Origin of the sequence: Chlorobaculum sp. MV4-Y, assembly GCF_025244685.1 — a bacterium.
In the GTDB taxonomy this organism is placed as follows: Bacteria; Bacteroidota; Chlorobiia; order Chlorobiales; family Chlorobiaceae; genus Chlorobaculum.
Map to the genome: position 1 here is coordinate 873211 of NZ_CP104202.1, position 56953 is coordinate 930163.

Here is a 56953-nt window from a genome sequence, read left to right on the forward strand (position 1 = left end):
TATGTTTTATATCTATGGCACAGCAATCATCTCCATGCCTCCCCCAGCATCTCGGCTTGTGCAAGGACAAGCTGGATTGCTTCCTCCTGCTTTGTTGGCGGGTATTTGTATTTGCGGCGAATGCGTTTAACGAGAAGGCGCAGGCGGGCCCGGACGCTTTCGCGTTTTGACCAGTCCACCGTGAGGCTTTTTCACAGGTTTTCGGCGAGTTCGTGGGCGATGGTTTTTAGGAGCTTGTCGCCCATCTGGAGAACGGCCTTTTCGTTGTTGGCAAGCGCGTCGTAGAAGGCGAGTTCGTCGGGGTTGAGGCCGAGGTTTTCGCCTTGCTTGACGGCTTCCTGGAATTTCTTTGCCATAGCCACCAGCTCTTCGATGACCTGCGCGGTTTCGATGGCGCGGTTCTGGTAGCGTTTGACGACGCCATCGAGCAGGTCGGAGAATTTCTTCTGCTGAACGATGTTGGAGGAGAACCGGGAGCGCACTTCACCGTCAAGCAGGCGCTGGAGCAGTTCAACGGCAAGGTTGCGTTCGGGTAGGCTGCGCACCTCTTCGAGGAACGAGTCGTCGAGAATGCCAATGTTCGGTTTGTTCAGCCCGACCGATTCGAAAATATCTACCACATCTTCGGAGACGAGCGCGGAGCCGATAATCTGGCGGATGGCCAGCTCTTTCTCTTTTGCCGTTCGCCTCTTTTCGGTTGCTTCCCGCTTGGTAAGGATCACCTTTACCGCCTGAAAGAAGGCAACCGCTTCCCGGACGGCTTTGGCTTCGTCAAGCGTGCAAGAGAGGCTGAAGGCTCTCGACATGGCGAGCGCCGTGTCGCTGAACCGTTTCTTGCCGTCGTCGAGCCCGAGGATGTGGTTCGCCGCCTGGGCCACGAGGCGGTGTTCGCCGGTGAGAAAGCCGCTGTAATCGAAGCCGTGCATCATGCCGCGCAGGATGTCGAGCTGTTCGAGCATGAGCGCGAGCGCTTCCCGCGAATCGATGGTCGGTTTTCCTTTGCCCTTGCTCGATGTATAATTCCTGATCGCTTTTTTCAGATCGTTGGCGATGCCGATGTAATCGACCACAAGGCCACCCTGTTTGTCCCGAAAGACGCGGTTGACGCGGGCGATGGCCTGCATGAGGTTGTGGCCCTTCATCGGCTTGTCAACATGCATGGTGTGCACGCTGGGCGCGTCGAAGCCGGTGAGCCACATGTCGCGGACAATGACGAGCCGGAGCGGGTCTTCAGGGCCTTTAAAGCGCTTTTCGAGGCGCTTTTTGGTTTGGGCGGAGTAGAGGTGCGGGTGAAGCAGCGGCTTGTCGCTGGAGTTCGAGACCTTTCAGCCGCGCGCGGTTTTCGAGGGGGATCGCGTCGTTGACCTCACGCAGCAGGAGCAGAACCGGGCGCGGCAGCTTATCGAGGAGTTCATGATTGCCACCAACACCTGCACCGCGGATTTTCTGGCTGAAAAGGGCGTAGCCTCGATTCGCCGTGTCGTCAAGTCGCCCGAACGGTGGCGGCGCATTGTCAATGTGGCGAGCGAATACGGTTACGATTTGCCCGGCGAGCCTGACGGAAAGGCGCTTGAAAGCTTCCCTGCATTGAGGCACAAGGAAGACCCGCTCCATTTTCCCGATCTCTCGCTGACCATCATCAAGCTCATGGGGGCAGGGGAGTACGTCGTGGAGTTCCCGGGGCAGGAGCCGATTGGCCATTTCGGCCTCGCTGAGTGCGACTATACCCACTCGACGGCCCCGAACCGGTGCTATCCCGACCTGATCACCCTGCGAATGAGCAAGGCATTTCTGACGAACAGCCCGCCGCCCTACGGGGCATCGACGGGCTGAAATACCTCGCCGTGCACTGCACGCGCCAGGAGGATGCAGACCGCAAGGTGGAGCGGCGTGTACGCAAATCCGAAGCCGCGTTACTGATGCAAACGATGATCGGTCGCCATTTTGACGCCATCGTTTCTGGCCATTCGGAAAAGGGTTCGTGAGTGCGGATATTCACGCCGCCGGCCGAGGGAAGGCTGGTCAGAAAAGCCGGGAAAATCAAAGTCGGCCAGAAGATCAAGGTCAAGCTCGTGCTGTCGGATGTCGATCGCGGCTACATCGATTTCGAAAGGGTGTGAAATCCTGTGCGTGTTGCTTCTGATAGCGAGCCTATCTCTTGTCTGTGCTGGTTGTGCGCAAAGAACTTTACAAAGTAGAGTATTCGCTTAATTGTTAAAAGGGCATGAATCAGCATGCTGCTGCGGGTCTATGCTGAAGCCATTCCGGGGAAAAAGGGTGCATTGAGGTCAGGGGAGCGCAACCGTGTCAGATCAGAGGCGGTTTGCCGGCAAACCGGCTGTTCTTGCGGAGGTAAAAAGCTTCAAAAACAAAGCGTTACGGAAAGACAGAGGATCATCGGCATTGCACCGCTGAATGCGCCATGATTCTATCCTTCAAGTCTTCCTGAAGATTGGATCGAAGAAAATGCGGTCAGTGTCAGGTAGTTGCGTTGTCGGTTCCGGCAAAGGGTTTTGCCGGACGTTCGTATTTGAAGATGCAGACCGGCCCGCCGAGTGCCTGGCGGCAGAGGATTTCGCCCTTCATTTCAGGGAAGGCAAGGCGGGTGGCTGCCATATCCAGTTCGCAGATCACATGGCAGGGAATGTCGTAGCCGTACTCCTTGCACACCTCCAGCCACGGGCAGATGCGCTGGACTTCCAGCACGGCGTCGATGCCTTTGTTGGAAATGTCCACCACATCCATCTCCATGCCGATTGCGTTAAACTGGGGGATGGCCTGGCGGAACGCTTCGGCAAGGGTGGGCAGCGCCAGCAGTGGGCCCATGCGCTGCTTCTGGATCTCCGGGAACCCTTCGAGCATGATTTCCCAAGCCTTCGCCTCGCCGTGTTGTTCGCTGAGCTCTCTGAATCGCGAGAATTTCTTTCGCGCTGATTCGATCAGTTCCGTGTGTGCGTTCTGCATGGTGTCGTCTCCCGATGAAGTGTTATCGGCATTTTTCAGGAAGGAAATCCATTACAAAAAGATACGCGTCGATCTCCGGATGTTCAAAGAGTCCATGCGCTGCCGTTGTGTGTTGAGAATAGAGGGAAGCTGCCGGGAAATCGTTATACTGTCGCTACAATTTTTTTTGCCTGAATTTTAGAACGAGTACCCACATGAGCGATCTGCCGAACTGCCCGAAATGCAATTCCGAATACACCTATGAAAACGGGACGCTTTTCGTGTGCCCCGAGTGCGCCCACGAATGGAGCCGCTCCGAAGCAGCCGAAGCCGAAACGGCGCGCGTCTGGAAAGATGCGAACGGCAATATTCTGCAGGATGGCGACACCGTGACGGTGATCAAGGATCTCAAGGTTCGCGGCGCTTCGTCGGTGCTCAAGGGGGGAACGAAGGTGAAGAATATCCGTCTCGTCGAGGGCGATCACGACATCGACTGCAAGATCGATGGCTTCGGCGCAATGCAACTCAAATCGGAATTTGTCCGGAAGGGGTGAACCATGCAGACAGTTGATTCAAAAGAGCTGCTCCGCGAGCTGTTCGAGGAGTACACGGAGTGGTATTTCAGCGTCGCCGAAGAGGACGGGGTGTTGCCGCGCTCGATTTCGGGGATTTCTGCCGATGGCAAACAGTTCATCTACCTCATCGACGGATTGACGCTGCCGCCGCTGGTGCGCAACAAATATCTGCGCTTCATTCTCGACGATAACCACTCGGTAGTCTATGCCTACGGCGGACTGGCGCTGCGGGGCGACAGTGATCTGGGTGAAATCGAAGAGGTTCTCGATGTGGTGGCCGCCGATGTGGAGTATTACATCATGGGGCACTGGAAAGTGATTCGCGGTGAGAACGGAAAGGTGAGCGGCCTGAAGGCGATGGGCATCAGCGAGGGCAACGACCTGGAGAAACACTCATCTACATGGTTTCTTGCCGGAGCCATCCGCTTTACCGACACCGAAAAGCTCAAATACGGCGGTATCTGGGAGGAGGCCAAAGCCGAAGTGCTTTTCCACGACCGGAACAGCGCAGGCTGAAACGTCCTGTCGCGTCGCTGACCGTTTACGCCGGGCGGCTCAATGCCCGTCCGCAGATTTTGCAGAACGGGCGTCGGCGTCGTGCTCGATGCTCTGGCAGCACGAGCCGGATGGCTTGCGCTCTGACTCTATCTTTTCGCGCATGGGGCGGCCATTTCAGCGCTGACGATGCCCGTCGGTACGGCGATGATGCTGACCGTGACGAGCACAAAGAACAGGAAGGAGACGATCTTGCGGCCCGAAGCGATGATCGACGCGTTGACGAATTCGGCCTCCTTAACGAACTTGACCAGTTTCAGAAGCCGGAATATCCGCAACACCCGGAAAAAGCGGATGACCAGCAGGTATTGGGTTCCCGGAACAAAGATGCTGAAACAGGTTGGCAGAATGGCCAGGAGATCGATAACTTCGTAAAAGCTGACCGCGTAACGCCCCCGCGATTCCGTTGCGTAGAGCCTGATGAAGTTTTCTATGGTAAAGAGGATGGCGAAGAACCATTCAAGTCCGTAGAGCAGCAAGTCTCAGGCGTCGTGAATCGACCTGACCGTGTCGAGCATCACCACGGTGACGCTCATGATAATCGCTGCGATTAGCACGAGGTCGAAGGCTTTGGCCGGGGTTTCGTGTTTCGGAAAAAACGGGTTGTTTCCGGAAGGCCGAAGTGGTGGTCAGTGAAAAAATATACGACTACCTTTTCCGGATATGAAACAGGAGTTTTGATGCGGTGAAAAGAGGCAAACGGGAGGACGTGTTTGTATGGCGGCCGGTTACCCGGTCGTCAATTCACCAATAGCCATTGCTGTGGCAGGAGATGAATGGCACGGAAGTGTTATTTTTGTTGTATATTAAGCCCGTTAATTACCCCAATCATAAAAACGGGAGACCCCTTTATGTCACTGTTCAGAAAATCTTTCACCATTCTCGCATTTGCGCTGACAGCTATCTTTTCGTTTGGCGCTACCCTCAACCCGCTCTCTGCTGAATCGCAGCCTTCGGCAGTGCAGCCCGCCAGCAAAGGCTTGTTCGTGGTTGTCACCTCCGATGACCCCATGACCCAGATGATGGCCATGGTGCTTTCGGCTCAGACCCTCAATCAGGGACGTTCCGTCCGTGTGCTGATCTGCGGAAAGGCTGGCGAGCTTGTACTGAAAGGCAGCAAGGAAAAGCTCTTCAAACCGGTCAACAAGTCGCCACAGATGATGCTCAAGGAGCTGATGGCAAAAGGCGTCAAGGTCGAGGTTTGTCCGCTTTACCTGCCGAATACCGGCAAGCAGCCATCTGCTCTCATTGACGGGGTTACGGTTGCCCAGCCGCCAGCCGTTGCCGCTGCAATGGCTGAAGATGGCATCAAGCTGTTTACGTTCTGACAGTTACAGCCATCCCCGTCTTTCAGGGCGCCGCCGTCGCTTACCGGAATGCCGGATCGATGGCAGTGCTTTATCGTTTTTGGTAAGTCGCCCGGTTGGAGCTGTGCAGGGGCGGCAGGCTTGCTGCTTGCAGATATTTGTGGCCCGGAATGCTGCAAAGATGCGCCCAGGTAATTATATTGGCTTAATACTTATATAAAAGATTCTGTTACTGAACCAACGGAGTTGCCATGTTGAAAGAAGCTGCTGCTGTTACGGGAGGTGCGCTCCTTCTGCCTCCACTGGGCGTATCGATGGTTGCCTGCGGCGTACCGGGTCTTCTGATCGCGGGTGCCGGTTTCTTTGTTTTTGACGCCATGATGAAAGAAAAACGGGCATCGGCGCCGCAGCCCTCTTCTGATCCTGCAAATGAGGGTGAGGAGAACTGGCAAACTATTCTGCCTGAGGATCAGGAGCGTTACCGGTAAAAATATCAAGTTATTGCCGAGCTGCCTTTGATAGCGGCGGTTTTGGCGTGTGTCGGCCTTTCCGGATGGTGACGGTAAGGTTGCGATTGATCTCTTCTGATGTTCCTGACGCCGGGTGACGCGAACTGAAATCGCGATGGCCCCTCACCGGCAAGGAACTTCCTTAATCCTCGATTAAGGTATTTTCATTTTTGAAATTGATACAATTCCGCTGGCTTCCTCTCAAAAAGCTTTTGGGATTTCTGGTGACGGTCGGCTTCATCGCCCCCCGCAATTAGGCGACCAATATCGAAGGGGACGCGCGGATCGCGACGTCGTTACGCTCCTCGCGATAACCAATGTCTGCATGGGATGGCTGGCAAAGTGTTCAGGCAAGGGCATGAAATCCTGTGCCTCGTTACAGCACAAGGTGGTGCTGTTTCTGGAAGAGGAGTTGTTTTGTCAGGTAGAAGTGGTCGTACATGAACGAGACGATCTTCTCTTTCTGAGGCTTGGTGTCACATCGTGGACGCCGGGATAGAGCAGGATCATCCAGACCACCTTCATCAGCTTTTCGAAGTCGTCAACCAAAAAGCGAATCTTGCTGCTTTTCAGGATAACCTGCCTCTTCCAGAATTCGGGATCGTGTTCGATCTGGCGTTTCAGTGCGGGCAGGTTTTGGTCGTTGGTGATGCCAAAATATCCGCCGGCGAAGTGGTTGTAGAGCTATGAGGTGTTCAGCGGTTCGCTGCTCGACCCGATGGAGAGTGCCCGAAGCTTCCGGTTGAGCAGCAGGGCCGCCGACAGCGTCCGAATGACTCCCGCGAGATGCTCCTCGATGTCGGTTTTGTCGTTGTTGTACCGACTCCAGATATCGTCTTCATCCATCATCAGCGAATGGGCGCTTCTTATTCCCGCTTCGATCATGGATACTCTGGAGGTGAGCTGGTTCTGCTGAGAGGAGGGTACGGATGGCAATGGAATGACTCCCGTGGCTTGATTGGCGGAGGCAGAATTTCTGATCACGATTGACGCTGGGCTCTGGTGGTTCCGCAGAGCGTCAACCATAATTATTTGTTAAATATAGCGAATGATCCGGTATCTCTTGATGAAAGGGCTTTCATCAGTATTACGTCAAAGCTTTTTTACCTTGAATGAATTCCTTTTGATTGCCCCCTTCCTTATTCAGCATTGCGGCAGCCGCTTATTTTTGCCCTGATTTTTTGTCTTTGATGCATTTATGTGAGTGTAAAAAAAAGCGGTCTCGTCTTGCATAAGTACTCGGCTTTTCTTATATAACCACATAATCATATAACGCTTCTTGCTTTTTAATGCTTTGTCATTCATCTGCTAAATAGTTTTCGATTCGTTCTGGCGGGTAATGCTTTTTCTCGATTTCTGCATTCAACGGTAAATATTTATTCGAACTTATGGGAAATACGATTTCTCGCCGGAGTTTCAGCAAGTTGCTGCTTTCCGGACTTGCCGGTTCCTCTGTGTTCCTCTCTGCGGGACCGCTCATGGCCTCCACATCGAAGGCCCGGGTCATCGTTATCGGCGGTGGATTTGGCGGCGCGACGGTCGCTCGTTATCTGAAGAAACTCGATCCGGCGATTTCGGTGACGCTTGTCGAGCCAAAGACGGTATTTCATACCTGTCCGATGAGCAACGCGGTTATCGGCGGGATTCGGAAGATGCCGGATATTGCTCATAATTATAATGCGTTACGGAATCGTTTCGGCGTCGAGGTGATTCACGATACGGCTACGCTCATCGATCCGGTGAAGAAAACCGTGAAGCTCAAAGGCGGGCGGTCGCTGCAATACGATCGTCTCGTGGTGTCACCCGGCGTCGATTTCATCTGGGACGCCATCGAGGGCTACAGCCAGAAGGCCGCCGAATCAGTCATGCCCCATGCCTATGAGGCCGGTTCCCAGACGCTGCTGTTGCGCAGGCAGTTGCTTGCCATGAAAGATGGCGAAAACGTCATCATCTGCGCTCCGAAAAATCCTTTCCGCTGTCCCGCAGCGCCATACGAACGGGCAAGCCTGATCGCCTGGTATCTGAAAAAGAACAAGCCGAAGTCGAAGGTGATCATTCTCGATGGCAAGGATGTCTTTACCAAGCAGGATCTGTTCATGCTTGGCTGGGATCGCCTCTATCCCGGCAAGGTCGAGTGGCGCTCTTCCTCTGTCGGTGGAAATGTCGAGCGGCTCGATCCGGCGACGATGACCGTTTCGACCGAATTCGGCGACGAGAAGGGCGGGGTGATCAACGTCATTCCGCCGCAGAGAGCCGGTCGCATCGCCATCGATGCCGGGCTTGCCGACGCTTCCGGCTGGTGCCCGGTCAATCCCGCCAACTTTGAATCGCTTCTGCATCCCGGCATTCACGTCATTGGTGACTCGGCTCTGGTTGGAACCATGCCCAAATCGGGGACGGCGGCAAATACCCAGGCCAAGGCGCTGGCCGCGTCGCTGGTCGCTTCCTTTGGCGGCGTTGCTGCCGGTTCGCACGACCTGGCCAGTCTTTGCTACAGCATGATCGCTCCCGGTTATGCGATCTCGGTGGCCGGGGCCTATGTTCAAAGCCCCGAAGGGATCAAGGACAATCCCGAGGCTATCCATCTCACCTCGATGGAGGCGACCACCGATCAACTTGCTGGCGAGGCCGTGCAGGCAGATAACTGGTATCGCAACATTTCACAGGATACCTGGGACTGAGCATGGCTGCTTGCCGGTATTCGCGGATTTTCGTTCAGGACAGAAGTTTTCAATTCACTAAACAAGAAAGGCATATGAAGTCTTCAGGCATTATCGCGGCAGCGGCGATCCTCGTGCTGCCGTCATTGGGTGTTGCAGCCGATCAGCCTGCGCAGTCTACTGTCGAGAGGGGTAAAGCACTTGCACTGGATTCGAACAAGGGCAATTGTATCGCCTGCCACATGATGGGGGGCGATGGGGAGTTTCCGGGCAATTTTGGCCCGCCGCTCAGCCAGATGAAAGAGCGTTATCCCGATAGGGCTGTTCTGCGCAAGCAGGTCTGGGATGCGTCGGCCGTCAACCCGAAGAGCATCATGCCTCCCTTCGGCAAAAACGGTATCCTGAACGATTCCGAAATCGACGGCATTGTCGATTATCTCTACACGCTCTGAGAGCAACTTTTTTCAATCAATGCCCCGTGCTCGGGGTCAAACCACTAACACTCTTTTATAGAGGAGGCTCATATGGGTATTTCCCGCAGAGATTTTTGCAGAACGATAGCCGGGTCGGCAGCATCTGTTGCCGTTCTCGCCGTCATGCCGGGCAGGCTTCTGGCCAGCTGGAGCGAGAAGGCGTTTTCCGCCAACAAGCTCGATGACGCCATCGCGGCCAAGTTCGGCTCGCTGCCGATCCAGGATTCGACGGCAATCCAGATCAAAGCTCCCGAGATCGCCGAGAATGGCGCGTTCGTGCCGGTTTCCGTATCGACAACCATTCCGGGCGTCACCAACATCAGCATTTTGACTCCGGCCAACTTCAGCCCGATGATCGCTTCGTTCGATGTGCTGCCGCGCATGATTCCCGATGTTTCGCTTCGCATGAGAATGGCTAAAACTTCCAATCTGGTTGTGATCGTCCAGGCTGGCGGCAAGCTCTACCGCGCGACCCGCGAGGTCAAGGTGACCATCGGCGGCTGTGGCGGATAATCGATAACCATTCAAAACCATTTCAGGAGTGAAACCATGAAAATCAAAGCAGTAGCTCAGAATAACGTCGTCGCGGTCAAGATGCTCATGCCGCATCCCATGGAGACCGGTCGCCGTAAAGATCAGAACGGCGTTCTCGTGCCGGAACACTACATCACCGAGGTGACGGCCACCTGCGGCGCGGACACCGTTTTCCATGCTGAACTCGGTCCTGGAGTCTCGAAAGATCCCTATCTGTCATTCCAGTTTACCGGGGCAAAGGTTGGCGAGAAGCTCAAAGTCTCCTGGGTTGACAACAAAGGCGGCACCGAAACGGCAGAGGAAGCCATTACGGCGATGTAATTCCCAACCACAGGAGAAAATCCATGAAAAAAACATTGCAGAAGCGGCTTTTCACTGGAGCCCTTGTTCTGATGACGGCCGTGATGGGCGGCCAGCCTGCCCATGCCGCCGTCAATAAATACCAGGCGATGGTCAACGCGGATGTGAAAAAATTCCAGGCCTATTTCCACAAAGAGTTTCCTGACGTGAAGCTGGATGATTTCGCCAATGGCGTCTATGCGCTCGATGAGGATGCCCGCAAGCAGTGGAAGGAGATGGAGGAGTTTCCGCCGTACGAACTCGATGTCGAGGCGGGCAAGGCGATCTTCAACCAGCCTTTCGCCAATGGCAAGTCGCTGGCGAGCTGCTTTCCGAACGGGGGAGCCGTGCGTGGCAAATATCCCTACTTTGACGAGAAGCGCAAGCAGGTGGTGACGCTCGAAATGGCGATCAACGATTGCCGCGTCGCTAACGGCGAGAAGCCGTATCCCGGCTTCAAGGGCGATCTGGCGAAGGTTTCCGCCTACATGGCCTACATTAGCAGGGGCCAGAAGATCGACGTGAAGGTAAATAGCGCCGCCGCCTACAATGCGTACCTGAAGGGCAAGGCGTTTTTTTACGGCAAGCGTGGCCAGCTCAACATGTCCTGCTCAGGTTGTCACATGGAGTACGCCGGACGTCATCTGAGAGCTGAAATCACCAGCCCGGCGCTCGGCCACACCACGCACTTTCCGGTGTTCCGCTCGAAATGGGGCGAGATCGGCACGCTGCACAAACGCTATGCAGGGTGCAACGAAAACATCGGCGCCAAACCATTCGCGGAGCAGAGCGAAGAGTATCGCAATCTGGAGTTCTTCCAGACGATCATGTCGAATGGTCTGAAGTTCAACGGTCCGGCATCAAGAAAATAAGAAGGAGAACCAATGAAAAAAGTGTTATTGCTCTTGAGCATGGCGGTCTCGATGCCTTCAGCCGCGCTTTTGGCCGAACCGGCGGCAGCGTCGCCGAGCCTCCTCGAACAGGCCGAGGCGGCAAGGAAAGAGGCTGACGCGCTTGGATTCGAGTGGCGCGATACGGCCAAGCTGATCAAGCAGGCCAAAGAGGCGCTCGACAAAGGCCAGAAGGAGGAGTCCGACAAGCTCGCTTCGTTGGCGCTTCTCCAGGGCAAAGCTGCCGTCGCACAGGCCAAATCCTCGGAGAAGAACTGGAAGATGATGATTCCGAAATGATTCCCCGCCCGTGGTGGCGCGGCCCTCTCGGCTCGCGCCACCACCCTTTCCACCACAGTGATTTTTTACGGCAACACAAACTGTTCCTGATCTATGAATCTATCCCGTCGCGAGTTTCTCCGTATTCTCGGCTTCGCCAGCGCCGCAGGGCTGTTGCCAGGCATGGCTTCGGCGACTACCGGCTCACCGGATATATATAATATTGACCACTCTGGTGACATCCGCCTGATGCACATCACCGACACGCACGCCCAGCTCATGCCGATCTACTACCGCGAGCCGAGCATGAACCTCGGCCTCGGCCAGGCGTTCGGACGGCCGCCGCATCTGGTGACGGAGTCGCTGCTGAAGTATTATGATATTGCCCCCGGCACGCCGCTCGCTCACGCCTACACCGCGATCAACTACGCCGAGTCGGCGCAGCGTTTCGGAAAGGTCGGTGGTTTCGCGCATCTGAAGACGCTCGTGGACAGGATGCGTTCGGAGTTCGGCGCATCGAAAACGCTTCTGCTCGACGGCGGCGACACCTGGCAGGGTTCGGGTACGGCTTTCTGGAATCGTGGCATGGACATGGTCGAGGCGTGCAACCTGCTTGGCGTGGACGTCATGACCGGCCACTGGGAGTTCACCTACCTCGAAGAGGAGGTGCTCAAGAATCTCGCGGCCTTCAAGGGCGATTTCGTGGCGCAGAACATCAAGGTCAAGGAGGAGGCTTTGTTCAGCGGAGCGAAGGCGTTCGACGAGAATAGCGGCCACGCCTTCCGTCCTTACGTCGTCAAGACCCTGGGAAATCACCGCGTCGCCATCATCGGCCAGGCGTTCCCTTACACCCCGATCGCCAATCCGGCGCGATTCATTCCGAATTGGACCTTCGGCATCAACGCCGCCGACATGCAGCAGCTTGTCGATTCCGTTCGTGCCAAAGAGAAGCCCGATGCGGTCGTGCTGATTTCGCACAACGGCATGGATGTCGATATCAAGATGGGGCAGGTGGTGAGCGGCATCGACGTAATTTTCGGCGGCCATACTCATGACGGTGTGCCGCAGCCTTTCGTCGTCAAGAACGCCAAGGGGCGCACGCTCGTGACCAACGCCGGATCGAACGGCAAGTTCCTCGGCGTGATCGACCTCAAGCTTGGCAACGGCGGCGTCAAAGGGTACAGCTACAAGCTGCTTCCGGTCTTCTCGAACGAACTCTCGGCTCACAAGGAGATGCAGGCGTTCATCGACAAAACGCGCGCGCCTTATCTCCAGAAGCTTCAGGAGCCTCTTGCCACCGCCGGAACGCTGCTCTATCGCCGTGGCAACTTCGACGGCCCATTCGACCAGCTCATCTGCGACGCGCTCCGCAAGCGTAACGACGCGCAGATTTCGCTTTCGCCCGGCTTCCGCTGGGGCACCACCATCCTGCCTGGCCAGACCATCACGATGGAGCATGTGCTCGACCAGACCTGCATGACCTATCCCGAAACCTACGTGCGCGACATGACCGGTCAGCAGATCAAGGAGATTCTCGAAGATGTGGCCGACAACCTCTTCAATCTTGATCCCTTCTACCAGCAGGGAGGCGACATGGTGCGCACCGGTGGCATGAGCTACCGGATCGACCCGACCGCCACGATGGGCAAGCGTATCGACAACATGCGCCTCGAAAACGGCGAGCTGATTGAAGCCTCGAAAAACTACCGCGTCGCCGGCTGGGCGACCGTGGGCGCAAAGTCACCGGGCGAGCCGGTCTGGGACACTGTGGCTGCTTACTTGAAAGACAAAAAGGTGGTCGAAGTGAAAAAGCTCAACACGCCCGAGCTGAAAGGCATCGGCAGCAATCCGGGAATCGATCTCTTCTGAGGCGAATATCGTCAGCGGACAGACAGAATGAGGGGATTGTTCTTGCAAAGCGCTGTTAACGTTTTTTCTCTTTTTTCGAACACGTTCAATCAATTAACAGGTCATGAAATCCATAAAAACATTTTTCGCCACCGCTTTCGTGGCGCTTTCGATGCTTGGCGCGGCTCCGGCTGCCAATGCATTTGCGGCGGTGCCTCCCGCAAGTTCCGCCGTCGCAGGCAAGAGCGCTCCGGTGTTCAGTCTCAAAATGCTTGACGGCAAGGAGCTGAAGAGTTCGCAGCTTGCTGGCAGGCCATACATCGTCAACTTTTTTGCCTCGTGGTGCCCGCCCTGCCGTGAGGAGCTGCCGGGCATGGTGGCGTTGCAGAAAAAGTACGAGAAGCAGGGCTTTACCTTTGTTGGCATCGCTTTCCGGGATCGCCCGGCGACCTTGCCTGATTTTCTCTGGGAGATGGGCGTCGAGTATCCGGTCGGCCTGACCACGTCCGAACTCGAAGCGGCGTTCGGCAAGTTCATGCCTGACGGAAAAATCCGGGCTATTCCGACGACCTTCGTCATCGGTCGGGACGGCAAAATACTCAATGTCATCAGTGGAGGCCTTACCAAAGAGGATTTCGAGTCGCTCATCCTCAAAGCTATCGGCAGCAGACCTTCAAAATAATTTTTGAGACGGCTCTTTGCTCATTTGTTCCACCGAAAACCGCCCCAATGCTTTTTTACTCTCTGGACCGGTGCCCTGCTGGCCGGTTCAGAGAATCTTGCCTCAACTGAATTTCTGCGTTTCATCACCAGCTATCATAGTGCCTCGTTCCGGACTGGCTGAAAAGTTTATGAATTGTTTCTGATTTGCTTTTCCGGTTTGTTTTTAATATACTCCTTTGTTCGAAAAGTGATACAGTTATATAATTGATTCATTTTGCCGCCTGTGATGACGGGTATCTGTAAAAGATGCCGTTGTTCGTTGTGTCTCACCGGGATTGCAAATGAGCTTGAAAGCAGGCATTTGTGTTGGCCAGCACTCTCCTTCCGGAACCGAGTTGATCATTCTGGTGGGAGTTTTGCGCAGATTATGTTTAACGATTGTTATAGAGCGACCCGTTGAAATGACGCATCGTTATGATGTTTTGGGCCGCGTCTCTGTTGCTTTTTCCATTTCAACTCAAAACAACAGCGCTGGAGGCTGTGAGTATGTCTAAAAAAATCGTCGTATTGGGAGCGGGTACCGCCGGAACGATTGTCTCGAACAATCTGAGGCGTCACCTCCCGGCAGACTGGGAAATCACGGTTATTGATCGTGATGACGATCACATTTATCAGCCGGGTCTCCTGTTCGTGCCGTTCGGAGTTCAGAAATCGAGCACTCTGGTCAAATCGAGGAAGAAGTACATTACTGCGGGTATCAATTTCGTCATGGATGAAATCACCCATATCGATCCGGAAAAGAAAGAGGTCAAGACCAAAAACCACACTTTTACCTACGACTTCCTCGTTATCAGCACTGGTTGCCGTATCGCTCCGGAGGAGAACGATGGTTTGATGGAAGCCTGGGGCAAGAACGCGTTCACGTTCTACTACAAGGAGGCGGCTGATCAGCTCAGGCTGCGCCTGAAAGAGTTCGATGGCGGAAAGCTGGTCATGAACATCGCCGAGCTGCCGTTCAAATGCCCGGTGGCGCCGATCGAGTTTGTCTTTATGGCGGACTGGTTCCTGAAAAAGAAGGGGGTCAGGAACAAATCGGAAATCGAGCTGGTCACGCCGCTGCCAATGGCCTTCACCAAGCCCAAGGCTGCTGCGGTTTTCACCGAGTCGGCAAGGGAAAAGAACATCAAGATCACTACGAGCTTTGAGCTCAACCGTGTCGATGGCAAGGAGAAATTCATCGAGTCGGTGCAGGGCGACAAGGTCAAGTATGATACGCTGGTTATTGTGCCGACCACCATCGGCGATCCGGTCATCAGCAACTCCGGCATGGACGACGGTATCGGTTACGTGCCGACGCACCACAACACCCTCAAGGCACTCAAGCACGATGGCGTTTATGTGATCGGCGACGCCACCAACGTACCGACTTCAAAGGCTGGTTCGGTTGCGCACTACGAGGCGGACGTCGTGGTTTTCAACATCATGGCCGAAATCTACGGCGCCAAGCCGGAGGAGATCTTCGACGGTCACTCGACCTGTTTTATCGTCTACTCCAAAGGCACTTCATCGCTCATCGACTTCAACTACAAGATCGAGCCGTTGCCGGGCAAGTTCCCGATGCCAAAGCTCGGGCCATTCTCGCTGTTGAAGGAGACCAAGATGAACTGGTATGGCAAGCTCGCCTTCGAGCCGCTCTACTGGAACGTCCTGCTCGATGGCAAACACCTCGGTATGCCTCCTACCCTTGTTATGGCCGGTAAAGAGGTCGGATAAGGTTTTTGCCGCAGCGGGATTTTCCAGCCGGGAGTTTGTTAAAAAGCAGACTCCCGGCTGTTTTTTTGTTGCCTGGTTCGTCTCGACGATGCATGCAAACCTCAGACGGCATCGATCTCGCCCATAATCCGCTCTGTCTCTGTGAGCGCGACGATGATTCGCTGGTAGTGTTTTACGTCGTCGTAGTTGAGCGTTCGGCCTTTGCGATCCTTGAGCCATTTTTGCGCGGGTTGATAGCCGCCGATGTAGAATTCCCAAGCGGATTGGGGGACGCCGTCGAAGTATTGCGTTGCGTTGATGAAGGCTTTGCCGTCCTGATAGTGAACCTTGTCAACAAGATTGTTTCCGGCGATGGGATAGGTGGTGCCGGGGCGGTCGAGCAGCGGGCTTTCGAGCAGATGGAGTTGCCGCAACTGGCCTCCGAGTTCGACGAGCTTCCAGAACTTTTGCTGGTCGGCGGGATAGGGAATGCGCGGGAAGTCGATCTTCAGAAACTCCTGAAATTGCTGGCGATACGAAGGGGAGTGCAGCACGGCGTAAATGTAGTCGAGCAAATCAATCGGCGCGAACGTACCGGGTGTATCTTCTTTTTCCGGCGTGAAATTCAGGCCAAGCCCGTTGGCGATTTGATCGACAATAGTCAGGTTCAGATTCGGCGTTCGATGACTTGTGCCATCGATGGATATTTGTCGATCTTCTTGTGGATAAAGATATAAAGGACAAACAACAGGAATGCCTTTGTTGCTATAATGGATACGATTATCAACCAGGCAGTCAGTTATTTGCACATGTGACCAGTTATTGATAATTGCTTGTCGAGGGATAACCAAGGCGAAATTTTTGACTCGCAATAAATTCCGCATCACTTCAAGTCTCGATCTTTCGATAAACTGCGGATCATAATAGATAAACTTCTTGTCAAATGGTCGATATTCAATAGAATTGACAAATTCTTCAAAAAAGCTTTTTGCAAGCTTTTTTGTGTTATCAATCTTCCATGAAGAGCCATCTTTCAATCGATACTTCTCAAATAAATCTTTTTTGTCGAGCAAAAAGAAATTACAAATTCGAGCGACTAATTGATCTCGATCATTATCCATGACAAATTCATCTCGCGCGGTAACAATGCCGACAGAGTTGACAGGAAATAGTTCATTGACTGGAAATCCTTTATTGTAAACCTTTTGAGCCTCAAAATCTTTTCGCACAAAAAAGTATTGCGGCGCATCAAGGTCGAGTTTTGCAAAAGGAAGTGATGCGATTGAGTTCTTCCAAAGAAAATCATATTTCACTTCTCTCTGCCCAAAAAGATCGTAATGTAAAACCTCAGCCTGCTCGTCTTTTTTCTTCTTTCCCGTCTTTACGAAAAGATTGATGCTCACGCCCTGCTGAATATCGAAAACATTTTTGTCGGGCGAGCCATCCGGACAGGCCTCTTTTTTCTTTGCATTGCCGTGCAGATCGATCACATAAATCTTGTCGAACGCTTTCAACAATTGCCAGCGCATTCCCCGAAACGTCGGATTGTCGAGAAAACTGTGATTATTGATAAAGGCCAACACGCCATCACCGTTTTTTTCGACGAAATGTTGACCGTAGCGGATGAACTTCACGTAATCATCGTTCAGCCATTTCGGATTTTTCTCCTTCAGCCTGCCGTCGCCCGGCTCCTGTTTGTAATCATTCAGCAGACCTTCGATCCACTCGCCCTTGTTCGCCGAATGACCGCTGTACGGCGGATTGCCGAGCACCACCATCACCGGCGTATCGCGCTTGATGTAATTCGCCTCGCTCGCCTCCTGCGACAGCCAGCTCGCGAACAGCGTTCCCGTTTCGGGATGATGCTCTTCCAGCGAATTGGTCAAGTAAACCCGCAACCGCTGATCACGCAACGGTTTGTAACCGGTTTCCGAGAGCAGCATGTCGAGCTTCAGGTGCGCCATCGCATATGACGCCATCAGAATCTCGAAACCGTTCAGGCGTGGAATCAGGTGGTTTTCGACATAATCACTCCAGATTCCCTCCTGCCCCTCGAACCCCTTGTGAATATGCTTGACGATTTCGGCCAGAAACGTTCCGGTGCCCGCCGCCGGATCGAGGATTTGCACCTTGTGAACCTCCACCTTTTCCTTGACATAACCATCCTTGAAACGCTTGTCGTGCGTGGGCTTCGGGATTTCGACCGTGGTTTTGCTCGTGTCCGCCAAACCGTTTCGCAACCCGAACTCCATTTTCAGAATCTCATCGACCGCCCGCACAATGAAGTTTACCGCCGGCTCCGGCGTGTACCAGACGCCACGACTTTTGCGCAAAGCGGGGTCGTACTCGGCAAGAAAAGTTTCGTAAAAATGGATGACCGGGTCGTGCTGCTGCGTCGCCTTGCCGAAATCCCTGAGCAGCGCCTTGACGTCGGTCGCCTTGAAGAGATCGGCCAGCGAATCCACGACCCACGCGATCCGGTCGTCGAGGTCATAGCCCGCGATGCCCTGGAAGAGCTTGCGGAGAAAGGGATTTGACTTCGGAATCAGCTCGGCGGCCTCCCTGCGGTTGAAATTTTCGATTGTCGGATCGTGCAACCGCGCCGCGAACATGCCGTAGGCAATCGTTTGGGCGTAGATGTCCGCGAACTGGCGCGGCGTAATGTCGTGGATGAGTACCTGCCGGAAGGCGCTCAACTGGTCGCGCAGCGTCGTGTTGGCTTCGGCCACGCGGTCGCTCGTTTCACGCGCGTCGGAGTCGAGCGCGATGTCGATGATCGAGGCCAGCAGCCGGGCTTTGGCCGCCATCATTTTCGAGAGCTTCGAGGCCGACCGGATCGTTTGCCCCTCGTACCGCCCAAACTCCCGGATCAGCTCCGCGAAACCATCGATATTCTCGGAACGCGCGACAATCCTGCCGTCGCGAATCTCCGCCAGCACGAGCGTCGCCGCGTGTTCGCCGTCGCGGAACAGGCGGAATTCGAGGTAATCGGTGATAATCAGGTTCCGGAGCGAAGTGCGGTACCGCTCGAATTGCTCGCGAAACTGCCGCCCATCGAGCGGCTTGCCAATATCCTTCGCCTCGATGTAACCGGCGGGAACGCCCGTGCGGGTCAGGATGAAATCCGGAGCGCCGCATTCGATCCGCTGCGGCTCGTTGGTTACCTCGACGCCCGGCAACAGCTCCGCCAGCAACCCCTGAAGCAGCGGGCGATAGCTGTGCTCGGTGGAAATTCCGGTCTTGAACTGCCGGTTGATGGCCTCGACGTACTCCTGAATCATCATATCGAAAACGCGGAAAGTGAGCAGGGAAGGGTTTGAAAGACTACGGGAAAGATACGGATTGTTCGCGAGAAAGAGAGGAGAAGACAGCAGCGAAAAACAGCCGGTTCGCGGCTGGACGATTTGCGCGTTTTGGATGGCTGTTGTACATTAGCGCCGCTATTTTCAATCAGTTATGCCGTAGTGCCATCATGAGGAAGTTTGTCTCAGCCACGCTGTTTTTCTCCGCCATCCTGTCGTTTTCACCCGCTCACGCCTCCGCAGCTCCCATCAAATCCACCGGCACGATCGATCTCTATTTCTCGCCCCGTGGCGGCGCGACGGCGGCTGTCGTGCGCGAGATCGACGGGGCGCGGCGTGAAATTCTCATCCAGGCCTACTCGTTCACTTCGAAGCCCATCGCGCAGGCCATCGTGAAGGCGAGCAAGCGGGGCGTGAAGGTGGTGGCGGTGCTCGACAAGAGCCAGCGCAAGGAGCGATACACCGAAGCGGATTTTCTGGCCCATATGCGCATTCCGACCTTTATTGACGACAAGCACGCCATCGCGCACAACAAGATCATCATCATCGACCGCGCGACCTTGATCACCGGATCCTTCAATTTCACCAAAGCCGGCGAAGAGAAAAACGCCGAGAATCTCATGGTCATCAAGGGGAACAAACCGCTGGTGAACCGGTATGTCCAGAATTTCGAACTGCACCGGGCGCACTCTGTCAGGTATGGCGGGAAGTGACGGGGCCGTGGTCGGCAAACGGCTCGCGTCCTGAATCCAAAGCACGGGAAAAACGCTCCGGGCAATTCGGGACCGTCGTGGTTTTGCTTATCCCACACGGAAACCACTTATTCAATGGCTATATCGGCAGCGGCGCGTCATCGGGATTCGGAGCTGGCGCATCATCCGGGTTGCCGGGCGGTGGCGCGTCGTCGGGATTGACGGGGGCGGGGTAGTCGTCTGGCACTGGCGGGGGTGCATCCAGAGAAGATATAAATCGCATAGCGGAGGGCTCCGTTGGAACATCTGCCCAGCCGATCATGAAAAACGGAAGGATCAGCAGGACGCGGAGACTTCTGGTTGCCATACCTGAAAATGTTCGGGTTGACGAAACGCTCGGGAATATATGTGTATCGAAGGTAGGGAAACTTTGAAATAAATAGAAAAACTGACTGAGGATTTTGTGATGCGGAGGGTGATGAGTGCCGCAGTTCGCTTATTCTTCGGGCGACGGGAAGCCGGAAACTGCGTCGAACAGCTCGTCTCCCCGCATCGCCACTCGCGCGCCTTAGCTTCGCTTTCCGAAAAATCTTCTTTTGCGCCCGGGGCGTTTCGTGCCCGTTTCGGCGGGGTTGTGGGGTTGTGGCTGCTTCGGTTTTGGCTCGTTATGACCGGCGTTGCCTTTTTTCGACGCGGCGGGTTTTGGCGGTTCCACGTCAAAGTTCGTCATCGGGAACGGGTGCTCTTCGATGACCGGGATTTTTCGGGCGATCAGTTTTTCGATGTCGCGCAGGTACGCTTTCTCTTCGGCGTTGCAGAAGGAGTATGCGGCTCCACGGTTTCCGGCCCGTCCAGTTCGGCCAATGCGGTGCACGTAGGTTTCCGGGATGTTGGGCAGATCGATGTTGATCACATATTCGAGTTCATCGATGTCGATTCCCCGCGCGGCGATGTCGGTGGCGACCAGCACTCTCGTTTGCCTCGTCTTGAAGTTGCCGAGTGCACGCTGGCGGGCGTTTTGCGATTTGTTGCCGTGAATCGCCTCGGCGGTGATGTTGTGGTGCGCCAGAAAACGGGCCACCTTGTCCGCGCCGTGCTTGGTTCGCGTGAAGACCAGCGCGCTTGCGATGTTTCGCTCTTTGAGCAGGTGGGCGAGCAGGCTGTTCTTGTTTTCGCGATCAACGAACAGAATCTGCTGGTTGATGATCTCGACGGTCGATGAAACCGGCGTGACCATGACCTCTTTCGGGTTGTGCAGAATCGCAGCGGAGAGCTTGATGATTTCGGGCGGCATGGTGGCCGAAAAGAAGAGTGACTGCCGCTTTTTCGGTAGAACCGCCAGTACTCGCCTGATGTCGTGAATGAAGCCCATGTCGAGCATCCGATCAGCTTCGTCGAGCACGAAATATTCGATGTCGCGCAGGTGCAGGTGACCCTGGCCGATCAGGTCGAGCAGACGGCCCGGCGTAGCGACCAGAATATCGACGCCCTGCACGAGCCGCGCGGTCTGCGGGTTCTGGTTGACGCCACCGAAGATCACCGTGTTGATCAGGCCGGTATGGCGGCCATAGGCGGTGAAGCTTTCGCCGATCTGGATTGCCAGCTCCCTGGTCGGGGTGAGCACGAGGCAGCGGATTTTACGCTTTTCGCCGTGCATCCGGCTCTGGTGCAGCAGTTGCAGCACGGGCAGCGCGAAGGCGGCGGTTTTGCCGGTGCCGGTCTGGGCGCAGGCAAGCAGGTCGTTGCCGTCAAGAATGACCGGGATGGCTTCTTTCTGTATCGGGGTTGGAGATGTGTAACCCTCCTGGTCGAGGGCTTTGCGCAGATGATCGATGATTCCGAGAGCGGAAAAAGGCATGGTATGCAATAAGGTTGATCGAAATTCGGGACACGCAATGTAGCATGTTTCCCTCGAAACCCCGCCGGTTATCTTTATAAAATGGCGCATGAAATGCGAATACCGTGAAGGTGGACGCTGGTGATGAGTGCCTGGTTGATAGGGCGAAGAGGGTGCCGAGAATTTGGGGCTATTGCAAGGGATTTTCTTATCTTGGCTATCTGTTGGCGCCGTCGGTCGGAAATGATTCTGGCTGTGATGTGTCTGGCGCCGTAAAGCGGAACATTTCGTGACGATAAAACTACTGAGGAATGAAACAATCCTGGCTTTGGGTATTGCTGCCGTTGGGCATCGTGCTGACGGTTCTGGCTCTCTTTTTTGCACTGTTTTTCGGAAATCTCATCAATGGCGGATTGCAGTTCGCCCCGGTTGCCCTTTTTACCCTGTCACTTTCGGCAGGCTCATATGCTCTCGTCAGGGGATTCCGTCTGGGCTGGAACCCTTCAACCATCATAAGCGCAGTGATTGCGCTGTTTGCATTTCTTGCCTCCATCGTCGCCCTGGCTCTGGAGCTTCAGGGTATGAGAACAGGAGGGGTCATTACCAGCATCTTTACCGTAACGGCTCTGGCCGTCCTCTTCGTATCGAACGGCATGGATGAAATCTCGATTGGCAAAAGAAAAAAGGCGGAAATCGCTGTCGGCCCTGCTGAATGGGCTGACCGTATCGAAGCTATTGGCCGTCGCTGCACAAAGCCCGATGTGAGAACCAAAGTGCTGCGGCTTGGTGGCGAAACCAGATTCCTGACCCCTGGTACCGGTCAGTCGGATATGATGGTTAACCAGACCATCACGCGAGCTATCGACGAGCTTACCGAAGCGGTCAAACTGGGCAATGAGTCAGCCGCGCTTTCGATGCTGCCAGGCATCAGAAGCCTGTTCGCGCAGAGGGAGAACCAGCTGAAGCCGTAAAGTATATCATTGTGTGGCGAGTGACGGAAACTTCTGCTGTCGTAGAATCAAGTTTCAAAAGGGGCTGTTCCGGAAATACAATCGGGACAGCCTCTTTTCATTCTGGTATGCCTCCTTTTTGCTGTCTGCCGCTTGGGTTAACGTGATTAAGTGTTGAAAAACGGTGGCATTGTGTAACTCGAGCTTTGGTTCCACGTCAAGCTGTTGTGTCTGGCGCTGCTTTCGCGAAACGCGCCTTTTTTTGTTATATTAAAAACCAAAATTTTTGACGAATCAACCTCCGCTACAGGCATGACTTATCGGAAATATTTCTCACTTTTTTTCAGGCTTTCGTCTATTCTGACGATGTTCATGCTGCTTCTTACCGGATGTGCGGGGAAAAAAAAGGTCTCTGAAAACAATCCGAACGCTTACAAAGTCGGCCTGGTGTTCGATGTTGGTGGTCGCGGAGACAAGTCGTTCAACGATTCGGCTTATAACGGTCTTGAACAGGCCAAGCAGAAGCTTGGAATACAGTTCGATTACATCGAGCCATCTGGCGAAGGCGCCGACCGCGAGGCAGCGTTGAGGCAGATGGCCGCCGATCCCGACGTAAAGCTGATCATTGGCGTCGGCCTGCTCTTTACCGATGACATCACAGCCATCGCGCGTGAGTTTCCTGACAAGAAGTTTGCCTGCATCGATTACAATCCGCAGCCGGGAGCACAGATTCCTTCGAACCTTTCCGGTATTACGTTCGAAGAGAAAAAGGGGTCGTTCCTTGCCGGGGCCATTGCGGCGCTCGAATCGAAGAGCGGCACCATCGGCTTCATCGGCGGCATGGATTCCAACATTATCAGGAAATTCGAGTCCGGCTACATCGAGGGAGCAAAGCATGTCAGGCCGGACATCAAGGTCATCACCAACTTCATCGGCATGACCGGCAGCGCCTTCAACGATCCGGCCAAAGGCAAGGAGATTGCGCTTGGCCAGTACAGCCAGGGAGCAGACATCATCTACCAGGCGGCAGGTGCGAGCGGCATGGGCGTCATCGAGGCGGCACGCGAATCGAAAAAGCTCGTGATCTGCACCGACATGGATCAGTCTTATCTTGCACCCGGCCGCGTCCTGACCAGCATGACCAAAGCTGTTGACAAGGCGGTGTTCACTACCGTCGAGGATGCGATGAATGGAAAGTTCCAGGGCGGCAAACAGCGGATTTTTGGTCTCGATGGCCGTTACACCGACTATGTCTGGAACAGCGGCAACGACAAGCTGATCGACCAGTCCGTGCACGAGCGCATTGAATCGATCCGCAAGGATATTCTGGACGGCAAGATCAAGGTTCAGGAGTAAAACGTCATCATAAGGCGGGTATTGCTCCGGAGATCGAATCCAGGGCGTCATTCGTCAAAGTAACAGTTCTTCAATACCATACTGCATTTGTGAGAAAGAAAATAGTCGTCACCGGAGGCACCGGGTTCATTGGTTCCCGTCTTGTCCACCGGCTGGCTGCGTCGGGCGAAGATGTTCATGCGCTGGTCAGGGCCAGCTCCGATTTAGCCTCCCTTAAAGAGTGCCTTGACCGGGTCACTCTCGTTTACGGCGATGTGACGGATATTGCCTCGCTTTCCGGTGCCTTCGATGGGGCCGAAGAGGTCTATCATTGCGCCGGTATCACCTATATGGGCGACCGGAAAAATCCTCTTCTCCAAAGGATCAATGTTGAAGGCACACAGAATGTGCTCGATGCCTGTCGTCGGGCAAAGGTCAGGAGGGTGGTGCATGTGAGTTCCATCACGGCGGTGGGAATCAGCGGCCCGAACCGCAAGTTCAACGAGGAGAGTCGCTGGAATTTCGATACTATCGATCTGGAGTATGCCAGAACCAAACATGCTGCGGAAAAGATCGTCACCGCGGAGGTGAAAAAAGGTATGGACTGTGTCATTGTGGTGCCTGCGTTCGTCTTCGGGGCGGGTGATATCAATTTTAACGCCGGGCGCATCATCAAGGATGTCTACAAGCGCAAAATGCCGTTCTATCCTTTGGGCGGAATATGTGTAGTGGATGTGGAGATCGTGGTTGACTGTCTTATTACAGCCATGAAGAAAGGGCGGACGGGCGAGCGCTATATTGTCGGCGGCGACAATGTTTCGTTCAAAGAGCTGGCCCATACGATCATGGATGTCACCGGTGTGCACCAGCGTTCCTTTCCGCTGCCGATCTGGGCGGCTCATACGCTCAGTTTTCTCCTTAAGTTCCGTCCTGAAAGGAAAAAGATTTCGAAGCTGTTCAACATGACCATGTTCACTGTGGCCTCGAGATTTCTGTATTTCGATTCGTCGAAAGCCCAGCGGGAACTGGGTATGCGCTATGAACCGTTTGCAGAGAGCATCCGGCGGACATTCGAGTGGTACCGTGAGCGTCGTATGCTGAATTAAAGCCGTGTCTTATCTGACAGCAAGTATTGTCGTTTCCGGTGCGTCTCGGTAGCCGGCAAAAAGCCCTCAAACCTCAGCCATCGAGAGGAGGATTGTTCCATGCAAACCACCACTCCGTCGAATACCATCGTCGAAAGGGTAGCCGCCGACCTCAGTAAATATCCCCCGTTCGACCGCCTCAGTTCCGATAAAAACAGGCAGATCGCTGCAGCACTTTGCGTGGAGTATCACGAAGAGGGCGAGACGCTGTTCAGGAAAGGGGACGAGCTCGGCAGGTTTTCCTACATGGTCATGAAGGGTGCCGTGCGCCTGTTCGATTCGATTGATGGCGAAGAGGTGCTCGTCGATCTGTGCGACGAAGGTGACCTGTTCGGTGTGCGCGCCATATTTGGCACCAGCACTTACCTGCTCTCGGCGCAGGTGGTCGAGGAGAGCCTGCTGCTTGCCATTCCGGTCGAAACCATCAGGGAACTGGTTCAGTCGGAGCCATCGGTCGCGGCATACTTCACCGGTGCGATCGCCCGCAGCGTGCAGCATATCGAGCACTCCCTCTCCGAGGCCATCGACATGCGAAGGAGCCTGATGGAGCCCGGCGGCGGCAGCCTGCTCGCCAACGAGACGCTGGTGGTCGATCAGGTGCGCAACGTCATCACCTGTGCCCCCGATATTACGATCAGGGATGCGGCTAAGGTTATGTCAGAAAACAACATTGGCTCGATCATCGTCGCCGCGGAAAACCGCCATCCGCTCGGCATCATTACCGATACCGATCTGCGCAAGAAGGTGGTGGCGGTTGCCGGTCAGATCAACGAGCGTCCGGTGAGCGACATCATGACGAGCCCGGTCTACACTATCACCGCCGGAAAGACGGTGGCCGACATGATGATGCTCATGGTCAGGACCAAGCTTCGTCACTTCTGCATCACCGAAGACGGCACGGCAGACACACCGGTCATCGGCATCATCTCCGAGCACGACATCGTCACCTCCGAGGGGGTGAACCCTGCTGTGCTCATGAAGGCGATCACGCAGTCCGAAAGCATCGAACAGCTCGCCCAGGAGCGGGAGAAGGCAGAAAAGCTGCTGCGGACGTACATCGCTCAGGATGTGGCCATCCATTTCATCTCGAATATTTTCACCGAACTGAACGACGCGCTGATCGTCAAGGCGATTGAATTTTCGGTTGCAGAGATGAAACGGGAGGGAGTCAACCTGCCCGACATCGAGTTCTGCTGGCTCTCGCTCGGCAGCGAGGGGCGCAAGGAGCAATTGCTCAGAACCGACCTGGATAACGCCATTCTTTTCCGCGATCCCGAAAATGAGGCTTCGCGCGAGACCGTGCAGCGAGTATTTCTCGAACTCGGCAAACGGGTTACCGCCATTCTGGTTGCCTGCGGCTTCAAGCCATGCCCGGCGGAAATCATGGCGAGCAATCCTGAATGGTGCCAGCCGCTGAGCGGATGGATGAACTATTTCCGCAAATGGATCGGCACACCCGAACCGAAGGCTTTGATGAACTCGACCATCTTTTTCGACTTCAGACCGGTCTATGGGAGTACGGCCCTTGCTCTTGAAATGAAACGTGAGATCAATACAGAGATCGCGCGTGGTCGTGGGTTTTTACAATTCTTTGCGAAGAATGCCTTGCAGAATCCGCCACCACTGGGCTTTTTCCGGAACTTCCTGGTCGAGAAGAGCCGTGAGCACGCGCATGAGTTCGATATCAAGGCGCGCGCCATGATGCCGCTTTCGGATGTGCGGCCAGGGTGTTGGCGTGTGAATTCGGAGTGACCGATTTCCTTGGCACGGTCGAACGGTTCCGGCGTATCGGTCAGTTGCTGCCATCATTTCAGGAGCTTGCCGAAGAGGCAGCTCAAGGCTACGAGTTCCTTATGCGCCTGCGTACCGAGCACGGCCTGGCCGAAAACTCTTCTGGGCGATACATTGATCCGGAACACCTTAACAAGATGCAGCGCCAGGAGCTGAGAGATCTTTTTACAACCATTGGCAAGGTTCAAAGCATGCTGAACCTCCGTTACCAGCTCGACTACATCCGTGCTTGAGTTTGCCCGCAAAATCCAGGTGTCGAGGCGTTGCCGCAAGGGCTTGCTGCCGGAGAGCATTTGCCGGTACGTCAGCCTGTTCGACCACCCGTTACAGCGCAATACACCGCTTGATGAGCTGCGTTTCGTCATCTTCGATACCGAAACCAGCGGCTTCGATCTTGCCACGGACAGAATACTCTCGATTGGTGCAGTAGCCATGAAAGGTTCAACCATCGATATCGCCGATTCGTTCGAGGTGCTGCTTCGCCAGGATGCTATTGGCGGCAAGGATGCGGTCAGCGTGCACGGAATCCTGAAGCGGGATCTTACCAAAGGGATGGAGGAGGACGAGGCGGTATGCCGTTTTCTCGATTATCTCGGCAACGGGGTGATTGTGGCGCATCACGCTGATTTTGATATCGCCATGGTTGGCCGGGTGCTCTCGCGGCGGTACGGCATCAAGCTGTTTAACGAGGCGCTCGATACGGCCAGTTTTGCCAAGCGCCTCGAAAAAGGCCCCTACTACAATCTTGCTCACAAGAGCGGCGAGTACCGGCTTGACAACCTCTGCGCCCGCTACGGCATCCGCCTCTACGATCGCCACACCTCACCCGGTGACGCCTACCTCACCGCCCAGCTCTTCCAGCGCCTCCTCGCCGTCGGGCGCAAAGCAGGCATTGACACGCTTGGGAAGTTATTGCTGAAGTGAGAACGTGTCAGAGAAATCCGCTCTGATAATCGAAATCGGTTTCGCAGCCTTCATCGAACGGTCGAGATGAATCAAGTTCCGATAGCGATTTGGATATGGAAGAATGAAAGAGATATTGGTCAGGATCGGGATAGCGACAGGCGGGCGAGTAACATCATGCGTGGGGAGGTCGCTTCGTCAAACGTGCTGCCCTCATAATCACCGACCATCCGTTCGACGGCAAAGCCGCCCGATTCGAGGAGCGCGATGGCTTCAGCCGGGCTGTATATCCGGACCGACTCGGTAAAAGAGTGCTCCCTGCCGTTTGCCTCATGCAGGGTGATCCTTTTGGTGACATGCCGTTCGGAAAGCGTGCGCTCTTCGATAATCGACAGCGATGCGGAGTTTCGTTCAGTGCGCGGGGTAAACTGGCTTTTCAGTTGCGCGGGATTGATCAGGTCAAGCACGTACCAGCCGCCGGGGCTGAGCAGGGAAGATATATTGGCGATCACATCACGATCTTCCTGATCGGTCTCGAAGTAGCCGAAACTTGAAAACAGTTGAGCGATGAGGTCAAACTGGCGTTCGAAGCGGATCGTTCTCATATCCTGCCGGCTGAACTCCATTTCGATTCCCTCTGTCGTTGCCTGCTCTCTGGCTTGGCCGAGCAGGTAGGGAGAGAGGTCATTGGCCGTGACACGCAGGCCTGTGCGGGCGAAGGAAAGCGCATGGCGTCCCGCGCCGCAGGCGATGTCGAGAATGGAGTGCGGGGGCTGCTCTGCCGGATCGATGCCGGTCAGGTCGAGAATGGTGCGCACGCAGCGCTCCGCCTCTTCGGCGTCGCGGTGATGATAAACCTTGAGATAGAGGGGATGGTCGAACCACTCTTCGAACCATTCCCGGGCGTTTTCTTCCCGGGAATGAGATTGGTGATCACTCATGAGATGAGATCAGATAATAAAAAGCAGGGGAGCTTTGCCGGGATTACTTACCCTGGCCAGCCATCGCTTTTTTCAGGACGTCGAGTTCGTTCTCGCCGTTGGGAATGCGGACGCTCTTCTCGACGAATTTCCATGCATTGGTTTTTTCGGACTTCACCGAATAGACCAGCTTCGCCATTTTGAAATCAACAGTGCCTTTTTTCTGCTTGTCACCGAACGTTTGTTTCTTGGCCATAGGTCGTGTATATAAAATGCTGTGGGTTGATGCTGTACAACAAATTCAACTAAAAAGATACCGAAAGTAAGAAAAATAGTTTTAAAAAAAAAGATAAAACACTTCGTTTCCATTTGGCGCGCTCAGCGCATGATAAGCTTGCCGTTATGGTAGATACCCAGTGCTCTGCCTTTGAGCTTGCGTCCCATGAAGGGAGTGTTTCTCGATTTTGAGCCGAAATCCGATTCGCTGACTCTCCACTCGCAGTCGGGATCGATGATTGTGAGGTTGGCTTTGTGGTCCGCTTGGAAGAGGATGGTCTCGAGGCCCATGATGCGTCTCGGATTGGTTGAGAGCAGCTCGATGGCTTGCGACAGGGTGATGACTCCTTTGTCCACCAGTTCGGTGATGGTAAGGCCGAGTGATGTTTCAAGGCCGATGATGCCGAACGCCGCCTGATCGGGCGGACACTCTTTTTCGTGCTTGGCATGGGGTGCGTGGTCGGTGGCGATGGCATCGATGGTGCCGTCCCGCAATCCCTCGATGAGGGCGTCGCGATTTTCCACCGAGGCGAGCGGGGGCTTCATGATGAAGTTTCCCTTCTCGATGGCATTGGCCAGGTCGCGCTCGGTCAGGGTGAAGTGGTGTGGCGTCACTTCGCAGGTGACCTTCAAGCCTGCGGCTTTTGCCTTGCGCACCAGAGCGACCGATTCTGCGGTGCTGATGTGCGCTACGTGGTAGCGCGGTTCCGCTACGGCTCCGTTCAGTTTGTGCTTTTTCAGCCAGGCGATGAGTTGCAGGTCGCGGGCGATCATGATCGGTTCGGCCACTTCGGGAATGCCTTTCAGCCCGAGCATTGCCGATACAACACCGTCGTTCATGATGCCTCCTGCGGTGAGATGCTTGTCTTCGGCGTGCTGGATAAGGAGCAGGTCGAAGTTGGCGGCATATTCGATTGCGAGGCGCATGATCTGTGAACTCTGGATGGCCGTACCGTCATCCGAAACGGCCTTGATGCCGTATGAGGCGTATTTACCATAGGGCGCGAGCGCTTCGCCTCGGCTTTCGGCGGTCATGGCGCCGATCACCTCGAGGTCGATCGGCAGTCCGGCGCTGTGATGGCGGATGTAGGCTACGCCGAGCGGGCTGTCGATGACCGGCCTGGTATTCGGCATGAGCGCCACGCCGGTGAAGCCTCCGGCCACAGCCGCGGCGGAACCGGTTTCAAGCGTCTCCTTGTATTCCTGTCCGGGTTCCCTGAAGTGGCAGTGCATATCGAAAAGGCCGGGAGCGAGCACCTTGCCTGCAAGATCGATGACGTTATCGCCCGCCTGCGCCGTGATTGATTCACCGCCAGTCGCGACCGCATCGATGAGGCCGTCGTCGCCTATCTTTATCGAACCGACGGTATCGAGATTTTCAGCGGGATTCAGAAGTCTTGCGTTCAGAAACAGAGTGCTCATGGTCGGGAATGAATAGTTCAGGAAACAGTCGCCTGGAGCGATACCAGTATCTTTGCCTGCGAATGGTCGTCGCCGGTTTCAAGTGAAACGTCGAGACGGTCGCCCGGCAGCACGCTTCCGACGCCCGCCGGAGTACCGGTAAAGACAAGGTCTCCGGCTCGCAGCCCGTAAATATACGATAAATAATGCACCAGATAGGCCGGTGAAAAGGTCATTTTCGAGACCTTCGAGTACTGCTTCTGCTTTCCGTTCAGCCGGAGCGAAATGGCGAGTTCAGTCCACGGCCCTGCCGTTTCCGGAGCGATAAACTCCGAGACGAGTGCGCTCTGGCGGAAACCTTTGCTTTTCAACCAGGGATTTCCGGCATTTTTGGCTTCGAGCTGCACATCGCGCAGCGTCATGTCGAGCCCGGCGGCGTAACCGGCGATGATCGCCGAAGCGTCGTCAAGCGATACACCATCCGCATCAGCGCCAATCAGCAGTACCAGCTCGCCTTCGTAATGAAGGCTCTTGCTTACCGCCCGCCCTTCGAACCATGGTATCGAGGTGCAGTCGTCAGTCGAGAGCGCCGTGCCGGGTTTCATAAAGATAATTGGCTCCTCTTCATGCAGCGGCTCGGGCTTGTCAGTCTCCCATGAAGCCATTTCACGAGCGTGATCGGGGTAATTTTTGCCGACACAGTAAATCGAGCGATGAACGGCTGGTTTTGACAGATATGAAAATGTTTTCATCCTATTGACGTGTTGACAGAAGAAGTGATTTGCATTACAGGGAAAAAATACGGCCCACGAATTTTCGCTTTTTGCAGGAACGGGGGCAAGGCTGGATATTGTTGATATATTACGATTATGTTCGGAAAGGTCATGCTGGTCATGCTGTATATGAATAATCTTGCGGTTGGCATGAAGGTCAGAATATCGATCAGGAGTTCGCTGGCAGTCTCTAACCGACTCCAGCTTCACAGTTAAAAAATTTTATTCCTGATTTCCATGAACAAAAAAGAGTCAATTTCTGACCAGGAATCGGAGCCCGGGAGCCAGACCTCCAAAACCACTCAGGCGTTCGAGATGTTGCGCAGATCGGTTCCGGAGTGGAATCGCTACAGGCAGGAGCATCCCGGTGAGATCATCGAGTTCAATAAAAAAGATTTCAGCGAGACCGATCTTTCCGGAGCCAACCTGAGCGGCGCGAGTTTCAAGGCGGCCAATTTCAGCGGAGCCAACCTCAGCAGGGTTTCGTTCCGGGATGCGAAGCTGAACGGCGCGGACTTTGCTGGCGCGGATTTGCGGCAGAGCGATCTGTCGAACGCCGATATCAGCGGAGCAAATCTTGTCAGGGCCGACATGAGCGAAGCGATTCTGGATGGCGCCAATCTCAGCATGACCGATCTCAATCATGCCAATCTGAAAAGGGCGATTCTCACGCAGTCCAAGCTCAACTGCGCCAACCTCAACGAGTGCGATATGCGCGAGGCGCTCTTGAGCTGGGCTGATTTGTCCGGCGTGGCATTGAACATGGCAAACGTTGGAGAGGCCAATCTGCATGACACCAAGCTTGATGAGGCTGATCTTTTGGGGGCGGATTTACACGACACGGATATGCATGACTCAGATATGCATGAGTCTGATCTCAGGGATGCCAATCTTCATCACGCCAATCTACATCATGTCAATCTTCATCATGCCGATCTGAGCGAAGCCGATTTGGGCGAAGCTGATCTGAGCGAAGCCGATCTTGGAGACGCCAGACTTCGCTGGACCAATCTCAAAGGCGCAAACCTGAGTGGCGCTGATTTCAGCATGGCGAACCTGAACGGCGCGAATCTGACGGGAGCCAGCCTCTGTGGCGTTGACTTTACCGGTGCCAATCTCTGCGACGCCAATCTGGAGAACGCTAATCTTTGTTTGGCAAATTTCAGGGGTACGGAGCTGAATATGACAAATCTGAGCGGATCGGAGACCTTTCACACCTGTTTCATGAATGTCGATCTCAGAACGGTCAAGGGGCTTGACGCCATCAATCACCGGGGGCCATCGGAGGTCAGCATCAGCACCCTGTACCGTTCGCAAGGGCAACTCTCCGAGGCCTTCATGCGCGGCTGTGGCGTACCCGAGGGCATGATCGATCACGTCAGATCTATCTCCGGCAAAACGTTCGATTACCTCTCATGCATCATCAGCCACAGCACGCGAGACAAGAAATTTGTCGCACGTCTGTACGCCGATTTGCAGAAGGAAGGAATCCGGTGCTGGCTTTGCCCCGACACCCTCAAAAGTAATCGCTATCTCGATGAGCACATCGACCGCACCAGTCAGTGCTGTGAAAAGATGCTGCTGATTGTTTCCAAAACCAGCATGAAGGGGGAGTGGCTGAAAAATGCGATTTTCAAAGGTGTGCAGCGTGAATCAAGAGAGAACCAGCGGCGGCTTTTTCCGGTGAACCTGGTCAGGGAGAGCAAGTTCGACGAGTGGGATTTGACCGATCACGAGAGCGGGCGGAATTTTGGAAGGGAGCTGAAGAAACATTTCATCCCCTCGTTTTATGGCTGGGAACACGACAACGATCTCTATCTCCGGGAGCTGAAACAGCTCGTCGCCACGCTGAAATCGACCGATACGGGACGTTCCTGCCAGTTGTGAAAAACTATTCGGCGCCCGGCTTTCGATAACACAACAAAAAGCCCTTTACAACCTCGTGGCGTAAAGGGCTTTATTTTTAATCAGTCTGGTTCACGATTCCGTCATCGCGAATTTGCCTGAGCAGTTTACTGCTTCGGAGCGAGCGCCGTGGTAATGGCTTTGGTGACGCCTTCGACGATCTGCGTTGCCGAATTGATGGTGGTCGTGCAGAGCTGCACACATGCGTTGGTTACCGGTTGAACCGTGTCGGTGGCTGTTTTGACTGCGCTTCCGGCCATGTTGGTTGACTGCTGGGCCAGGTCGCCCACAGCTGTGAAGAGGTCGCCAAATACGCCGATGTTTCCCGATTCGTTTGCCATAGTGGTCAGTATTTATGTGTTGAAAAAAGATTTGAAATACCTGAAGCGAACCGCGCTTTAAACAGCGAGAGCAAAAGCGCAGGCTAATTTTCTCTAAATGTAATACAATCCTTTCTTATTTCACATAAATGAAAAAGGTCGGGAGAGCATAGCGAAGTGCCGGAGTGGTCATGACGCCGGTGATTCCGAGCGCGGAAAGAGCGGGTGCGAGAAATGCCGCCGCGCTGCGGTATCGTGTTCAGATTTATTATCTTACAAGTTTACTGCAACGAAACCGCCTGTCGCTGGCTGAGATGGCAGGCAAGAGTGAGAGGATTGTTTCTGCATGGAATCTGTACAGGAGCGCAAAGCCGAATTACGGAAAAAGCTGCTCACGAAGCGCAGGGCGCTGCCGAGGTCGCAGTGGCTTGCCGAGAGCGAACAGATTCAGACGCAAGCCGCATCCTTGCCGCTTCTTCGTGAGGCGAGGAGGATTCATTGCTACGTCTCGATGGAGCACAACCGCGAGGTACGCACGTTTGAGCTACTCGAAAGGCTTGCACTCGAAGGGAAAGCGGTGTATATGCCTTATATTGAAAAAGGGTTTATGAAGGCAGCTATTTACCATTCCGCGCAAAAGTTCAGGATTTCGGTATCGGCTCCTGCCACTCCTGAGCCGCTCGTGCTATCGGGAGAGGAGCGTTTCGACGTGGTCTTTGTGCCGCTCGCGGGTTTTGACCGGAGTGGAGGGCGGATCGGTTTTGGAAAGGGTTGGTATGACCGCTTTTTCTGCCGACTGTCAATGAACGGCATCCATCCGGTGAAAATCGGCCTGGCATTCAGCTTTCAGGAGGTTCCGTCAGTGCCGAGTGATCCCTGGGACGAGCCGCTCGACATGGTAGTCACAGAAAATGAAATCATCAATTGCGAGCACAACAGCAAATGAGAGAGTTGGAAAACGGGACATTGGCTTCGGCGGCGATGGTTGAGCCGGATCTGCGCGATCCGTCGCTCTACGTGAACCGTGAGCTGAGCTGGATCGACTTCAACCAGCGAGTTCTCGAAGAGGCCCTCGACTCCGCCGCGCATCCATTGCTGGAGCGTATCAAGTTTATCTCGATCTTCAGCTCCAACCTCGATGAGTTTTTCATGATCCGCGTGGCCGGTCTCGACGACCAGTGCGCCGAGGGCATCACCGAGCGCTCAGTCGATGGCCTGACGCCCATGGAGATGGTCGAACGCATCCGCGAGCGCGTCATCGAGCAGATCCGGCAGCGTAACGTCTGTTTTTTTGAGGAGATCATTCCGGCGCTCAAGAGGAGAGGAATCGAATTTGTCAGCCCATCATCGCTTTCGGAGCATCAGCAGCAGGTTCTCCGTGACTATTTCAGAAAGGAGATATTTCCGGTTCTGACTCCGCTGGCGTTCGATACGGGCCACCCTTTTCCCTTCATGTCCAACCTCTCGCTGAACCTTGCAATCGAGCTCGAAGATGAGGAGTGCGGATCGATCAAGTTTGCTCGAGTCAAGGTTCCCGGTATCCTGTCGAGAATTATCAGGCTCGACCAGATCGAAGGACTTGGCTTTGGCGATGACCGCATACGCCTTTTGTTGCTCGAAGACCTGGTTGAGCACAACCTCGACCAGCTCTTTCCGAGAATGCGCATCCTGCAGTGCCACCCTTTCAGGATCATCCGCGATGCGGATATCGAGATCGAGGAGGACGAGGCCGGCGATCTGCTTGAAAGCATCGAGCAGGGTGTGCGCTCCCGTCGCTACGGCAAGGTGGTACGTCTCGATATCAATCCCGACATGCCGCACTCCATCCGGAGCCTCCTGGTCAAAAACCTCGAAACCTACGAGCGGAACGTCTACGAAATCGGCGGCGTGCTTGGCATGAGCGCGCTGATAGAGCTGCTTAAAATCGACCGGCCCGATCTGAAAGACGAACTTTTCGTGCCGAACAATCCGCTCGATGACAAGCGGACTGCTGACATATTTGCTGAAATGCGCTCCGGCGATATGCTGCTGCATCACCCATACGACTCGTTCAAGCCGGTGGTTGATCTTATCTGGCAGGCGGCGCGCGATCCCGATGTGCTTTCGATCAAGCAGACGCTCTACCGGGTTGGCAGCAACTCGCCGGTGGTCAAGGCGCTGATGTTTGCCGCCGAGCAGCGCAAGCAGGTGGCGGTGCTGGTCGAGCTGAAGGCGCGGTTTGACGAGGAAAACAACATTCTCTGGGCACGGGCGCTTGAAGATGCCGGAGCGCATGTGGTCTACGGCCTGCCCGGTCTGAAAACTCACGCCAAGCTGACAATGATCGTGCGGCGGGAGCAGGAGGGGCTTCGCCACTACCTCCATCTCGGCACCGGCAACTATAACACCGTGACCGCGAGAATCTATACCGATTACAGCTATCTGACGACCGACCCGGTGCTTGCCGATGACGTCACCGAGCTGTTCAACTCGCTGACCGGCTACTCGAAGCATCGTGAATACCGTTCCCTTATCGTTTCACCGCTCAATACCCGGCGATGGATCATGGAGATGATCCGCCACGAAGTCGAACACCAAAAGCACACCGGCAACGGAAGGATCGTCATGAAGATGAATGCACTGGTCGACGAGGAGATCATCCGGGCGCTTTACCGCGCCTCGATGACCGGCGTGAAGATCGATCTGGTCATCCGGGGTATCTGCTGCCTCAAGCCTGGTATTCCCGGCATCAGCGAAAACATCCGGGTCATCAGCGTGATCGGAAGATTTCTTGAACACAGCCGGGTCTATTATTTTAATAACGGAGACCAGGCCCGGATTTTCTTGGGCAGCGCGGACATCATGCCGCGCAACCTCGACAAGCGGGTCGAGACGCTTTTTCCCGTTATTGAACCGCGCCTGGTTGAATCGATCAAATCCGATCTTGAGCTGACCTTGGGCGATAACCGCAAATCGTGGCAGATGCAGCCGGACGGAACCTATATCAGAAAACGGGGCGGGCGGCCGGCAGTCGACAGCCAGAGGCTGTTCATGCGGCGTTCTCTTCGGAGGAAGAAAAACATCAAAACAAAGGTTAAAGGATTATGAAAATTGCAGTTGGAAGCGATCATGCGGGGGTTGAGCTGAAGAGGTTCGTGCTCTCATGGCTTGAGAAGCATGGCTATGATTTCGAAGATATGGGACCTTATTCCGCCGAATCAGTCGATTATCCCGATTACGGCCACAAGGTTGCCGAAGCGGTCGCCTGCGGGGATTTCGATCAGGGAATTCTGATGTGCGGCACCGGCATCGGCATCTCCATTGCAGCCAACAAGGTGAAGGGTATCCGTGCGGCCAACGTGTGTAATCCGGAGTATGCGGCACTGGCGCGTCAGCACAACAACGCCAATGTGCTCGCATTCGGCGCGCGCTTCAACGACGAAGCGAGCGTCGCGAAGATTCTCGAAAGCTGGTTCGCGTCAGAATTCGAGGGAGGACGCCATCAGCGCCGCATCGATAAAATCGAATTTTGCTGCTGAATGTCGGTGACCTTCTCACATCTGGCCGAGACGGACTATCCGGTTTTCATCCTCGGCGGTTCGACAGCTGACGCGGCAAGGCGGCTCGCGGCCTCGGGATGCGCCTGCGCTCCGGTGCTCGACGGCGAACGCTACCTTGGCATGGTTCACCTTTCCCGCTTGCTCGAAGGCAGAAAGGGGTGGCCTCCAGCGAAGGAGAAGCTCAGTGCGAAGATGCTTGACGCTGCCAAGTCTTACCAGCCAGACGATCAGCTTTTCGACAATCTCATCTCCGTGGCGTCGGCAAAGTGCGGCGTTGTGCCTCTTGCCGACGACGATGGCCGGTACGAGGGGGTGGTTTCCAGCAAGCGAATTCTCGGCTTCCTCGCCGAGCGCATACACTCCGGTGAGGGTGGCTCGACCATGGAGATCGAGGTGCCGCCGACCGGTGCGAAGCTGTCGGAGATCATTAACACCATCGAAAAAAACGACGCTTCGATCCTCAGCTTCACTTCGTGGCCTACAGGTGCGTCAGGCGAGGGCAGCATTATTTTTTTCAGGGTCGCCACCCATGACTTCTTCCGTCTGGTCAGGAACATGGAGAATTACGGATACATCATCCGATATCATTCATCGTTTCCGGACGCCGGTTACGATGAGCTTAGGGAAAAGGCGCTTGAATTTATCCACTACATGGACATGTAAGGCGCGACGACCAGGCGACATAATGACAGACACGGCTTTATGCAAAGTGAAGAGTTCAGTACCATCGCAGCCAGGGTTCGGGAGGCTGCACACAAAATCTATCCTGACGTAGCGGCACTGCGGCGTCACCTGCACAAACATCCCGAACTCTCCTACCAGGAGTTCAAGACAACCGCATGCATCAAGGAGTATCTCGCCGGACTCGGCATCGAGGCCGAGCCACCACTCATGGAGACGGGCGTGGTTGCGCTGCTTCGTGGCGAGGGTGCTCCGTCAACCGGCGAACGGCGAACGGTGGCGCTGCGGGCCGACATCGACGCCCTTCCGCTTCAGGAGGAGATCCGGCACGATTTCTGCTCGACGGTCGAGCGCTGCATGCACGCTTGCGGTCACGACATGCACACGGCAATGCTACTCGGCGCGGCTACGGTGCTCAACGGTATGAAGGCTTCGCTGAAAGGCGATGTGCTGCTGATTTTCCAGCCAGCCGAAGAGAAAGCACCTGGCGGAGCCAAACCACTGATCGATGCCGGACTGCTCAAGAAGTACAAGCCATCAGCGATCTTTGCGCAGCACTGTTTCCCGAACGTCCGAAGTGGTACCGTCGCCATGTGCAAGGGCGGTTTCATGGCCGCCGCTGACGAACTCTACGTTACGATTCACGGCCAGGGCGGTCACGCCTCCGCGCCGCACAAGACTCGTGATCCGATCCTTGCGTCGGCGCACGTCATCACGGCGCTCCAGCATCTGGTCAGCCGCGTCGCTCCGCCGCACGAATCTGCGGTGCTCTCCATTACCTCGATCAGCGGCGGTCACGCCACCAACATCATACCCGGCAAAGTGACCATGATGGGCACCATGAGAACCATGAACGAAGAGCTTCGGGCGCTTTTGCACAAGAAGTTTGAAAAAACGGTGCGGCAGGTTGCCGATGCATTCGACGTTGAGGCCGAAGTGGAGATCAGAAACGGCTATCCGGTGCTTTACAACGATCCATCCATGACCGACCTGGCATGGGAGGCTGGCAAGGAGTATCTTGGCGATGGCAACGTGCGCCAATCGGAGCCGGTCATGACCGCCGAGGATTTCGCTTATTATCTGCAAGAGTGCCCCGGAAGCTTTTGGCAGCTTGGCACGGGGCTTTCCGATTCCGCGCCGGGCAACCTGCTTCATTCACCAACCTTCGATCCGGATGAGCATGCGCTTGAAACCGGCGTCGGCATGATGAGCTACCTGGCGCTTCGGTATCTGGCGGGGTAACTGCTGTTTTTTATCTGCGTTGTGGTGTCGGTTCTTGTGGCAGCCCTTTGCCATCTGTGGGAAATGGAGAAAAAAAAGAGAGGCTGTCACGGGAAATCCCGAACAGCCTCTCTTTTGATTTGCAGGTGAAGCGTTCGTTTTACGCTTTGCCGTTGGAACCGAGCACGTTGACAATCTTGTGCATGTAGAGCTGCTTGAGTGCGTCGCGGGCCGGGCCGAGGTATTTGCGCGGATCGAACTCTTCCGGCTTTTCGTCGAGCACCTTGCGGACGGCGGCGGTCATGGCGAGGCGGCCGTCGGAGTCGATGTTGATCTTGCAGACCGCCGAGCGTGCAGCTTCGCGAAGCTGGTCTTCGCCGATGCCGACCGCATCCTTGAGCTTGCCACCGTGGGCGTTGATCATCTGTACCAGATCCTGCGGAACCGATGAAGCGCCGTGCAGCACGATGGGGAAGCCGGGAATGCGCTTCTCGATCTCGGCGAGGATGTCGAGTCTGATTTTGTGATCTTCACCCGGCTTGAACTTGAACGCGCCGTGCGAAGTGCCGATGGCGATGGCCAGGCTGTCCACGCCGGTCTTGCCGACGAAATCCTCGACCTGATCCGGCTCGGTGTAGGTGTGCGTCGCGGCGTGCACATCGTCCTCGATGCCGGCCAGCACGCCAAGTTCGCCCTCGACGGTTACGTCATATTGGTGCGCGTATTCGACCACCCGACGGGTTAGCGCCACATTGTCGTCATAACTGAGGTGTGAACCATCGATCATGACTGACGAGAAGCCGGTTTCGATGCAGTCTTTACAAAGCTCGAAGCTGTCGCCGTGGTCGAGGTGCAGTACGATCGGAATTTTGCAGCCGAGTTCGGCGGCGTATTCAACTGCGCCGGCAGCCAGATGGCGCAACAGCGTCTGGTTAGCGTAGCTACGAGCGCCTTTGGAAACCTGAAGGATTACCGGCGAAGCGGTCTCGACGCAAGCCATGACAATCGCCTGTAACTGTTCGAGATTGTTGAAGTTGTAGGCGGGAATGGCGTATCCGCCGCTTACAGCCTTTGCGAAAAGATCACGGCTGTTGACGAGGCCCAGCTCTTTATAACCGGTGATTTTCTTCATAGAGCGCTCTCCATTTGAGATTTTATGGTTTTCAAGTATAGATGTGAGAATTTTTGGAAGAATTTCCTGATTGCACAGAAACCTGTTATGCAGATACTGTATTTTTGTAATATAATACAACTGAGCAGGAATTGGTTAAACTACGGCCAGTCCGGCTTTGAATGAATTCACCAAAGCTTTACAGTCATTTTATGAAAAAGATACATAATGCACGTTACCCTGTTCTGTTTTTCCTGCTGATTCTAACCATCTCCTGGAATCACTCGATGGCTGCTGTCGGGAAAGCGGCTCAGCCAGTGCTTCTGAAGCCCACCTCGAACCAGGAGGAGGCTGCTCGTTACATCGCCCAGTACCTGCTTCAGAACCATTATCGCAAGGTGCCGGTCAACGACTCTCTCGCTCAGCAGATTTTCAAGCGTTATCTTGACAATCTCGACAGCAACCGCAGTTACTTTACCGCGCCAGAGGTTGAAAAGATCAGGCAGGAGATAGGTATTCATCTCGATGATAATTTCGTTTCCGGTAATCCTGCTGGAGGTTTCGCCATCTACAACCAGTTCCTGAAAAGGGCCAGAGAGAAGATGGCGTACATGAAAAGCACGCTTGAAACAGCGAAGTTTGATTTCACTGCCCCAGAGACGCTTGAACTCCAGCGAAGCAAGACCGCTCCTTGGCCGGCCAATCAAGCCGAACTGCACGACCTGTGGCGCAAGGAGCTGAAATACCTGTACCTGAGCACGAAGTTTTCGGGTGAAAAGGGGAAAAATATCAAGGCCGAAGTCATGAAAAGCCTTGACAACCGCCTCAAGCTCTTCAATCAGCAGAAGCCGGAAGACGCTTTCATGGCCTACATGTATGCCGTCACTACTTCATTCGATCCTCATACTAACTACTTCTCGCCGGATGAATACGAGAACTTCCAGATCGACATGAGCCGTTCGCTTGAAGGTATCGGTGCCAAGCTTCAGATGGAAAACGAATACACTGTAGTGAACGAAATCATTCCGGGCGGTCCGGCGTTCAAAAGTGGCCTTCTCAAAAAAGGCGACAAGATCGTTGGCGTCGGTCAGGGCGACAAGGGAGAGATCATCGATGTGATCGGATGGCGTATCAACGATGTCGTCAAAAAGATCAGAGGCCCAAAAGGCACCGTTGTCAGGCTCAAGATTCTTCCTGCCAGCCAGGCGGGCAAGGGGCCAGCAAGCATCATCCGACTGGTAAGAGCCAAGGTTGACTTGCAGGAGCAGGCTGCGCAGAAAAAGATCATCTACCAAAACGGGCACAAAATCGGCGTCATCGTTCTGCCGTCGTTCTACCTCGATTTCAAGGGAGAGCGGGAGAATGCCCAGAACTATACCAGCACCACCAAAGATGTGATCAAGATTCTCAATGATCTCAAGCGTGAGCAGGTTGAGGGCATCATCGTTGATCTGAGGGAAAACGGCGGCGGATCGCTCGAAGAGGCGGTCAATGTCACCGGCCTGTTCACCGGCAAGGGGCCGGTCGTGCAGGTCAGCAACGCTCTTGGCGGCAAGATGGTGTTGAATGACGAAAATTACCCGATGCTTTACCGAGGTCCGCTGGTGGTGCTGGTCAATCGCTACAGCGCATCGGCCTCGGAGATTTTCGCAGCGGCGATCCAGGATTACGGGCGAGGACTCATCGTTGGAGACAGAACCTTCGGCAAGGGTACCGTGCAGAGCATCGTCACCATCCAGAGACCATTCAGCATGTTCATGAAACAGGCTGACCTCGGCCAGCTCAAGCTGACCATCGCCAAGTTCTACCGCATCTCTGGCGGCAGTACCCAGCATATCGGCGTGTTGCCGGATATCGTTCTTCCATCCCTGATCGACCCGGAGGTGGTGGGCGAAGACACCTATACCAGCAGCCTCCCTTGGACAACCATCTCAAGGGCTGCCTATACACCATCAGGAGCCGTCACCAAAGAGGATATTGTTTTGTTGAAGAAGACGTTCGCCGAACAGTCCGCCAAAGACAAGCTCTACCAGTCCTATCTGGCCGATCTGGCAACTCTGAACCGTATCAGGCAGAAGAATAGCGTGTCGCTCCAGGAAAAAGGCTTTGAGGTAGAGAACAAGACGCTGAAAGAGATTCAGGATCGCTGGGGAGACTCGAGCGTCGATACCGGGAAAAAGAAGAAAACGGATTTCATTTTGCAGGAGGCTGCCGGAATTCTGGATGATCTCGTGGCGCTCAAGTCGCGCCCGGCAGTTCCCGTCGCCGCTCCGGTTGCGAGGCCTGCGGCAAGGCAAGCGGTTCCGGTGAGGTAACCGGCTGCACCAAGCAATAAAAAAAGGCGCTCGAACAGGGCGCCTTTTTTTATTGGGGAAAGTGGACGTTCTGGACGGCTTGGACGAGGTGGACAAGATTGGAAGCAGGCCGGGGCGGGCTTTATGCTCGCCCTGTTTTGGAAAACAGGGAACCTCGCAAGGGCAGCCGCGAGGGCTGCCCCTACAAGAGATTGTTCGTCAACGCGCCGCCTTCGCTTTCGCGATCTGCTCTTCGACTGACTTGAACGAACAGCTTCCAGCGGTTTTTTTGGAGTTCACGCTGGCGTTGGGTTTGAGGTCGTCGTAGATCCCTTCGTCAAAGGCTTCGGAGAAGGTGCGGTACTCTTCGAGACTGATCGTCGGCAGGGTTTTGCCCTCCGCGATGGCGTAGGCAACGATCTTGCCGGTGATGCGGTGGGCGTCGCGGAAGGGAATCTGCTTCTTGACGAGGTACTCGGCGATTTCGGTGGCGAGGCTCAGATCCTCGGCGGTGAGGCGGGCAAGGCGCTCCTCGTTCAGCCAGGTCTTTTCAATCATCCTGCGGAAGACCGACAGGCTCGACGCCGTGGTTTCGGCGGTGTCGAAGAGCGGCGGTTTGTCCTCCTGCATGTCGCGGTTGTAGGAGAGCGGCAAGCCCTTCATGATCGTGAGCAGGTTCATCAGGTTGCCATAGACGCGGCCCGTCTTGCCGCGCACCAGCTCGGCGATGTCGGCGTTCTTTTTCTGCGGCATGATTGACGAGCCGGTTGCGAAGGCGTCGCTGATCGAGAGATAGTTGAACTCCGCCGAGCTCCACAAAATCACATCCTCCGAAAAGCGCGACAGGTGCATCATGATCATCGAGCAGGCCGAGACGAACTCGATCACCAGGTCGCGGTCGCTCACCGCGTCGATGCTGTTGGTGAAAGCCCCGTCGAACTCCAGCAGCTCGGCCGAGCGCGCAGGGTTCAGCGGCAGGGTGCTGCCCGCGAAAGCCGCCGCGCCGAGCGGTGAGACGTTCGCCCGCTTGCGCAGGTCGGCGAGGCGCTCGGCGTCGCGCCCGAACATCGAGTGCCACGCCATGTAGTAGTGCCCGGCGGAGATCGGCTGGGCGCGTTGCAGGTGGGTGTAGCCAAACATGATGGTGTGCTTGTATTGCTCCGCTTTGTCGAGCAGCGTGGCCTGCATCGCCTTGAGCAACTGGCCGATACGGTCGATGTTCCGGCGCAGGTAGAGCCGCGTATCGGTCGCAACCTGGTCGTTGCGGCTGCGCCCCGAATGCAGCTTGCCCGCCGCCGGGCCGATCAGCTCCTTCAGCCGGTTCTCGATCACGGTATGGATGTCCTCATCCTCCCAGACCGGCAAGAGCGCACCCGACTCGATCTCCTTTTCGACCGCTCTCAGCCCTTCGACGATCAGCCCAGCCTCCTCCGGCGAGATGATGCCCTGCTCGCCAAGCATGGTGGCATGGGCGATAGAGCCTTGTATATCCTCGCGATAGAGCAGCCCGTCCACATGCACCGACGAGGAGAACTTCAGCGCCTCCCGGTCAAACGGTTCCGAAAAACGGCTTTGCCACAAGAGTTTTTTCTGGTTGGACTGATCGGACATGATGAAGTATTGCTAAGAGATTGCAGGGCAGCGCGCCCCATAATAATGGCTCGGTGGGGGAAAATACGGAAGACAATTGATAATTGATAATGGACAGTTGTGGCGTTTAAGAGAAGATTGGCGAACCGCCTATACCTGACGGGGTGATACACAGGACTTCTGACTGGACAGACAGGGCAAGTGACCTTAAGCAGAGAGGTTACGGAATAAGTAGTTCTGTCAATGCGCTTGTTTTTGTAATATGTTTTGAGCACGATAAGGTTTGTGAATGTATCATACACTTTAAACTGCGATTTTTGTTGGCGAGAGAGGTAGCGGGGCTGGTCAATCCGGGCTCTGGCAATGGTACATAGCTTAAGTGAGACAAAGAGCTTGTAATGCGGAGCACTCAGTTCTGAAAGCGCTCTCTGATAAAACAAAAAAACGTCAATACCGGATGCCGGAAAAACGGCGCTCGGTCATCACTCATGAGTTGATATGAGGTACTCCCCAGTTATAGGACAGCTATCGAGAGAAAATAAGTTTGTTCATGCGGCTTTCGGAATCAGTCGTTTATTGGCAGAATAGACTTTTGCCGGAACCTGACCATCAAGCGCTTTGTGGCGACGAACCGTGTTGTAGTCGTTGAACCAATGCTTCAGGCCTTTGTAGAGTTCGAGACCATCGGCTGGTGGGTTCAGGTAAATGTACTCATACTTGACGCTCCGCCATAACCGTTCGATGAAGACGTTGTCAATTGCTCGGCCTTTGCCATCCATGGAGAGTGCAGACTTGGACTCTGTGATGACGGCTTCGGCAAAGACCTCGCTGGTGAACTGGCTGCCCTGATCGGTGTTGAGAATCTTGGGTGCCCCGTGCAACCGCACGGCTTCAAGCAAGACCTCGGCACACCATTTGGCATCCATGGTATTCGACACCGACCAGTTCAGCACATAGCGGCTTTTCAGGTCGATGATGGCCATCAGGTACATGAATCCATGGGCCATCGGCACATAGGTGATATCAGTTGCCCAAACATGGTCGCTGTGCTTGATCGCAAGTCCCCGGAGCAGATACGGATAGACCTTATGGCCCGGCGCCGGTTTCGAGGTGTTCGGCTTGGGGCCGATGGCTTCCAGACCCATAAGGCGATAGAGCCGCCGTACCCGTTTGAGGTTGATCTTGTAGCCTTTGTCCATACTCAGCCATTGCCACATACGGTAAACGCCGTAGTATGGCCTCAGCAGGTACTGCTCATCAATCAGCCGCATGAGCTCACGATTCAGCTTCGAGGTCTTTATCGGCTGATAATACAGGCCTGATCGGTGGATCGAAAGCAGGTCGCACTGGCGTTGCATGCTGATACCGCTATGTTCTTTCTCAACCATGGAGCGTCGTTCCGAGAGCGATTTTACGACTGCAATTTTTTTTTGAGCCAGTCGACCTCAACCTTCAATTGGCCGATGGTTTTGTAGAGTTCTTCGCTCTCCTGCTGATAATCCTGCTCGGTTTTCCTAGCCTTTCACCTTTCGAAAAGACATCGGAGGCCTTGTCGAGGAACTCCCGTTTCCATTGAGTGATCTGGTTCGGATGAAGCTCATGCTTCTGGGCGAGTTCTGCCATGGGAAGCCGTTCACTGAGGGCTTCCAGGACGACCTTTGTTTTGAATTCAGGCGTAAACTTGCGGCGTGTTTGTTTCATAGTGACTGCTGGGTTTTTGTTGATCCAATTTAACCAGCCGTCCTATTTTTGGGGAGTATCTCAATATTCAGAAGAAACTGAATCGAGCATGCCTTTATGAGCAACATTTTTCTCTCGCTTGAGCCAAAAATACTCTGGAACCATTTTTACCGCCTGACGCAAATTCCGCGCCCATCGGGCCGTGAGGAGGCGGTTCGGTCGTACGTCGCCGATTTTGCAAGGCGGTTCGGGTTGGAACGGCTCGTCGATGAGGCAGGCAACGTCATCGTCCGCAAACCGGCGACGGTGGGCATGGAAGCGCGGCAGGGCGTCATTCTGCAAGCGCACCTCGATATGGTGCCGCAGAAGAACGCCGGTACGGCGCACGATTTTACGAAGGATCCGATTGCCGCCGTGATCGATGGCGAGTGGGTGCATGCTCGGGGTACCACGCTCGGTGCGGATAACGGCATCGGCGTGGCGGCGGCGCTGGCTGTGCTCGAATCGGGCGACTTGCGCCACGGGCCGCTCGAAGCGCTCTTTACGGTGAACGAAGAGGCGGGGATGAGCGGGGCGCTGGGTCTGAAACCGGGCCTCCTCAGGGGCAACATTCTGTTGAACCTTGACTCTGAGGATGAGGGGGAACTCTTCATCGGCTGCGCGGGCGGACGGGAAGCAACGATGCGTTTCAGCTACAGCGAGACGCCAGTGCCGTCCGGGTACTCCGGCGTTGAAATCCGGGTCTCCGGTTTGCGCGGCGGGCACAGCGGCATGGATATCAATCTTGGCCGGGGCAACGCTAACAAGATCATGAACCGGTTTTTGCAAATGGGCCGGGAGCGCCACGGGCTGCTGCTTGAATCTATCGACGGCGGAAGCCTGCGCAACGCCATTCCGCGTGAATCGGCGGCACTGGTTGTCGTGCCGTTCGCGCAAAAAGCGGCGTTTCTCGACGAGCTTCAGGCGCTTGCTTCGGCCATCGGCATCGAGCTGGCGGAGACTGATCCGGAGCTTCGCGTCGAGGCGGCGGATGCCGCACTGCCCGCATCGGTGATCGACGATGCCGTGGCGCAACGCCTTTTTGAGGCGGTGGCGGCCAGCCCGAACGGCGTGTATCGCATGAGCGAAGCGATGGCGGGCCTGGTCGAGACCTCAAACAATCTTGCCCGCGTGCACTCCGATGGTTACACCGTGAGCGTCGAGTGTCTGCTTCGGAGCGCCTCGGAGGAGGGGATGCAGGAGCTTGTCGATTCCGTCGCGCGTGTCGCCGAACGAGCTGGAACGGAGATCGTGTTCGAGCAGGGCTATCCCGGCTGGAAGCCTAATCCCGAATCGCCGATTCTCAAGTGCATGACGGAAGTGTATCGCAACCGCTTTGGCAAAACGCCGGAGATCCGCGCGGTGCACGCCGGTCTGGAATGTGGCATCATCGGCGCAGCCTATCCGCAACTCGACATGATTTCGTTCGGCCCGACCATCCGCCATCCGCATTCGCCGGACGAAAAGGTCGAATGGGCATCTGTCCAGAAATTTTGGGAGTTCCTTGCCTCGACGCTGGAGGAGGTGCCGGCGCCGTGAAGACGCCCTACAGTTACAACACCATTTCGGATTTTCTGTTGTCGCAACCGCTGACGGTTGATGTGGAGGTTGACGACGAGGCCGCCGGGTGTTTTCCGCTCAAGTGCATCGAGCTCGACGCGACGGTGCTCTACGTCGGAATGCGCGATTTTGCGCGACTCACGCTCGATCTCTTGCCGACGGAGATTCTGATCTACCTCAACATGTTCCTCGTCTGGATGCGCGACTCGCTCGCGGCGGAGCGCTTTTGCGTGGTCGAGCGGTTTCTCGACAGCTCGATTGTCTTGCTTTTCTCGAAAAAGTTCGGATCTGAGGAGCCGTTTTTCGATGCCATTCGCGCCGCGCGATGGATGGGGGAGCACGACGAGCTGTTATTCAGCCCGGAGATGGGTATCGCCAGCGGGCGCGTCGCCGCCGGATTTGCCGGTACGCCGAAGGAATTCACCGGCTCGGTGTTCGGGCGTCCGGTGCTGCTCGCCGCTGCCTGTGCCAAGATGAGGCCGCAGGATGACGCGATGGCTTCGTGCATCACCTTTCCTGAAGAGGAGTGGCGGGGGCGCTCGTTCGAGGAGCTGTTTCCGCCGCTGGAGTTTGACCATCCGGAGCGGGGCCGCGTGCGTCAACCTTCGACCTGGAAACTCGGCGAGCCGCGGAGCGTCGATTTTGCATCGCATGGCCGGATCAACCTGCGGGACGTGGGTAACTTCGTGCACTGGCCGCCGAAGATCACGGCAAAGGAAAAAGCTCGAGAGTGGTTCGCTCAGATCAAGGCGAAAGGATTTTACAAATACAACAAGTAGAGCAAGTTATGCCGAAAAAAATCATGCTGCTGGGCAGTGGGGAGTTGGGTAAAGAGTTCGTGATCGCCGCCAAGCGGCTGGGGCAACGGGTGATCGCCGTGGACAGCTACGACGATGCGCCCGCGCAGCAGGTGGCCGACGGACGCGAGGTGATCGACATGCTCGACGGTCGGGCGCTCGACGCCATCGTCGCCAGGCACCGGCCAGACATCATCGTGCCGGAGATCGAAGCGATCCGCACAGAGCGATTTTATGATTACGAGAAACAGGGGATTCAGGTCGTTCCCTCCGCGCGGGCGGCCAATTTTACGATGAACCGCAAGGCGATTCGTGACCTCGCCGCCCGCGATCTCGGCCTGCGCACGGCGGATTACCGCTATGCTGCATCGCTCGACGAGCTGCGGGTGGCTGTTGCCGAAGTAGACCTGCCCTGTGTGGTGAAGCCGCTGATGAGTTCCTCCGGCAAAGGCCAGAGCACAGTCCGTAGCGAGGCGGAGATCGAAAAGGCGTGGAGCTATTCCCAGAGCGGCAAGCGGGGCGACATTGCCGAGGTGATCGTCGAAGCGTTCGTGGCGTTTCATACCGAAATCACGCTGCTCACCGTGACGCAAAAAAGCGGTCCGACGCTCTTCTGCCCGCCCATCGGCCACCGACAGGAGCGTGGCGACTATCAGGAGAGCTGGCAGCCGTGCCACATCAGCCCGGAGCAGTTGCTCGAGGCGCAGAATATCGCGGGCAAGGTGACGGAGGCCTTGACCGGCGCGGGCATCTGGGGCGTGGAGTTTTTCCTTGCCGATGACGGCGTCTATTTCTCGGAACTTTCGCCGCGTCCGCACGATACCGGCATGGTGACGCTGGCCGGAACGCAGAACCTCTCGGAGTTCGAGCTGCACGCCCGCGCGGTGCTCGGCTTGCCGATTCCCGGCATCGAGCTGCAACGTGCCGGAGCGAGCGCGGTGATTCTCGCCGACCGGGCGGGCGCGAATCCATCGTTCGATGGAGTGGAGGCCGCTCTGGCGGAGCCGGGCAGCGACATCCGGATTTTTGGCAAGCCGGTAACGCGACCGTACCGGCGCATGGGCGTGGCGTTTATGTCGGGTGAAAAGGGAAACGATGTCGATGAGCTGAAACGACAGGCGATTGCCAATGCTGCGAAAGTGACAGTCAAGTGTGACGAAGCGGTGTGAAAAATTTCACCATGCTTGATCGAGTCGTTTTGAGGTATGTCAGTCTGCGATGGTGGAATCACCAGATGGCTGCGTGGGGTGCTTCGGGCTGGAGGTGCGCGCTACTTGCAGCGTGCCTTCAGCCGACTCGGCGCGCTTTTTCATAGCGGCGAGCACCATCGGCAGATCATTCTGCTGAACCTTGCGCACAAACATTGCTGGCGCGAAGAAGTCAGGTTTGATCTTTGCCCTGAAGGTCAGGATGGTCCCCTTGCCGTCGGGAGCATGCTCGATGAGCCAGTCGCCTTCGTACACCTTGAAATCGCCATCTATCTGATGGAAATCAAGTCGTTTTGGATACTCCCCCTGAAGGCGCAGTTTGATATAGACTGTTTTTTTGAAGAGCAGAATGCCGGTTTTTCCCCGTTCAAACATAACCTGCTTGCGCCCGTTATCTGAAATCAGGCCGCTGTCTATCAGTTTGGGGACAAAAGATTTGTGATTGTTGTAATCGGTTATGGCCGACCAGACGCGCTTGGGTGAGGCTTCGATATAGACTTTACCGACCACTCCGGTAACTCCGTCATCAAGATCCGATGTCTGTACCGTAATACCTCGATGATCATTATCGGACTGTAGCGCCCGGGCGGGAACATCAAGCTTTTCGTCGTTCCGGCACGAAGCCTTTGCCGGAAAGAGAACGAGAGAACCATATATGGCGGCAATGGCCATGAAGAGGCAACGCAGTGTCGTGATCCTGTGGTGCACGGTCTATCCGTTTGTGATAAGGCGAGGGGAAAGGGCTAATAGTATTATCGAATTTAATAATTGTTAATGTATTTCCAATACATCAGAATGGGGTAGTGGGGACAGGGCCTTATCCGAGTTCGAACGTCGTGACACCGAAAATACGTTCGACGGGAAGACGCGGTGCAGGCCCCTTGTACATGCGGGCAGTCTCGAAAACCGCGTTCATCCTGTGCCGTTGAACCAGTTCGAGTGCCGCCGGATTTACCTCCGGTATGTCGAGGAAAATCGGGGAGCCTTCAGGAAGCGAGCCGTCGAGGCGCTAAAAAGCGCTTCGGCCAGTTCAGGTCGGTTTGCGAAAAGCGGGCCAATCTTGAACCCGTTGCGGCAGGGGCGGATGAGGCCATAGCCGACCAGCTTGCCGTTCTGACGAATGGTGAAAGCGCGGCCTACTTCGCGGCTCTGTATTGAGACGCCCATGTACCGGATGTTCCGGTAGTTCTCCTGCTGCGCCACCACACCATCGAGTCCCACCAGTCGGCCGTCAAGGCGTTGCAGTCCGGCCTTCCATATCTTAAGCCCCAGCCCCAGTCCGCAGTATTCCGGCTTCACAATATAAAAACCGAGAAATCCGAACGATTTTCCGTAACGGACAACGGAAATGCACGATACCGGCTCATCGTTCATCGACCCGACAAGAAAGCCCTTCGGGTCGGCATGGTAAAAGCACTCGGCATCTTCGAGGCCGGGATTCCAGCTTTCGGCGGCAGCCCAATCGGCAGCCAGGTCGATCTCCAGGCGCGTCATGGTTCTGATTGTGTATCCCGGTATGTGTGACATTGTTTGCCTGGATTATGACGAATTGCGTTAAAGTAAAGACTTAGTCAAGGTGACGGATCAATTGCAACACCTCAGTCAAGTCTTGCTTATTTGTTATAAAGTACTTTACAAAACACAATACAATAATCACAAAACAACAGAGTTACAGAATGAAGGCCTTCAGCGAGGTTTCAAAATCATGATTTTAGCCTTATACTCGTTCTGGATAGCGATTTCCGAAATTCAACAACCATCACCTATTGGCTATGTTAACTTCGTCTGCACCGGCTGAATTTTGTACAGATACCCGGAACAAACGCGTGTTCGTGGTTGGAGCGACCGGGTACATCGGCAAATTCGTCGTGCGGGAGCTGGTTGCGAGAGGCTACGAGGTGGTCAGCTTTGCCCGCCCGCGCTCCGGCGTGAACGCTTCGACCACCGAGGATGAGACCCGTCGGCAACTTAAGGGTTCCGAGGTGCGCTTTGGCGATGTGTCGAACATGGAATCGCTCTTGCACAACGGCATCCGGGGCGAGCATTTCGATGCGGTCGTGTCGTGCCTGACCTCGCGTAATGGTGGCATAAAGGATTCCTGGAATATCGATTACCAGGCGACCCGCAATTCGCTCGACGTGGGCATTGCGGCAGGTATCAGCCAGTTCGTGCTGCTCTCGGCCATCTGCGTGCAGAAGCCGATGCTGGAGTTCCAGCGGGCCAAGCTGAAGTTCGAGAAGGAGCTGCGCGAGTCCGGCGTGACCTACTCTATCGTTAGGCCGACGGCGTTTTTCAAGTCGATTGCCGGGCAGATCGAGAAGGTGAAAAACGGCAAGCCTTATGTGATGTTTGGTGACGGCAAGCTCACTGCGTGCAAGCCGATCAGCGAGGGCGATCTGGCCCGTTTCATCGCCGACTGCCTCGAAGATCCGGAGAAGCAGAACAAGATTCTGCCCATCGGCGGGCCGGGGGAGCCGGTGACCAATCTCGATCAGGCACTCATGCTCTTCGAGCTGCTTGGCCGAGAACCTAAGCTCAAGAAGATGCCGATCCAGATTTTCGACGTGATTATTCCGGTGCTGACGCTGATCTCGAAGTTTCTGCCGTCATTTGCCGAAAAGGCTGAGTTCGCGCGCATCGGCAAGTACTACTGCTCCGAGTCGATGCTGGTGTGGGATCCCGTCGCGAAGCGCTACGACGCCGACGCCACCCCCTCGTACGGCACCGAAACCCTGCGTGACTTCTACCAGCGCGTACTCAAAGAGGGTCTCGCAGGCCAGGAACTCGGCGCGCATTCGATGTTCTGAGGCGGCGGGCCGGCACGCTTTTTCCATTCCTGTCCACGCCGTCCACCTCGTCAGCAAAGTCAACCTCTTCGCATGATTACGCAACCGACGCTTGATTTCCTCGCGGAACTCAAAGCCAACAACAATCGTGAGTGGTTCGAGGCGAACCGTCCGCGCTACGAGCAGGCTTCCGCCGACTTCTTCGACACGGTCGCGCAGTTTATTCAGTCACTTGCGAGTTTTGACTCCGATATCGCCGAGGTGATGCCCGATCCGAAATCCTGCATCATGCGGATATACCGTGATGTGCGATTCTCAAAGGACAAGACGCCATACAAAACCGGCTTGTTCGCTTACGTCAGCAAGGGTGGGAGGAAGGGCCCACTGGCGGGCTACTACCTCCATCTCGAACCCGGCAACTCGTTTGCTGGAGGAGGGCTTTACATGCCCGAAGCGCCGGTGCTTGCCCGGACCCGCGAGGCCATTGAAACCGGCTTTGACGAGTGGGACGCTATTGTGACCGCCCCCGAACTGCTCGCTGCTTTTCCGGATGGCGTGTTGCCATCGGGCGCGCTCAAACGTGCTCCGAAAGGATATGATGAAACCAGCCCCGCCATCGAGTGGCTGCGCTACAAAAGGTATTACACCCAACGCTTTTTCGAAGACGGGGAAGTGCTGGATGAACGGTTTGTGGAACAGCTTGGCAACTGCTGCCGTGCGGTCATGCCGATGGTTGCGTTCCTCAACAAAGCAATAGAGTCAGACACCCCGTAACGCCATCAAGGCTTCGTCAGCTTCCAGCCTTCCGTCAGCAGATCGAAATCGACCGGAAATGACGGTTCGAGCTGACCAAGCCGGTCACGTCCCTCCGGCATCATGTGCACCCCTTTCGGAAATTCACCATTCAAAACCAGATAATCGAGGAGCCAGTTTGTCAGGCGGAAGTAACCGCTTGGCTTATTTGAGGTTGCGGCAGGCGAAGGATTCGGCGGTTTGCCGCTGGCCCAGTGTTCGACGATCTCTTCGACGATTGGCTGATAGTGCGCTTCGAGTGCGTTGCGTTTCTCGTTATTCATAAAAAAGCATGACTGGCTTTTGTGGCAATTTTTTTGAACTGAATTTTTCCGCGCATGAAACTGCGTCTAACTGTCGTCAGAATATACAGAAGCTGGCACACAGAATAAGGCTTCACCAGTTGTCATGGGCTTCATTGTTACAGCCCGATGTTTGTGAAAAGTAATGAACAAAAAGGAGAGAGTGATGAAAAGCAAAATGTTGATGCTGGCAGGAGTTGCCGGCATGTTGATGGCAAGCCCCTCGGTCGATGCTCTTGCTGACGTGAACGTTAGTATCGGTGGTGGCCCCGGAAGGGCTTTCGTCATAGACAGGCCCCCGACATTCATACAGCTCCCCACGCCAGGATTCTCGATCTCATACGGAGCGCCTTACGATATCGTTCTTTACGGTAATTCCTATTACCTGTATGATCATGGACAGTGGTACCGTTCGCATCGTTACAACGGGCCTTGGAAATATGTCCATGTGCGCCAGTTGCCACCAAGGATCAGGCGTTACCGGATTGAACAGATTCGCCGCTTCAGGGATGATGAATACAACCGGCGCCATGACCGCCATTTCGACAGGCGAGACGACAGACGTGACGACCAAAGAGACGATCGCTGGGACAGACGTGACGATAGCAGGTCGATGCCGCCAAGGTAACCTTGTCGAAGACATGCACAAAGCCGGGCTGTTACAAGTCCGGCTTTGTTATTTGAAATATGGCATCTGACCTTATCCGGCTGATCAGTTCCGTTCACTCTCCTTTTTCTCCTTCAGTCTGCTGCTGCCAGAAAGCGTAGATGCCAATGATCGATTCGTCAAGCATGTCAACCATCTGATCCTTCTCCTCTTGAGACATGGTGTCGTAATCTTCCGTAACCTTGCCAAGCACGAAAAGCGGCCCGGCAAGCATGGCCGTTGATTCATCGGAGAACAGCGGCTGCCAGGCTTCGTGGCTCAGCTCCATGCCGAGAATAAAGCCGAGCGCCCACTCCTCGATGGCGATCTGGCGCTCCTCCTCTTCGGAGTAGCTGAACATTTCATAGATCGGCAGGAATCCTTCCGGGTCGCTTTCAAACTGGGCGTCGATAGCGTTAACGTGGCGATTCAGCAAATCGGTGATCCGCGCTTCGTCTTCCGGCGAGTTGAAGAGATTTTCCCGCAGATTTTCGGGATCGAGCATGTACTTGATCCACCGGTGTTCAGGGACAACCTCCGGCCCGATGACAATGGCGGTAAGGTAGCCGTCGATCATTTCGAGTGAGTTCATGCACTCCTCTGGAGAATCCGCGGAGGCCAGGAACGCTTCGAGCATGTTCAGCTCCTCTTCGGAGAGCGGTTGATGAGCTCGTTCAGATTGAAGCATAATGTTTTATAAATGGTTGTGAAGGTATCCCCGAGAAAAATTCTGGCGGAATTCAACCCGAGCATCAAGCTTTGGGGGTCCAGTAGCAGCGTTTCGGCGAAACGATCAGCTCCTCTTCTTTGAGACTTTTCATCGCCTTGTCCACCTCTTTGCGGTCAAGTCCGCTCTTTTCGGCGATTTGGCCGGCGCTCATCGGCTCGCCCTCTTTTTTCAGCACTTCGAGAATGGTGGTTTTCGCGTCCATAATAGTTAGGTTGGTCGTTCGTTTTGAAATTCGGTATGGTTTGCACCTGCTTTTAATGTAAGGAATTCGGGCAATTGATAATCGACAATGATCATGAATAATGAGGGGAGTTTTCGTATCCGGTCATTTATTGTCTGGCTTGGCAACGTTTGTTGATACAACGATATTTCATTATTTATACTTGATTTGACTGCCAAACAAAGAGTTCTCCACATGCGATTTCTGCCGCGCATAACCGTAAGCTCCGGAGCTGACTGCCGTGCTTGAAATCTACACCGGCAACCGGCTCGAAACGCTCGTTTCGGCGTTTGGCGAGATGGCCGCAGCCACGCCGCTCGCCTCGCCGTTCGAGCGCGAGTGGATCGTGGTGCAGAGCCGGGGAATGCAGCGGTGGCTGTCGATGCGGCTCGCCGCGCAGTTTGGCGTCTGGGCCGGGGCGGAGTATCCGTTCCCGAATGCGCTGATCCAGAGGCTTTTCGAGTGGCTTGAGCTGGCGGAAAAAACGGACGGCGAGCGCTTCTCGAAAGAGACGATCTCTTGGGGCCTGATGCGCCTCTTGCCGGGTCTGCTCGAACGCGACTCGTTCGCGCCACTCCGCGCCTATCTCGATGGCGACCGTGACGGACTGAAACTTTTCCAACTCTGCAGCAGGATTGGTGACACCTTCGACCAGTACACCCTCTTCCGCCCTGACATGCTCGCCGCGTGGGAGGCGGGCGGCGAGGACGTCGTGCTGGATTGGCAGCCGGAGCTGTGGAGGGCGCTCGTAGCGGAGAGTTCAGGAAAACATCGAGGCCAGCTCCAGGCAGAGTTTCTCAGGAAGGCGAGGACTGCCCAGCTGCCCGACGATTTTCCGAAGCGCATTTCGCTCTTCGGCGTCTCCTACATGCCGCCGTTTCACGTCAAAATGCTTCAGGCGCTCGCTGCGCGAATTCCGGTGAACCTGTTCCTGTTGAGTCCGACGCAGGAGTTCTGGACGGACATCGTTTCGCGGCGGCGGCTCTTCCGCATGAGCGAAAGCGAGCGGTCGCTGAGCATGGAGGGCAATCCGCTGCTCGCCTCGCTCGGCAAGAGCGGTCGCGAATTTGCCGAACTGCTGCTCGACGTGGGCGAGGTCGAGGACGAGTACGATCTCTACGACGACCCCGGCACGGCGACGCTGCTCCGCGCGTTGCAGTCCGACATGCTTAATCTGCGCGGCGATGGCACCGAGGAGCGGCATCCGGCTCCCGAGGCAAGCGACCGCTCGGTGCAGGTGTACTCGTGCCACAACCCGCTGCGCGAGGTCGAGGTGCTGCATGACAATCTGCTTGACCTGCTCGACAGCCTGCCCGGCCTCGAACCGCGCGACATCGTGGTGATGACGCCCGACATTGAGACCTACGCGCCCTACATCGCCACCGTGTTCGGCGCGAGCGGGGACGGGGAGCAGCGCCTGCCGCACTCCATCGCCGACCGCCGGATGCTCGACGAGGGCGGCGTCGCTCCGGCGATGCTCAAGCTGCTGGAGTTGTACGGTAGCCGTCACACCGCGCCCGCGCTCTTCGACTTGCTTTCGTCGTCGCCGGTGAGCCGCCGCTTCCGGCTCGACGAGGAGGAACTCGACTCGGTGCGGCGCTGGATCGAAGAGACGCGCATCCGCTGGGGCATGGACGAGCGTTCGCGAAGCAGTCTTGGCCTGCCCCCGTTCCGGGAGAACTCGTGGCGAGCCGGGCTGGAGCGGCTTTTGCTTGGCTACGCAATGCCGGATGAGGGGCAATTGTTCGATGGCGTGCTGCCCTTTGAGGTCGCGAGCGATGCTGAAACGCTCGGCAAGCTTGTCGATTTCATTGATGCCGTCGATCAGCTTTCGAAGCGCTTCAGTTGCCCGCGCCCGCTTGGCGAGTGGCGGGAGCACTTCCTCTGGATGCTCGAAAACTTCATCGAAGCCGATGCCGATTCGGAGCGCGAGCTGGCGCACGTCAAGGCGGAGATCGACAGTCTCACCGCGCTGGCCGAACACTCCCGATTCGACGGTGATGTCTCGGCGCAGGTGATGATCGTTTGGCTGCGCGGGCGGCTCGAACAGTTCGAGATGGGCCTCGGCTTTATGACCGGCGGCATCACCTTCTGCGCGATGTTGCCGATGCGCAGCATTCCGTTCCGGGTCGTGGCGATGATCGGTATGAGCGACGGCGCATTCCCGCGCCAAGAGCGGCCACCAGGCTTCGACCTGCTCGCCCGCGAGCCGCGCAAGGGCGACCGCTCCGTGCGCGGCGACGACCGCTACCTGTTTCTCGAATCAATCCTCTCGGCCCGCGATGTGCTCTATCTGAGTTACGTCGGCCAGAGCATGAAGGATAATAGCGAACTGCCACCATCGGTGCTGGTGAGCGAGCTGCTCGACGCCATCGAGCGCGGCTTCGATTTCCCGGAGGGCGAAAATGCCGCATCGCGCCTTGTCGTGCAGCATCGCCTCCAGGGCTTCAGCCCGGTTTACTTCACGCCTGGCTCCGGCTTTTTCAGCTACTCGGCGGACAACTTCCGGGCGCTCGCGGGGCGCAATTCACTCGCCGCCAGAGCGTTTATCGAAGAGCCGCTCGACGCTCTCAGCGACGATGAGCGGACGATCACGCTCGATGATCTCGCCCGCTTTTTCGCCAACCCGGCGGCGTACTTTCTCGAAAGGCGTCTCGGCCTGAAACCGTCGTCAGCGGCGGAACCGCTCGGCGAGCGCGAGCCGTTCGAGGCGGTCGGACTCGAACGCTACGAAATGCGCCAAGAGCTGCTCGAAGCGGTACTCGAACGCGGCGACGGGCGAGCGATGCTGCCGATCTTCCGGTCGCGCGGATTGCTGCCGCCAGCGACGCACGGCGAGCTGCTCTTCCGAAAGATTCTGGCCGAGGTCGAAGAGTTCGC

General features: G+C 55.5%; 54 protein-coding genes and 3 pseudogenes (1 of these 57 cut by a window edge). 36 read left to right on the forward strand and 21 right to left on the reverse strand.

What is annotated here, in order from left to right; genetic code table 11:
* Positions 1–26: 26 nt before the first annotated feature.
* Positions 27–1316 (reverse strand): annotated as a pseudogene (locus NY406_RS04195) (type I restriction enzyme endonuclease domain-containing protein); the annotation flags it as partial.
* Between NY406_RS04195 and NY406_RS11295 the strand changes: the two are divergent.
* Positions 1306–2120: pseudogene (locus tag NY406_RS11295) on the forward strand (RNB domain-containing ribonuclease); the annotation flags it as partial. The pseudogenes NY406_RS04195 and NY406_RS11295 overlap by 11 nt on opposite strands.
* Positions 2121–2478: 358 nt before the next feature.
* Here the strand turns inward: NY406_RS11295 and NY406_RS04215 are convergent.
* On the reverse strand, positions 2479–2964 hold the full coding sequence (locus tag NY406_RS04215; protein WP_260633487.1) for an L-2-amino-thiazoline-4-carboxylic acid hydrolase: 486 nt from the start codon (positions 2962–2964) through the stop codon (positions 2479–2481).
* A 194-nt stretch (positions 2965–3158) separates the two neighbouring features.
* Between NY406_RS04215 and NY406_RS04220 the strand changes: the two genes are divergently transcribed.
* The gene (locus NY406_RS04220; RefSeq protein ID WP_260633488.1) at positions 3159–3497 is read left to right on the forward strand and encodes a zinc ribbon domain-containing protein YjdM; all 339 of its coding nucleotides are present in this window, start codon (positions 3159–3161) and stop codon (positions 3495–3497) included.
* A gap of 3 nt (positions 3498–3500) precedes the next feature.
* Positions 3501–4034, forward strand: a complete 534-nt coding sequence (locus NY406_RS04225) for a hypothetical protein (protein ID WP_260633489.1) — start codon at positions 3501–3503, stop codon at positions 4032–4034.
* A 128-nt stretch (positions 4035–4162) separates the two neighbouring features.
* On the opposite strand, the gene NY406_RS04230 is transcribed toward NY406_RS04225, so the two are convergent.
* Positions 4163–4552 carry an ion transporter gene (locus NY406_RS04230; protein WP_260633490.1) on the reverse strand — a complete coding sequence of 130 codons (390 nt, stop codon included), beginning with the start codon at positions 4550–4552 and terminating at the stop codon, positions 4163–4165.
* A 372-nt stretch (positions 4553–4924) separates the two neighbouring features.
* Between NY406_RS04230 and NY406_RS04235 the strand changes: the two genes are divergently transcribed.
* From NY406_RS04235 to NY406_RS04245, 3 genes are all read left to right on the forward strand, one after another.
* On the forward strand, positions 4925–5401 hold the full coding sequence (locus NY406_RS04235) for a DsrE family protein (protein WP_260633491.1): 477 nt from the start codon (positions 4925–4927) through the stop codon (positions 5399–5401).
* A gap of 230 nt (positions 5402–5631) precedes the next feature.
* Positions 5632–5868 (forward strand): hypothetical protein, encoded by a 237-nt coding sequence (locus NY406_RS04240; RefSeq protein ID WP_260633492.1) that lies wholly within the window; start codon positions 5632–5634, stop codon positions 5866–5868.
* Positions 5869–6372: 504 nt separating this feature from the next.
* The gene (locus NY406_RS04245) at positions 6373–6579 is read left to right on the forward strand and encodes a hypothetical protein (protein WP_260633493.1); all 207 of its coding nucleotides are present in this window, start codon (positions 6373–6375) and stop codon (positions 6577–6579) included.
* On the opposite strand, the gene NY406_RS04250 is transcribed toward NY406_RS04245, so the two are convergent.
* Positions 6574–6915 carry a hypothetical protein gene (locus NY406_RS04250; RefSeq protein ID WP_260633494.1) on the reverse strand — a complete coding sequence of 114 codons (342 nt, stop codon included), beginning with the start codon at positions 6913–6915 and terminating at the stop codon, positions 6574–6576. The two genes, NY406_RS04245 and NY406_RS04250, sit on opposite strands and share 6 nt — an antisense overlap.
* Positions 6916–7277: 362 nt before the next feature.
* On the opposite strand from NY406_RS04250, the gene NY406_RS04255 reads away from it, so the two are divergent.
* The 9 genes from NY406_RS04255 to NY406_RS04295 all read left to right on the forward strand — a co-directional run bounded on the left by NY406_RS04255 (position 7278) and on the right by NY406_RS04295 (position 15348).
* Positions 7278–8570, forward strand: coding sequence for an NAD(P)/FAD-dependent oxidoreductase (locus NY406_RS04255; RefSeq protein ID WP_260633495.1), 1293 nt, complete (start codon positions 7278–7280; stop codon positions 8568–8570).
* A 74-nt stretch (positions 8571–8644) separates the two neighbouring features.
* The gene (gene soxX, locus NY406_RS04260) at positions 8645–9001 is read left to right on the forward strand and encodes a sulfur oxidation c-type cytochrome SoxX (RefSeq protein WP_260633496.1); all 357 of its coding nucleotides are present in this window, start codon (positions 8645–8647) and stop codon (positions 8999–9001) included.
* 72 nt (positions 9002–9073) lie between these two features.
* Positions 9074–9535, forward strand: coding sequence for a thiosulfate oxidation carrier protein SoxY (gene soxY, locus NY406_RS04265; RefSeq protein WP_260633497.1), 462 nt, complete (start codon positions 9074–9076; stop codon positions 9533–9535).
* Positions 9536–9571: 36 nt separating this feature from the next.
* Positions 9572–9877: a thiosulfate oxidation carrier complex protein SoxZ gene (gene soxZ / locus NY406_RS04270; RefSeq protein ID WP_260633498.1), complete on the forward strand. Its 306-nt coding sequence runs from the start codon at positions 9572–9574 to the stop codon at positions 9875–9877.
* Between the two features lie 23 nt (positions 9878–9900).
* Positions 9901–10767 (forward strand): sulfur oxidation c-type cytochrome SoxA, encoded by an 867-nt coding sequence (gene soxA, locus NY406_RS04275; RefSeq protein ID WP_260633499.1) that lies wholly within the window; start codon positions 9901–9903, stop codon positions 10765–10767.
* Positions 10768–10779: 12 nt separating this feature from the next.
* The gene (locus NY406_RS04280; protein ID WP_260633500.1) at positions 10780–11085 is read left to right on the forward strand and encodes a hypothetical protein; all 306 of its coding nucleotides are present in this window, start codon (positions 10780–10782) and stop codon (positions 11083–11085) included.
* 93 nt (positions 11086–11178) lie between these two features.
* Complete coding sequence (gene soxB / locus NY406_RS04285; protein WP_260633501.1) at positions 11179–12933, forward strand: thiosulfohydrolase SoxB; 1755 nt, start codon at positions 11179–11181, stop codon at positions 12931–12933.
* A 103-nt stretch (positions 12934–13036) separates the two neighbouring features.
* Positions 13037–13594, forward strand: coding sequence for a TlpA family protein disulfide reductase (locus tag NY406_RS04290; RefSeq protein WP_260633502.1), 558 nt, complete (start codon positions 13037–13039; stop codon positions 13592–13594).
* Between the two features lie 527 nt (positions 13595–14121).
* Positions 14122–15348, forward strand: a complete 1227-nt coding sequence (locus NY406_RS04295; RefSeq protein WP_260633503.1) for an NAD(P)/FAD-dependent oxidoreductase — start codon at positions 14122–14124, stop codon at positions 15346–15348.
* A 101-nt stretch (positions 15349–15449) separates the two neighbouring features.
* Here NY406_RS04295 and NY406_RS04300 read toward each other — a convergent pair whose 3' ends face one another.
* The gene (locus NY406_RS04300; RefSeq protein WP_260633504.1) at positions 15450–18611 is read right to left on the reverse strand and encodes a type ISP restriction/modification enzyme; all 3162 of its coding nucleotides are present in this window, start codon (positions 18609–18611) and stop codon (positions 15450–15452) included.
* Between the two features lie 188 nt (positions 18612–18799).
* On the opposite strand from NY406_RS04300, the gene NY406_RS04305 reads away from it, so the two are divergent.
* Positions 18800–19342: a phospholipase D family protein gene (locus NY406_RS04305; RefSeq protein ID WP_260633505.1), complete on the forward strand. Its 543-nt coding sequence runs from the start codon at positions 18800–18802 to the stop codon at positions 19340–19342.
* Between the two features lie 118 nt (positions 19343–19460).
* On the opposite strand, the gene NY406_RS04310 is transcribed toward NY406_RS04305, so the two are convergent.
* Together NY406_RS04310 and NY406_RS04315 are read right to left on the reverse strand one after the other, a co-directional pair.
* Entirely contained in the window at positions 19461–19688 is a 228-nt protein-coding gene (locus NY406_RS04310; protein ID WP_260633506.1) for a hypothetical protein, read from the reverse strand.
* A gap of 201 nt (positions 19689–19889) precedes the next feature.
* A complete protein-coding gene (locus NY406_RS04315) occupies positions 19890–21179 on the reverse strand; it encodes a DEAD/DEAH box helicase (RefSeq protein WP_260633507.1) in 1290 nt (429 codons plus the stop codon).
* 290 nt (positions 21180–21469) lie between these two features.
* Here NY406_RS04315 and NY406_RS04320 point away from each other — a divergent pair, with 290 nt between their 5' ends.
* The 6 genes from NY406_RS04320 (at position 21470) to NY406_RS04340 (ending at position 27303) form a co-directional block, all read left to right on the forward strand.
* Complete coding sequence (locus NY406_RS04320) at positions 21470–22129, forward strand: hypothetical protein (RefSeq protein ID WP_260633508.1); 660 nt, start codon at positions 21470–21472, stop codon at positions 22127–22129.
* A gap of 291 nt (positions 22130–22420) precedes the next feature.
* Entirely contained in the window at positions 22421–23464 is a 1044-nt protein-coding gene (locus NY406_RS04325) for a BMP family lipoprotein (RefSeq protein ID WP_411267090.1), read from the forward strand.
* Positions 23465–23553: 89 nt separating this feature from the next.
* Positions 23554–24549, forward strand: coding sequence for an SDR family oxidoreductase (locus NY406_RS04330; protein ID WP_260633510.1), 996 nt, complete (start codon positions 23554–23556; stop codon positions 24547–24549).
* Positions 24550–24648: 99 nt separating this feature from the next.
* Positions 24649–26340 (forward strand): DUF294 nucleotidyltransferase-like domain-containing protein, encoded by a 1692-nt coding sequence (locus NY406_RS04335; protein ID WP_317618665.1) that lies wholly within the window; start codon positions 24649–24651, stop codon positions 26338–26340.
* Positions 26337–26612 (forward strand): putative nucleotidyltransferase substrate binding domain-containing protein, encoded by a 276-nt coding sequence (locus NY406_RS11180; protein ID WP_317618666.1) that lies wholly within the window; start codon positions 26337–26339, stop codon positions 26610–26612. Before NY406_RS04335 ends, NY406_RS11180 begins: the two co-directional genes overlap by 4 nt.
* A complete protein-coding gene (locus NY406_RS04340; RefSeq protein WP_260633511.1) occupies positions 26605–27303 on the forward strand; it encodes a PolC-type DNA polymerase III in 699 nt (232 codons plus the stop codon). Before NY406_RS11180 ends, NY406_RS04340 begins: the two co-directional genes overlap by 8 nt.
* A 119-nt stretch (positions 27304–27422) precedes the next feature.
* On the opposite strand, the gene NY406_RS04345 is transcribed toward NY406_RS04340, so the two are convergent.
* The 4 genes from NY406_RS04345 to NY406_RS04360 form a co-directional block, all read right to left on the reverse strand.
* Positions 27423–28223 (reverse strand): class I SAM-dependent methyltransferase, encoded by an 801-nt coding sequence (locus NY406_RS04345; protein WP_260633512.1) that lies wholly within the window; start codon positions 28221–28223, stop codon positions 27423–27425.
* Between the two features lie 43 nt (positions 28224–28266).
* Positions 28267–28458, reverse strand: a complete 192-nt coding sequence (locus NY406_RS04350; RefSeq protein WP_010932719.1) for a hypothetical protein — start codon at positions 28456–28458, stop codon at positions 28267–28269.
* Positions 28459–28580: 122 nt separating this feature from the next.
* Positions 28581–29900: a dihydroorotase gene (locus NY406_RS04355; RefSeq protein ID WP_260633513.1), complete on the reverse strand. Its 1320-nt coding sequence runs from the start codon at positions 29898–29900 to the stop codon at positions 28581–28583.
* A gap of 17 nt (positions 29901–29917) precedes the next feature.
* Positions 29918–30631, reverse strand: a complete 714-nt coding sequence (locus tag NY406_RS04360; RefSeq protein ID WP_260633514.1) for a fumarylacetoacetate hydrolase family protein — start codon at positions 30629–30631, stop codon at positions 29918–29920.
* Positions 30632–30967: 336 nt separating this feature from the next.
* Here NY406_RS04360 and NY406_RS04365 point away from each other — a divergent pair, with 336 nt between their 5' ends.
* Positions 30968–32539, forward strand: coding sequence for a pentapeptide repeat-containing protein (locus NY406_RS04365; RefSeq protein WP_260633515.1), 1572 nt, complete (start codon positions 30968–30970; stop codon positions 32537–32539).
* 125 nt (positions 32540–32664) lie between these two features.
* Here NY406_RS04365 and NY406_RS04370 read toward each other — a convergent pair whose 3' ends face one another.
* Positions 32665–32898, reverse strand: a complete 234-nt coding sequence (locus tag NY406_RS04370; protein WP_260633516.1) for a chlorosome envelope protein F — start codon at positions 32896–32898, stop codon at positions 32665–32667.
* A 325-nt stretch (positions 32899–33223) separates the two neighbouring features.
* On the opposite strand from NY406_RS04370, the gene NY406_RS04375 reads away from it, so the two are divergent.
* The 5 genes from NY406_RS04375 to NY406_RS04395 are packed head-to-tail and all read left to right on the forward strand — an operon-like array spanning position 33224 to position 38339.
* Positions 33224–33823, forward strand: a complete 600-nt coding sequence (locus tag NY406_RS04375; RefSeq protein ID WP_260633517.1) for a 5-formyltetrahydrofolate cyclo-ligase — start codon at positions 33224–33226, stop codon at positions 33821–33823.
* A complete protein-coding gene (gene ppk1, locus NY406_RS04380; RefSeq protein ID WP_260633518.1) occupies positions 33820–35964 on the forward strand; it encodes a polyphosphate kinase 1 in 2145 nt (714 codons plus the stop codon). Before NY406_RS04375 ends, ppk1 begins: the two co-directional genes overlap by 4 nt.
* Complete coding sequence (gene rpiB, locus NY406_RS04385; protein WP_260633519.1) at positions 35961–36395, forward strand: ribose 5-phosphate isomerase B; 435 nt, start codon at positions 35961–35963, stop codon at positions 36393–36395. The genes ppk1 and rpiB overlap by 4 nt, the downstream gene beginning before the upstream one ends.
* On the forward strand, positions 36396–37079 hold the full coding sequence (locus NY406_RS04390; RefSeq protein WP_260633520.1) for a CBS domain-containing protein: 684 nt from the start codon (positions 36396–36398) through the stop codon (positions 37077–37079). It begins immediately after the preceding gene.
* Between the two features lie 39 nt (positions 37080–37118).
* On the forward strand, positions 37119–38339 hold the full coding sequence (locus NY406_RS04395; protein WP_260633521.1) for a M20 family metallopeptidase: 1221 nt from the start codon (positions 37119–37121) through the stop codon (positions 38337–38339).
* Positions 38340–38478: 139 nt separating this feature from the next.
* On the opposite strand, the gene NY406_RS04400 is transcribed toward NY406_RS04395, so the two are convergent.
* A complete protein-coding gene (locus NY406_RS04400; protein WP_260633522.1) occupies positions 38479–39450 on the reverse strand; it encodes a class II fructose-bisphosphate aldolase in 972 nt (323 codons plus the stop codon).
* Positions 39451–39716: 266 nt separating this feature from the next.
* On the opposite strand from NY406_RS04400, the gene NY406_RS04405 reads away from it, so the two are divergent.
* Positions 39717–41744, forward strand: a complete 2028-nt coding sequence (locus tag NY406_RS04405; protein WP_260633743.1) for a carboxy terminal-processing peptidase — start codon at positions 39717–39719, stop codon at positions 41742–41744.
* A gap of 198 nt (positions 41745–41942) precedes the next feature.
* On the opposite strand, the gene argH is transcribed toward NY406_RS04405, so the two are convergent.
* The 3 genes from argH to NY406_RS04420 form a co-directional block, all read right to left on the reverse strand.
* Positions 41943–43334 (reverse strand): argininosuccinate lyase, encoded by a 1392-nt coding sequence (gene argH / locus NY406_RS04410; protein WP_260633523.1) that lies wholly within the window; start codon positions 43332–43334, stop codon positions 41943–41945.
* A gap of 527 nt (positions 43335–43861) precedes the next feature.
* A complete protein-coding gene (locus NY406_RS04415) occupies positions 43862–44701 on the reverse strand; it encodes an IS3 family transposase (RefSeq protein ID WP_260533150.1) in 840 nt (279 codons plus the stop codon).
* A 64-nt stretch (positions 44702–44765) separates the two neighbouring features.
* Positions 44766–45014, reverse strand: a complete 249-nt coding sequence (locus NY406_RS04420) for a transposase (RefSeq protein WP_260633524.1) — start codon at positions 45012–45014, stop codon at positions 44766–44768.
* A gap of 96 nt (positions 45015–45110) precedes the next feature.
* Here NY406_RS04420 and NY406_RS04425 point away from each other — a divergent pair, with 96 nt between their 5' ends.
* From NY406_RS04425 to purT, 3 genes are read left to right on the forward strand one after another with little or no spacing between them, the layout of a single operon-like run.
* The gene (locus NY406_RS04425) at positions 45111–46571 is read left to right on the forward strand and encodes an aminoacyl-histidine dipeptidase (RefSeq protein WP_260633525.1); all 1461 of its coding nucleotides are present in this window, start codon (positions 45111–45113) and stop codon (positions 46569–46571) included.
* Positions 46568–47371, forward strand: coding sequence for an adenylate cyclase (locus tag NY406_RS04430; RefSeq protein WP_260633526.1), 804 nt, complete (start codon positions 46568–46570; stop codon positions 47369–47371). The genes NY406_RS04425 and NY406_RS04430 overlap by 4 nt, the downstream gene beginning before the upstream one ends.
* A gap of 8 nt (positions 47372–47379) precedes the next feature.
* Positions 47380–48558, forward strand: coding sequence for a formate-dependent phosphoribosylglycinamide formyltransferase (purT, locus tag NY406_RS04435; RefSeq protein WP_260633527.1), 1179 nt, complete (start codon positions 47380–47382; stop codon positions 48556–48558).
* A gap of 39 nt (positions 48559–48597) precedes the next feature.
* Here the strand turns inward: purT and NY406_RS04440 are convergent, their stop codons facing one another.
* Together NY406_RS04440 and NY406_RS04450 are read right to left on the reverse strand one after the other, a co-directional pair.
* Complete coding sequence (locus NY406_RS04440; protein ID WP_260633528.1) at positions 48598–49305, reverse strand: SRPBCC family protein; 708 nt, start codon at positions 49303–49305, stop codon at positions 48598–48600.
* A 109-nt stretch (positions 49306–49414) separates the two neighbouring features.
* Positions 49415–50124, reverse strand: a pseudogene (locus NY406_RS04450) (GNAT family N-acetyltransferase).
* Positions 50125–50369: 245 nt separating this feature from the next.
* Between NY406_RS04450 and NY406_RS04455 the strand changes: the two are divergent.
* Positions 50370–51404: an NAD(P)-dependent oxidoreductase gene (locus NY406_RS04455; protein WP_260633530.1), complete on the forward strand. Its 1035-nt coding sequence runs from the start codon at positions 50370–50372 to the stop codon at positions 51402–51404.
* 72 nt (positions 51405–51476) lie between these two features.
* Positions 51477–52157 carry a DUF2461 domain-containing protein gene (locus tag NY406_RS04460; RefSeq protein WP_260633531.1) on the forward strand — a complete coding sequence of 227 codons (681 nt, stop codon included), beginning with the start codon at positions 51477–51479 and terminating at the stop codon, positions 52155–52157.
* Positions 52158–52162: 5 nt separating this feature from the next.
* On the opposite strand, the gene NY406_RS04465 is transcribed toward NY406_RS04460, so the two are convergent.
* Positions 52163–52459, reverse strand: coding sequence for a hypothetical protein (locus NY406_RS04465; RefSeq protein WP_260633532.1), 297 nt, complete (start codon positions 52457–52459; stop codon positions 52163–52165).
* Positions 52460–52872: 413 nt separating this feature from the next.
* Between NY406_RS04465 and NY406_RS04470 the strand changes: the two genes are divergently transcribed.
* Positions 52873–53175 (forward strand): hypothetical protein, encoded by a 303-nt coding sequence (locus tag NY406_RS04470; protein WP_260633533.1) that lies wholly within the window; start codon positions 52873–52875, stop codon positions 53173–53175.
* 24 nt (positions 53176–53199) lie between these two features.
* Here the strand turns inward: NY406_RS04470 and NY406_RS04475 are convergent, their stop codons facing one another.
* Positions 53200–53811: a YecA family protein gene (locus tag NY406_RS04475; protein ID WP_260633534.1), complete on the reverse strand. Its 612-nt coding sequence runs from the start codon at positions 53809–53811 to the stop codon at positions 53200–53202.
* A 64-nt stretch (positions 53812–53875) separates the two neighbouring features.
* A complete protein-coding gene (locus NY406_RS04480) occupies positions 53876–54055 on the reverse strand; it encodes an HTH domain-containing protein (protein WP_069809509.1) in 180 nt (59 codons plus the stop codon).
* Between the two features lie 259 nt (positions 54056–54314).
* Between NY406_RS04480 and recC the strand changes: the two genes are divergently transcribed.
* Positions 54315–56953 carry the 5' portion of an exodeoxyribonuclease V subunit gamma gene (gene recC / locus NY406_RS04485; RefSeq protein WP_260633535.1) on the forward strand. 559 nt of this gene lie beyond the right edge of the window, so only the first 2639 of its 3198 coding nucleotides appear in the window; it begins with the start codon at positions 54315–54317; its stop codon lies beyond the right edge, outside the window.

Bases quoted from the DNA above. Each gene is read 5' to 3' on its own strand.
- NY406_RS04215 (WP_260633487.1), bottom strand. From the start codon at position 2,964: ATGCAGAACGCACACACGGAACTGATCGAATCAGCGCGAAAGAAATTC.
- NY406_RS04220 (WP_260633488.1), top strand. From the start codon at position 3,159: ATGAGCGATCTGCCGAACTGCCCGAAATGCAATTCCGAATACACCTAT.
- NY406_RS04225 (WP_260633489.1), top strand. From the start codon at position 3,501: ATGCAGACAGTTGATTCAAAAGAGCTGCTCCGCGAGCTGTTCGAGGAG.
- NY406_RS04235 (WP_260633491.1), top strand. From the start codon at position 4,925: ATGTCACTGTTCAGAAAATCTTTCACCATTCTCGCATTTGCGCTGACA.
- NY406_RS04240 (WP_260633492.1), top strand. From the start codon at position 5,632: ATGTTGAAAGAAGCTGCTGCTGTTACGGGAGGTGCGCTCCTTCTGCCT.
- NY406_RS04250 (WP_260633494.1), bottom strand. From the start codon at position 6,915: ATGGTTGACGCTCTGCGGAACCACCAGAGCCCAGCGTCAATCGTGATC.
- NY406_RS04255 (WP_260633495.1), top strand. From the start codon at position 7,278: ATGGGAAATACGATTTCTCGCCGGAGTTTCAGCAAGTTGCTGCTTTCC.
- soxX (WP_260633496.1), top strand. From the start codon at position 8,645: ATGAAGTCTTCAGGCATTATCGCGGCAGCGGCGATCCTCGTGCTGCCG.
- soxY (WP_260633497.1), top strand. From the start codon at position 9,074: ATGGGTATTTCCCGCAGAGATTTTTGCAGAACGATAGCCGGGTCGGCA.
- soxZ (WP_260633498.1), top strand. From the start codon at position 9,572: ATGAAAATCAAAGCAGTAGCTCAGAATAACGTCGTCGCGGTCAAGATG.
- soxA (WP_260633499.1), top strand. From the start codon at position 9,901: ATGAAAAAAACATTGCAGAAGCGGCTTTTCACTGGAGCCCTTGTTCTG.
- NY406_RS04280 (WP_260633500.1), top strand. From the start codon at position 10,780: ATGAAAAAAGTGTTATTGCTCTTGAGCATGGCGGTCTCGATGCCTTCA.
- soxB (WP_260633501.1), top strand. From the start codon at position 11,179: ATGAATCTATCCCGTCGCGAGTTTCTCCGTATTCTCGGCTTCGCCAGC.
- NY406_RS04290 (WP_260633502.1), top strand. From the start codon at position 13,037: ATGAAATCCATAAAAACATTTTTCGCCACCGCTTTCGTGGCGCTTTCG.
- NY406_RS04295 (WP_260633503.1), top strand. From the start codon at position 14,122: ATGTCTAAAAAAATCGTCGTATTGGGAGCGGGTACCGCCGGAACGATT.
- NY406_RS04300 (WP_260633504.1), bottom strand. From the start codon at position 18,611: ATGATGATTCAGGAGTACGTCGAGGCCATCAACCGGCAGTTCAAGACC.
- NY406_RS04305 (WP_260633505.1), top strand. From the start codon at position 18,800: ATGAGGAAGTTTGTCTCAGCCACGCTGTTTTTCTCCGCCATCCTGTCG.
- NY406_RS04310 (WP_260633506.1), bottom strand. From the start codon at position 19,688: ATGGCAACCAGAAGTCTCCGCGTCCTGCTGATCCTTCCGTTTTTCATG.
- NY406_RS04315 (WP_260633507.1), bottom strand. From the start codon at position 21,179: ATGCCTTTTTCCGCTCTCGGAATCATCGATCATCTGCGCAAAGCCCTC.
- NY406_RS04320 (WP_260633508.1), top strand. From the start codon at position 21,470: ATGAAACAATCCTGGCTTTGGGTATTGCTGCCGTTGGGCATCGTGCTG.
- NY406_RS04325 (WP_411267090.1), top strand. From the start codon at position 22,421: ATGACTTATCGGAAATATTTCTCACTTTTTTTCAGGCTTTCGTCTATT.
- NY406_RS04335 (WP_317618665.1), top strand. From the start codon at position 24,649: ATGCAAACCACCACTCCGTCGAATACCATCGTCGAAAGGGTAGCCGCC.
- NY406_RS04345 (WP_260633512.1), bottom strand. From the start codon at position 28,223: ATGAGTGATCACCAATCTCATTCCCGGGAAGAAAACGCCCGGGAATGG.
- NY406_RS04350 (WP_010932719.1), bottom strand. From the start codon at position 28,458: ATGGCCAAGAAACAAACGTTCGGTGACAAGCAGAAAAAAGGCACTGTT.
- NY406_RS04355 (WP_260633513.1), bottom strand. From the start codon at position 29,900: ATGAGCACTCTGTTTCTGAACGCAAGACTTCTGAATCCCGCTGAAAAT.
- NY406_RS04360 (WP_260633514.1), bottom strand. From the start codon at position 30,631: ATGAAAACATTTTCATATCTGTCAAAACCAGCCGTTCATCGCTCGATT.
- NY406_RS04365 (WP_260633515.1), top strand. From the start codon at position 30,968: ATGTTGCGCAGATCGGTTCCGGAGTGGAATCGCTACAGGCAGGAGCAT.
- NY406_RS04370 (WP_260633516.1), bottom strand. From the start codon at position 32,898: ATGGCAAACGAATCGGGAAACATCGGCGTATTTGGCGACCTCTTCACA.
- NY406_RS04375 (WP_260633517.1), top strand. From the start codon at position 33,224: ATGGAATCTGTACAGGAGCGCAAAGCCGAATTACGGAAAAAGCTGCTC.
- ppk1 (WP_260633518.1), top strand. From the start codon at position 33,820: ATGAGAGAGTTGGAAAACGGGACATTGGCTTCGGCGGCGATGGTTGAG.
- rpiB (WP_260633519.1), top strand. From the start codon at position 35,961: ATGAAAATTGCAGTTGGAAGCGATCATGCGGGGGTTGAGCTGAAGAGG.
- NY406_RS04390 (WP_260633520.1), top strand. From the start codon at position 36,396: ATGTCGGTGACCTTCTCACATCTGGCCGAGACGGACTATCCGGTTTTC.
- NY406_RS04395 (WP_260633521.1), top strand. From the start codon at position 37,119: ATGCAAAGTGAAGAGTTCAGTACCATCGCAGCCAGGGTTCGGGAGGCT.
- NY406_RS04400 (WP_260633522.1), bottom strand. From the start codon at position 39,450: ATGAAGAAAATCACCGGTTATAAAGAGCTGGGCCTCGTCAACAGCCGT.
- NY406_RS04405 (WP_260633743.1), top strand. From the start codon at position 39,717: ATGGCTGCTGTCGGGAAAGCGGCTCAGCCAGTGCTTCTGAAGCCCACC.
- argH (WP_260633523.1), bottom strand. From the start codon at position 43,334: ATGTCCGATCAGTCCAACCAGAAAAAACTCTTGTGGCAAAGCCGTTTT.
- NY406_RS04415 (WP_260533150.1), bottom strand. From the start codon at position 44,701: ATGGTTGAGAAAGAACATAGCGGTATCAGCATGCAACGCCAGTGCGAC.
- NY406_RS04420 (WP_260633524.1), bottom strand. From the start codon at position 45,014: ATGAAACAAACACGCCGCAAGTTTACGCCTGAATTCAAAACAAAGGTC.
- NY406_RS04425 (WP_260633525.1), top strand. From the start codon at position 45,111: ATGAGCAACATTTTTCTCTCGCTTGAGCCAAAAATACTCTGGAACCAT.
- purT (WP_260633527.1), top strand. From the start codon at position 47,380: ATGCCGAAAAAAATCATGCTGCTGGGCAGTGGGGAGTTGGGTAAAGAG.
- NY406_RS04455 (WP_260633530.1), top strand. From the start codon at position 50,370: ATGTTAACTTCGTCTGCACCGGCTGAATTTTGTACAGATACCCGGAAC.
- NY406_RS04460 (WP_260633531.1), top strand. From the start codon at position 51,477: ATGATTACGCAACCGACGCTTGATTTCCTCGCGGAACTCAAAGCCAAC.
- NY406_RS04465 (WP_260633532.1), bottom strand. From the start codon at position 52,459: ATGAATAACGAGAAACGCAACGCACTCGAAGCGCACTATCAGCCAATC.
- NY406_RS04470 (WP_260633533.1), top strand. From the start codon at position 52,873: ATGGACAGTGGTACCGTTCGCATCGTTACAACGGGCCTTGGAAATATG.
- NY406_RS04475 (WP_260633534.1), bottom strand. From the start codon at position 53,811: ATGCTTCAATCTGAACGAGCTCATCAACCGCTCTCCGAAGAGGAGCTG.
- NY406_RS04480 (WP_069809509.1), bottom strand. From the start codon at position 54,055: ATGGACGCGAAAACCACCATTCTCGAAGTGCTGAAAAAAGAGGGCGAG.